The sequence below is a fragment of the Bradyrhizobium canariense genome (assembly GCF_018130465.1).
GTDB lineage: Bacteria > Pseudomonadota > Alphaproteobacteria > Rhizobiales > Xanthobacteraceae > Bradyrhizobium > Bradyrhizobium canariense_C.
The window spans coordinates 165,136-219,872 of record NZ_JAFCKJ010000007.1 but is presented as its reverse complement, the minus strand read 5'-3'; the positions used below and the strand labels follow the sequence as shown (position 1 = coordinate 219,872).

57 protein-coding genes and 1 pseudogene (2 of these 58 only partly in view) are annotated in these 54,737 nt (G+C 64.4%); 20 read left to right on the top strand and 38 right to left on the bottom strand.

Features of this window, described 5'->3' with window-relative positions:
* Positions 1–444, bottom strand: partial view of an MFS transporter gene (locus JQ591_RS20265; protein ID WP_211397766.1) — the start only. It extends 795 nt beyond the left edge of the window; 444 of the gene's 1,239 nt are visible here — the first part of the coding sequence; its start codon is at positions 442–444; its stop codon lies beyond the left edge, outside the window.
* A gap of 158 nt (positions 445–602) precedes the next feature.
* Between JQ591_RS20265 and JQ591_RS20260 the strand changes: the two genes are divergently transcribed.
* Positions 603–1,853 carry a NupC/NupG family nucleoside CNT transporter gene (locus JQ591_RS20260; RefSeq protein WP_211397765.1) on the top strand — a complete coding sequence of 417 codons (1,251 nt, stop codon included), beginning with the start codon at positions 603–605 and terminating at the stop codon, positions 1,851–1,853.
* A 13-nt stretch (positions 1,854–1,866) separates the two neighbouring features.
* Here JQ591_RS20260 and JQ591_RS20255 read toward each other — a convergent pair whose 3' ends face one another.
* The 3 genes from JQ591_RS20255 to JQ591_RS20245 all read right to left on the bottom strand — a co-directional run bounded on the left by JQ591_RS20255 (position 1,867) and on the right by JQ591_RS20245 (position 5,408).
* On the bottom strand, positions 1,867–2,958 hold the full coding sequence (locus tag JQ591_RS20255) for a rhomboid family intramembrane serine protease (protein WP_249137325.1): 1,092 nt from the start codon (positions 2,956–2,958) through the stop codon (positions 1,867–1,869).
* Positions 2,959–3,257: 299 nt separating this feature from the next.
* Positions 3,258–4,328 (bottom strand): threonine aldolase family protein, encoded by a 1,071-nt coding sequence (locus JQ591_RS20250; protein WP_211397764.1) that lies wholly within the window; start codon positions 4,326–4,328, stop codon positions 3,258–3,260.
* Between the two features lie 27 nt (positions 4,329–4,355).
* Positions 4,356–5,408, bottom strand: a complete 1,053-nt coding sequence (locus tag JQ591_RS20245; RefSeq protein ID WP_249137323.1) for an amino acid ABC transporter substrate-binding protein — start codon at positions 5,406–5,408, stop codon at positions 4,356–4,358.
* Between the two features lie 21 nt (positions 5,409–5,429).
* Here JQ591_RS20245 and JQ591_RS20240 point away from each other — a divergent pair, with 21 nt between their 5' ends.
* Positions 5,430–6,350 carry a LysR substrate-binding domain-containing protein gene (locus tag JQ591_RS20240; RefSeq protein ID WP_211397763.1) on the top strand — a complete coding sequence of 307 codons (921 nt, stop codon included), beginning with the start codon at positions 5,430–5,432 and terminating at the stop codon, positions 6,348–6,350.
* A 209-nt stretch (positions 6,351–6,559) separates the two neighbouring features.
* Positions 6,560–8,686: a tetratricopeptide repeat protein gene (locus tag JQ591_RS20235; RefSeq protein WP_211397762.1), complete on the top strand. Its 2,127-nt coding sequence runs from the start codon at positions 6,560–6,562 to the stop codon at positions 8,684–8,686.
* Positions 8,687–8,801: 115 nt separating this feature from the next.
* On the opposite strand, the gene JQ591_RS20230 is transcribed toward JQ591_RS20235, so the two are convergent.
* Together JQ591_RS20230 and JQ591_RS20225 are read right to left on the bottom strand one after the other, a co-directional pair.
* Complete coding sequence (locus JQ591_RS20230) at positions 8,802–9,329, bottom strand: cupin domain-containing protein (protein ID WP_211397761.1); 528 nt, start codon at positions 9,327–9,329, stop codon at positions 8,802–8,804.
* A gap of 167 nt (positions 9,330–9,496) precedes the next feature.
* On the bottom strand, positions 9,497–9,784 hold the full coding sequence (locus JQ591_RS20225; RefSeq protein ID WP_211397760.1) for an usg protein: 288 nt from the start codon (positions 9,782–9,784) through the stop codon (positions 9,497–9,499).
* 376 nt (positions 9,785–10,160) lie between these two features.
* Between JQ591_RS20225 and JQ591_RS20220 the strand changes: the two genes are divergently transcribed.
* Positions 10,161–10,475 (top strand): co-chaperone GroES, encoded by a 315-nt coding sequence (locus tag JQ591_RS20220; protein ID WP_027518760.1) that lies wholly within the window; start codon positions 10,161–10,163, stop codon positions 10,473–10,475.
* A gap of 43 nt (positions 10,476–10,518) precedes the next feature.
* Positions 10,519–12,159 carry a chaperonin GroEL gene (gene groL, locus JQ591_RS20215; RefSeq protein ID WP_211397759.1) on the top strand — a complete coding sequence of 547 codons (1,641 nt, stop codon included), beginning with the start codon at positions 10,519–10,521 and terminating at the stop codon, positions 12,157–12,159.
* Positions 12,160–12,279: 120 nt separating this feature from the next.
* On the opposite strand, the gene lepB is transcribed toward groL, so the two are convergent.
* On the bottom strand, positions 12,280–13,026 hold the full coding sequence (gene lepB, locus JQ591_RS20210; RefSeq protein WP_211397758.1) for a signal peptidase I: 747 nt from the start codon (positions 13,024–13,026) through the stop codon (positions 12,280–12,282).
* A gap of 108 nt (positions 13,027–13,134) precedes the next feature.
* Positions 13,135–13,968, bottom strand: coding sequence for a LysR family transcriptional regulator (locus JQ591_RS20205; RefSeq protein ID WP_211397888.1), 834 nt, complete (start codon positions 13,966–13,968; stop codon positions 13,135–13,137).
* 132 nt (positions 13,969–14,100) lie between these two features.
* Between JQ591_RS20205 and JQ591_RS20200 the strand changes: the two genes are divergently transcribed.
* The 3 genes from JQ591_RS20200 (at position 14,101) to JQ591_RS20190 (ending at position 16,810) form a co-directional block, all read left to right on the top strand.
* Complete coding sequence (locus JQ591_RS20200; RefSeq protein ID WP_211397757.1) at positions 14,101–14,694, top strand: cysteine hydrolase family protein; 594 nt, start codon at positions 14,101–14,103, stop codon at positions 14,692–14,694.
* Positions 14,695–14,707: 13 nt separating this feature from the next.
* Complete coding sequence (locus JQ591_RS20195) at positions 14,708–15,346, top strand: glutathione binding-like protein (RefSeq protein ID WP_211397756.1); 639 nt, start codon at positions 14,708–14,710, stop codon at positions 15,344–15,346.
* 111 nt (positions 15,347–15,457) lie between these two features.
* Positions 15,458–16,810 carry a caspase family protein gene (locus JQ591_RS20190; RefSeq protein ID WP_211397755.1) on the top strand — a complete coding sequence of 451 codons (1,353 nt, stop codon included), beginning with the start codon at positions 15,458–15,460 and terminating at the stop codon, positions 16,808–16,810.
* 18 nt (positions 16,811–16,828) lie between these two features.
* Here JQ591_RS20190 and JQ591_RS20185 read toward each other — a convergent pair.
* The 7 genes and pseudogenes from JQ591_RS20185 to JQ591_RS20155 all read right to left on the bottom strand — a co-directional run bounded on the left by JQ591_RS20185 (position 16,829) and on the right by JQ591_RS20155 (position 23,756).
* Positions 16,829–18,264: pseudogene (locus tag JQ591_RS20185) on the bottom strand (NAD-dependent succinate-semialdehyde dehydrogenase).
* Between the two features lie 27 nt (positions 18,265–18,291).
* Complete coding sequence (locus tag JQ591_RS20180) at positions 18,292–18,951, bottom strand: ATP-binding cassette domain-containing protein (protein WP_211397754.1); 660 nt, start codon at positions 18,949–18,951, stop codon at positions 18,292–18,294.
* On the bottom strand, positions 18,952–19,653 hold the full coding sequence (locus JQ591_RS20175; protein WP_211397753.1) for an ABC transporter ATP-binding protein: 702 nt from the start codon (positions 19,651–19,653) through the stop codon (positions 18,952–18,954).
* On the bottom strand, positions 19,650–20,393 hold the full coding sequence (locus JQ591_RS20170) for an ABC transporter ATP-binding protein (protein WP_211397752.1): 744 nt from the start codon (positions 20,391–20,393) through the stop codon (positions 19,650–19,652). Before JQ591_RS20170 ends, JQ591_RS20175 begins: the two co-directional genes overlap by 4 nt.
* Entirely contained in the window at positions 20,390–21,433 is a 1,044-nt protein-coding gene (locus JQ591_RS20165) for a branched-chain amino acid ABC transporter permease (protein ID WP_211397751.1), read from the bottom strand. The genes JQ591_RS20170 and JQ591_RS20165 overlap by 4 nt, the downstream gene beginning before the upstream one ends.
* 5 nt (positions 21,434–21,438) lie before the next feature.
* Entirely contained in the window at positions 21,439–22,359 is a 921-nt protein-coding gene (locus JQ591_RS20160; protein WP_211397750.1) for a branched-chain amino acid ABC transporter permease, read from the bottom strand.
* 104 nt (positions 22,360–22,463) lie between these two features.
* Complete coding sequence (locus tag JQ591_RS20155) at positions 22,464–23,756, bottom strand: ABC transporter substrate-binding protein (protein ID WP_249137321.1); 1,293 nt, start codon at positions 23,754–23,756, stop codon at positions 22,464–22,466.
* A 136-nt stretch (positions 23,757–23,892) separates the two neighbouring features.
* Here JQ591_RS20155 and JQ591_RS20150 point away from each other — a divergent pair, with 136 nt between their 5' ends.
* Positions 23,893–24,726 (top strand): MurR/RpiR family transcriptional regulator, encoded by an 834-nt coding sequence (locus tag JQ591_RS20150; protein WP_211397749.1) that lies wholly within the window; start codon positions 23,893–23,895, stop codon positions 24,724–24,726.
* A 22-nt stretch (positions 24,727–24,748) separates the two neighbouring features.
* Positions 24,749–25,573, top strand: a complete 825-nt coding sequence (locus JQ591_RS20145) for an SDR family NAD(P)-dependent oxidoreductase (RefSeq protein WP_211397748.1) — start codon at positions 24,749–24,751, stop codon at positions 25,571–25,573.
* A 64-nt stretch (positions 25,574–25,637) separates the two neighbouring features.
* Here JQ591_RS20145 and JQ591_RS20140 read toward each other — a convergent pair whose 3' ends face one another.
* Positions 25,638–26,711 carry a DUF2778 domain-containing protein gene (locus tag JQ591_RS20140; RefSeq protein WP_211397747.1) on the bottom strand — a complete coding sequence of 358 codons (1,074 nt, stop codon included), beginning with the start codon at positions 26,709–26,711 and terminating at the stop codon, positions 25,638–25,640.
* A gap of 666 nt (positions 26,712–27,377) precedes the next feature.
* Between JQ591_RS20140 and JQ591_RS20135 the strand changes: the two genes are divergently transcribed.
* Together JQ591_RS20135 and JQ591_RS20130 are read left to right on the top strand one after the other, a co-directional pair.
* Positions 27,378–27,902: a FecR domain-containing protein gene (locus JQ591_RS20135; protein ID WP_211397746.1), complete on the top strand. Its 525-nt coding sequence runs from the start codon at positions 27,378–27,380 to the stop codon at positions 27,900–27,902.
* Between the two features lie 76 nt (positions 27,903–27,978).
* The gene (locus JQ591_RS20130) at positions 27,979–29,868 is read left to right on the top strand and encodes a CHASE2 domain-containing protein (protein WP_211397745.1); all 1,890 of its coding nucleotides are present in this window, start codon (positions 27,979–27,981) and stop codon (positions 29,866–29,868) included.
* Between the two features lie 26 nt (positions 29,869–29,894).
* Here the strand turns inward: JQ591_RS20130 and JQ591_RS20125 are convergent, their stop codons facing one another.
* The 4 genes from JQ591_RS20125 to JQ591_RS20110 all read right to left on the bottom strand — a co-directional run bounded on the left by JQ591_RS20125 (position 29,895) and on the right by JQ591_RS20110 (position 33,494).
* On the bottom strand, positions 29,895–31,397 hold the full coding sequence (locus tag JQ591_RS20125) for a glycosyltransferase family 39 protein (RefSeq protein ID WP_211397744.1): 1,503 nt from the start codon (positions 31,395–31,397) through the stop codon (positions 29,895–29,897).
* Positions 31,398–31,428: 31 nt separating this feature from the next.
* On the bottom strand, positions 31,429–32,562 hold the full coding sequence (locus JQ591_RS20120; protein ID WP_211397743.1) for a glycosyltransferase family 2 protein: 1,134 nt from the start codon (positions 32,560–32,562) through the stop codon (positions 31,429–31,431).
* Positions 32,563–32,820: 258 nt separating this feature from the next.
* Entirely contained in the window at positions 32,821–33,024 is a 204-nt protein-coding gene (locus JQ591_RS20115) for a hypothetical protein (protein WP_211397742.1), read from the bottom strand.
* 89 nt (positions 33,025–33,113) lie between these two features.
* Positions 33,114–33,494, bottom strand: a complete 381-nt coding sequence (locus JQ591_RS20110) for a hypothetical protein (protein ID WP_211397741.1) — start codon at positions 33,492–33,494, stop codon at positions 33,114–33,116.
* Positions 33,495–33,593: 99 nt separating this feature from the next.
* Between JQ591_RS20110 and JQ591_RS20105 the strand changes: the two genes are divergently transcribed.
* Together JQ591_RS20105 and JQ591_RS20100 are read left to right on the top strand one after the other, a co-directional pair.
* A complete protein-coding gene (locus tag JQ591_RS20105; protein WP_211397740.1) occupies positions 33,594–34,430 on the top strand; it encodes a DUF72 domain-containing protein in 837 nt (278 codons plus the stop codon).
* A 36-nt stretch (positions 34,431–34,466) separates the two neighbouring features.
* Complete coding sequence (locus tag JQ591_RS20100; RefSeq protein WP_211397739.1) at positions 34,467–34,928, top strand: DUF488 domain-containing protein; 462 nt, start codon at positions 34,467–34,469, stop codon at positions 34,926–34,928.
* Positions 34,929–35,135: 207 nt separating this feature from the next.
* On the opposite strand, the gene JQ591_RS20095 is transcribed toward JQ591_RS20100, so the two are convergent.
* The 6 genes from JQ591_RS20095 to JQ591_RS20070 form a co-directional block, all read right to left on the bottom strand.
* A complete protein-coding gene (locus JQ591_RS20095) occupies positions 35,136–36,050 on the bottom strand; it encodes a PhzF family phenazine biosynthesis protein (protein ID WP_211397738.1) in 915 nt (304 codons plus the stop codon).
* 220 nt (positions 36,051–36,270) lie between these two features.
* Positions 36,271–37,578, bottom strand: a complete 1,308-nt coding sequence (locus JQ591_RS20090; RefSeq protein WP_211397737.1) for an adenylate/guanylate cyclase domain-containing protein — start codon at positions 37,576–37,578, stop codon at positions 36,271–36,273.
* 29 nt (positions 37,579–37,607) lie between these two features.
* Positions 37,608–38,771, bottom strand: coding sequence for an ABC transporter permease (locus tag JQ591_RS20085; RefSeq protein WP_211397736.1), 1,164 nt, complete (start codon positions 38,769–38,771; stop codon positions 37,608–37,610).
* Complete coding sequence (locus tag JQ591_RS20080) at positions 38,768–39,700, bottom strand: ABC transporter ATP-binding protein (RefSeq protein ID WP_211397735.1); 933 nt, start codon at positions 39,698–39,700, stop codon at positions 38,768–38,770. The genes JQ591_RS20085 and JQ591_RS20080 overlap by 4 nt, the downstream gene beginning before the upstream one ends.
* Positions 39,697–40,485 carry an HlyD family secretion protein gene (locus JQ591_RS20075; RefSeq protein WP_211397734.1) on the bottom strand — a complete coding sequence of 263 codons (789 nt, stop codon included), beginning with the start codon at positions 40,483–40,485 and terminating at the stop codon, positions 39,697–39,699. Before JQ591_RS20075 ends, JQ591_RS20080 begins: the two co-directional genes overlap by 4 nt.
* Complete coding sequence (locus tag JQ591_RS20070; protein WP_211397733.1) at positions 40,482–41,177, bottom strand: TetR/AcrR family transcriptional regulator; 696 nt, start codon at positions 41,175–41,177, stop codon at positions 40,482–40,484. Before JQ591_RS20070 ends, JQ591_RS20075 begins: the two co-directional genes overlap by 4 nt.
* Before the next feature lie 109 nt (positions 41,178–41,286).
* On the opposite strand from JQ591_RS20070, the gene JQ591_RS20065 reads away from it, so the two are divergent.
* The 3 genes from JQ591_RS20065 to JQ591_RS20055 are packed head-to-tail and all read left to right on the top strand — an operon-like array spanning position 41,287 to position 42,509.
* On the top strand, positions 41,287–41,622 hold the full coding sequence (locus JQ591_RS20065) for an ArsR/SmtB family transcription factor (RefSeq protein WP_211397732.1): 336 nt from the start codon (positions 41,287–41,289) through the stop codon (positions 41,620–41,622).
* Complete coding sequence (locus tag JQ591_RS20060; RefSeq protein WP_211397731.1) at positions 41,619–42,083, top strand: SRPBCC family protein; 465 nt, start codon at positions 41,619–41,621, stop codon at positions 42,081–42,083. The genes JQ591_RS20065 and JQ591_RS20060 overlap by 4 nt, the downstream gene beginning before the upstream one ends.
* A 12-nt stretch (positions 42,084–42,095) precedes the next feature.
* A complete protein-coding gene (locus JQ591_RS20055) occupies positions 42,096–42,509 on the top strand; it encodes a GFA family protein (RefSeq protein WP_211397730.1) in 414 nt (137 codons plus the stop codon).
* Between the two features lie 4 nt (positions 42,510–42,513).
* On the opposite strand, the gene adhP is transcribed toward JQ591_RS20055, so the two are convergent.
* The 11 genes from adhP to JQ591_RS20000 all read right to left on the bottom strand — a co-directional run bounded on the left by adhP (position 42,514) and on the right by JQ591_RS20000 (position 51,697).
* A complete protein-coding gene (gene adhP / locus JQ591_RS20050) occupies positions 42,514–43,539 on the bottom strand; it encodes an alcohol dehydrogenase AdhP (RefSeq protein ID WP_211397729.1) in 1,026 nt (341 codons plus the stop codon).
* Positions 43,540–43,682: 143 nt separating this feature from the next.
* Positions 43,683–44,093: a DUF2000 family protein gene (locus tag JQ591_RS20045; protein WP_211397728.1), complete on the bottom strand. Its 411-nt coding sequence runs from the start codon at positions 44,091–44,093 to the stop codon at positions 43,683–43,685.
* A 120-nt stretch (positions 44,094–44,213) separates the two neighbouring features.
* The gene (locus tag JQ591_RS20040; protein ID WP_211397727.1) at positions 44,214–44,603 is read right to left on the bottom strand and encodes a DUF4189 domain-containing protein; all 390 of its coding nucleotides are present in this window, start codon (positions 44,601–44,603) and stop codon (positions 44,214–44,216) included.
* 198 nt (positions 44,604–44,801) lie between these two features.
* Positions 44,802–46,406 (bottom strand): NTP transferase domain-containing protein, encoded by a 1,605-nt coding sequence (locus tag JQ591_RS20035; RefSeq protein ID WP_211397726.1) that lies wholly within the window; start codon positions 46,404–46,406, stop codon positions 44,802–44,804.
* Positions 46,403–47,104 carry an XdhC family protein gene (locus tag JQ591_RS20030; RefSeq protein WP_211397725.1) on the bottom strand — a complete coding sequence of 234 codons (702 nt, stop codon included), beginning with the start codon at positions 47,102–47,104 and terminating at the stop codon, positions 46,403–46,405. The genes JQ591_RS20035 and JQ591_RS20030 overlap by 4 nt, the downstream gene beginning before the upstream one ends.
* Positions 47,105–47,106: 2 nt before the next feature.
* Positions 47,107–47,430, bottom strand: coding sequence for an XdhC family protein (locus JQ591_RS20025; protein ID WP_007602422.1), 324 nt, complete (start codon positions 47,428–47,430; stop codon positions 47,107–47,109).
* A gap of 9 nt (positions 47,431–47,439) precedes the next feature.
* The gene (locus JQ591_RS20020; protein WP_211397724.1) at positions 47,440–48,642 is read right to left on the bottom strand and encodes a vWA domain-containing protein; all 1,203 of its coding nucleotides are present in this window, start codon (positions 48,640–48,642) and stop codon (positions 47,440–47,442) included.
* A 149-nt stretch (positions 48,643–48,791) separates the two neighbouring features.
* On the bottom strand, positions 48,792–49,715 hold the full coding sequence (locus tag JQ591_RS20015; RefSeq protein WP_211397723.1) for an AAA family ATPase: 924 nt from the start codon (positions 49,713–49,715) through the stop codon (positions 48,792–48,794).
* Between the two features lie 62 nt (positions 49,716–49,777).
* On the bottom strand, positions 49,778–50,584 hold the full coding sequence (locus JQ591_RS20010) for an FAD binding domain-containing protein (protein WP_211397722.1): 807 nt from the start codon (positions 50,582–50,584) through the stop codon (positions 49,778–49,780).
* A 31-nt stretch (positions 50,585–50,615) separates the two neighbouring features.
* The gene (locus tag JQ591_RS20005) at positions 50,616–51,101 is read right to left on the bottom strand and encodes a (2Fe-2S)-binding protein (RefSeq protein WP_211397721.1); all 486 of its coding nucleotides are present in this window, start codon (positions 51,099–51,101) and stop codon (positions 50,616–50,618) included.
* A 149-nt stretch (positions 51,102–51,250) separates the two neighbouring features.
* Positions 51,251–51,697 carry an SRPBCC family protein gene (locus tag JQ591_RS20000; RefSeq protein WP_007602417.1) on the bottom strand — a complete coding sequence of 149 codons (447 nt, stop codon included), beginning with the start codon at positions 51,695–51,697 and terminating at the stop codon, positions 51,251–51,253.
* Positions 51,698–51,880: 183 nt separating this feature from the next.
* Here JQ591_RS20000 and JQ591_RS19995 point away from each other — a divergent pair, with 183 nt between their 5' ends.
* The 3 genes from JQ591_RS19995 (at position 51,881) to JQ591_RS19985 (ending at position 54,613) form a co-directional block, all read left to right on the top strand.
* Complete coding sequence (locus tag JQ591_RS19995; RefSeq protein WP_211397720.1) at positions 51,881–53,236, top strand: 3-carboxy-cis,cis-muconate cycloisomerase; 1,356 nt, start codon at positions 51,881–51,883, stop codon at positions 53,234–53,236.
* Positions 53,237–53,308: 72 nt separating this feature from the next.
* The gene (pcaD, locus tag JQ591_RS19990) at positions 53,309–54,091 is read left to right on the top strand and encodes a 3-oxoadipate enol-lactonase (RefSeq protein ID WP_211397719.1); all 783 of its coding nucleotides are present in this window, start codon (positions 53,309–53,311) and stop codon (positions 54,089–54,091) included.
* Positions 54,092–54,220: 129 nt separating this feature from the next.
* Positions 54,221–54,613, top strand: coding sequence for a carboxymuconolactone decarboxylase family protein (locus tag JQ591_RS19985; RefSeq protein ID WP_211397718.1), 393 nt, complete (start codon positions 54,221–54,223; stop codon positions 54,611–54,613).
* Here JQ591_RS19985 and JQ591_RS19980 read toward each other — a convergent pair.
* Positions 54,575–54,737, bottom strand: the 3' portion of a protein-coding gene (locus JQ591_RS19980; RefSeq protein WP_211397717.1) for a hypothetical protein. It continues 374 nt past the right edge of the window; only the last 163 of its 537 coding nucleotides appear in the window; its start codon lies off the right edge, out of view — the gene reads right to left on this strand; its stop codon occupies positions 54,575–54,577. The two genes, JQ591_RS19985 and JQ591_RS19980, sit on opposite strands and share 39 nt — an antisense overlap.

The window sequence follows — 54,737 nt, the reverse complement described above, 5'->3', positions numbered from 1 at the left end:
GAGTGATCCCTGCGGCGCGATCAGCGGCAGCAGCGCCGCGGTGGTCGGGCTCTCGAACGCGCCGGCAATGCCGAGCACGAAGGTCGCGACAAAGATCTGCACCTCGCCGACCCCGCCGAGATAGGTGATGATCGCGAGATAGAGGGCGGTCGCGGCCTCCACGAGCTGGCAGAGCTGGACCACGCGCTTGCGCTCGTAGCGGTCGGCGGCATGGCCGGCGACGAACACCAGCAGCGCGGTGGGCAGGAATTGCACGAGGCCGACCATGCCGAGGTCGAAGGCCGAGCCGGTGAGATCGTAGATCTGCCAGCCGATCGCCACCGCCGCGATCTGGCTGGAGAAACGCGACAGGCTGCGCGAGAGCAGAAAGAACAGGAAGGCGCGATGGGAGAGGAGCGCGCGGGCACTGACCGGCCGATCCGCCGACACTGACTGCTCTGGCATCGCCTCTTGGGTCACGCTCGGACTATCCGGCTCCTGGTGTCGACGTGCTCCGCGTGGCTGACGCGGACCTGCTTGTCAACAGCGGGACGCTCCGACAATCTCCCGGCATTGCGTTTGCAACGCAGGGGTGGCCATAATCATCGGGGTTTGGGGACATCATGCTGCGGCTGCAATCGGCACTCGGCGTTTTCGCATTGCTGTTGATCGCCTTGGTCCTGAGCGAGAATCGCCGCGCGGCCTCGCTGCGCCAGGCGGCGATCGGCCTCGTCGCCACCTTCGCCACCGCGATCGTTCTGCTGAAGGTGCCGGTCGTCGCGCGCGCCTTCGGTGCCATCAACGAGGCGGTGGGCGCGATCTCGGCGGCCTCGCGCGCCGGCTCCTCCTTCGTGTTCGGCTATGTCGGTGGCGGGCCCCTGCCCTTCGATCTGAAGGTGCCGGGTGCCGATTTCATCCTGGCGTTCCAGGCGTTGCCGCTCGTGCTGGTCATGAGCGTGCTGACGACGCTGCTGTTCTATTGGCGCGTGCTGCCGCCGGTCGTGCGCGGCATGGCCTGGCTGCTGGAGCGGACGCTCGGCGTCGGCGGCGCGGTCGGGCTCTCGACCGCGGCCAACATCTTTCTGGGGATGGTCGAGGCGCCGCTGTTCGTGCGGCCTTATCTCGCGCAGATGACCCGCAGCGAGTTGTTCCTGGTGATGACCGGCGGCATGGCCGGCATCGCCGGCACGGTGCTGGTGCTCTATGCGACGCTCCTTGCTCCCCTCATTCCGGACGCAGCCGCGCATTTCGTCATCGCCTCCGTGCTGGGCGCGCCGGCCGCGATCCTGGTCAGCCTCATCATGGTGCCGGAGATCTCCGACAAGCGCACCGGCGGCGCACTGGAGGACCCCGAGACGGAGGTCTCCGGCACGATGGACGCGATCGTGAAAGGGACCGGCGCGGGGATCGAGCTGCTGATCAACATCGTCGCAATGCTCTTGGTGCTGGTGGCGCTGGTCTATCTCGTCAATGCGATCCTCGGCCTGCTGCCTGATATCGGCGGCGCCGCGATCTCGTTGCAGCGCCTGCTCGGCCTCGTGATGGCGCCGGTGTGCTGGCTGATGGGATTGCCGTGGGACCAGGCGATCACCGCCGGCAGCCTGATGGGCACGAAAACCGTGCTGAACGAATTGATCGCCTATGTCGACTTCTCGAAGCTGCCGCCCGGCACGCTCGATCCGCGATCGCGCCTGATCATGCTCTATGCGATGTGCGGCTTCGCCAATTTCGCCAGCCTCGGCATCATGATCGGCGGTCTCGGCGTGATGGCGCCGGAACGGCGCGTGGAGATCAACGCACTCGGGCTGAAGTCGATCGTATCGGGAACGCTGACGACGTGCTTGATGGGAGCGGTGGTGGGGGTGTTGAGCTAGCTCTCTCCGCTCGTCACTCCGGTCGACCGCACAACTTCGACTTCTGCAATATGCGCCGCACCTCAGGCAGCTTGGCACGGCACGGCTCGTCCGCCATGGCCTTCGCCTCGCTGTTTCGTCCCTGCGCCCACAGCAACACCGCCATCAAGCCCTGCGCCCCGATCCGCACCTGTCCACCCGCCACATCCGAAGCGGCGAGCGACATGGCGGTTCGCGCTTCTGTTTCGGCGGCACTGAGGTTCGCTTTTTCCAGGAAGAAGACCGCACGGAACAGATGAGCCCGCGGGTCTTTCGGATAGCGGGTGACGAGGTCTAAAGACCGGCTCGTCATCTCGCCAGCGTTCGGCGGCACTTCCGATGCGCGGATATACTGCACGGCATCGGCCATGTAGGACGAATAATGGGCGGCGGCGAAGCCTGCGCAGATCAGAGATCCGACGAAGCCTGCGAGCAACACCATGCCGGCGCTCCGCGGCAGGCTGTCATAGGACCAGAAGGCGAGCCACGGCATGATGGCAAGCGCGCCGCCGGCCAGCGCACCGCCTGCATGCGCGTAATAGTTGACATTGCCGGAAGCGCCAAAGGCAAGCGGCAGCAGTGCAGGAACGCCGAAGAAGAGCGACGTCTTCAGTCTCGACATTGTTTGCTCTGCGTCCGCCTCTGGCTCGAAGCTCGCGACGAACAGCGCCGCGATGAGCCCGGTAATGGCGCCGGACGCACCAACGCTCACGGAGCCGGGGCCATTGCCCAGGAGCGAGCCGACCTCCCCGGCCACGGCACTGGCGACGAAGATCAGCGAAAACCAGCCACGACCGATCAGGCTCTCCAGCCTGACGCCGACGATGAACAGGGCAACGCAGTTGCCTATGAGGTGTCCATTGCTGCCATGCAAAAGCGGCGCAAGGCCGATCCGCCACCACTCGTTCCTTCCGACAACAAGATCGTAGCCGGACGCGCCCTGGGCGATCAGCGAGCGGACATCGAGTGAGCCGTCCGGCCCAATGTCCATGGCGAGACTGCGTTGCAGGGCGTAGATCAGAAGCAGAGAGAAAATCAGGCCGATGGTGAGGAAAGGAATATCGGCCAGAAGCTTGTTGTCCCCCAAAAGCGTCCCCTCACTGGGCAGGGGCCGGGGAGCTATCGGTGCGGCGACCGGTTGAAGCGGTGCGGGTTGAAACGATCCTCTCGGAGAAGGCGCTACGACGCCGCGTCGGCCAAAAGTGTTGGTCGCCATGAAAACATGTCCCGCATTTTCACAGCCTTGAGTTGACGCGAGAGGTATTTTCGACTGGTTACCGCCCGCCCTGCGGGACGGCTGAAACCATCCGATTGGTAACTGCCCGGTTTCACGGATCGGGCGCCTTCTAACGATCGGCTGATCGTGAGTGCTGAGCTAAGCCCTCTCTAAGCCAAGACTCCGGCCACGGTGCGAAATGCCATAATTGCGCGATCAATGTCCGCATCGCCGATATGGCGATGGGTCACACAACGCAAGCGATGCTTGCCCCAGGGCCTCGCCCTCAGGCCCGCCCTTTCGAGAGCCCCGGACCACGCGGCGCTGTCGCGCCCGGAGAGAGAGACATCGACCTGCACGATATTCGTCTGCGGGATTGTCGCGCTGAGCCTTGGATGCATCCCGTTCAACGCATCACTCAGGGCTCGCGCACGCCGGTGATCCTCGCCCAGACGCGCACCCATGACCTCAACGGCCTCAAGGCCGGCTGCGGCCAGGACGCCGATCTGGCGCTGCGTGCCTCCCAGCATGCGGCGAAACCTGCGGCTGCTGTCGATCACCGCGCGCGGCCCGGCGAGCACGGCACCGGCGGGTGCGCTCAGGCCCTTCGACAGACACAGAGAAACCGTGTCGCAATGTCTCGCAACCTCGGCCGGCGTCGTTTCAAGGGCGACGGCGGCGTTGAACAGCCGCGCGCCGTCGAGATGCACCGGGACACCGCGGGCCGAGGCCATGGCGTGCACGGCCTGCATATGATCCAGCGGCAATACGGCGCCGCTCGCGTTGTTGTGCGAGGTTTCCATTGCGACAAGAGCGGTCCCGAGCTTGAGCCCTTCGCCCTGCAGGGCGTCCTCCAGCAAATTCAGGTCCATTGCGCCGGCGGTGCCGGCAATTGCGAGGTAGAACTGCCCCGTAAACGTCGCCGCCCCTCGTTCCGAGGTGTACATATGGGCATTCGATTCCAACACGATCTGTTCGCTGCGCTGCGACTGCGCCAGCGTCGCCAGCAGATTGGCCATGGTGCAGCTCGGCACAAACAGGCCGGCGTCCTTGCCCAACGCCGCGGCTGCGACGGCCTCCAGCTCCTGCACCGTGGGGTCACCGTCCAGCCCGTCATCGCCGAGCGGCGCAGAGGCCATGCGGGCATACATCGCCTCGGTCGGCTTGGTGACCGTATCGCTGCGCAGGTCGATGGGTGGCAACCCGGCGCCCGCTGGATTCGTGTCGTGTTGATGTGCCATTGCGAGACCTCTAGAGCGCTTGTCGCGTCATTCGTAGACTGCCGGGTCGCCGGAATCGGTCGGGTTGGCCAGCGCCCGCTTGAGGGCGTCGCTCATTGGAAATTTCAGGTTGAGGCCATGCGGTGGGATTGGTGAATTGAAATATTTGTCGTAGAGCGCCGCAATCTGCCCGCTCTTCATCAGGTCGATCACGGCATCGTCGACCACCTTCTTGAAAGCAGGATCATCCTTGGGTTCGACGATGCCATAGGGCGCCGTCTCGAGACTCTTGCTACCGATCAGGAATTCATCCGGCGTTCTGGACGAGGCGACCGTGGCAAATGCGAGACCGTCATCGTTGGCGGTGCCAGCCACCCGGCCCGTCGACACCAACAAGAAGGTCTCGGCGGTGTCCTTGGCCGGCACCACCGTGATGCCGAGATTGTTCTTGGCGTTGATCAGCGTAATCACCTTGAAAGTCTGGCCGCCGGCTTGGGCGGCGATGGCCTTGCCGCGAAACGAAGCCGGGTCGTTGACATCGACCCCGCCATCCTTGCGCGCGACGAGGACGACCTGCGCAACGAAGGTGGTGGGAGCAAAGGCAACGAGCTTATGCCGCTCGACATTATTGGTCGTGTTGCCGCATTCGAGATCGATCGTACCGTTGGCGAGCAGCTGAATACGTGTCGCCGAGGTGATGGGGTTATAGCGAATCTCGAGCTTGGGGAGCTTGAGGGCCGTCTTGATCGCCTGCACCACCTGTTCACAGATTTCCACGGTGTAACCGATCGGCTTCTGGTTACCGTCGAGATAGGCGAAGGGCACCGAGGTCTCCGGGTACCCCAATGTGATCGAGCCGCTCTCTCGGATCTTGTCCAGCCTGCTCGCACCCTGGGCCATGGCCTCGCTGGAAAGAAGAACACCAGCGACGGTCGCCGCGGCCAGTGCCTTGATCATTGTCGCTTTCATATGTCCCCTCTTGTCGCGAATGTCGGTGACGCCGTCCACGGTGGGTGAGCAACGACAGGACAGCTCCGTGCGAACGGCTTCATGCTCTGGACTATCGTCCAAAAGCGCGATCTGATGAAATTCCAGTTTCATACTCTCCTATACGGATTTGATATGGCCACCAGACGCATGGGCCTGAAGCATGTGGAGGCTTTTCGGGCGGTCTTCGTGACGGGATCGATGACGCAGGCGGCTCAGCGCATGCATACCTCGCAGCCCCAGATCAGCCGCCTGATCGGACAGCTGGAAGCGATCACGCAATTCCCGCTGTTCGACCGCAGTGGCGGCCGCCTCCGCCCGACGGTGGACGGATCGCGCTTTTTCCAGGAAGTCGAGAAGACTTTCATCGGCTTGGCGGGACTGGAGGCCAGCGCAGCCAGCATCCGCTCGTTCGGTATGGGTCGGTTAAGCGTTGCGGCGATGCCGCGCCTGGCCGGCGGCCTGCTGACACGCATCGCGGCACGCTTCAAGGTGGACTATCCGCACGTGATGATCTCGATCCGATCCGGCACGGCGAGCGCCGTGCTCGACTGGGTCAGTTCCGGGCTTTGCGACACCGGATTGGCGATGCTCTACGGCGAGGTTGCGGGGGTGCATGTCGAGCCGGTGCTCAAGACCCGTTGCGTCGCGATCATGCCGAAGGCGCATCGTCTTGCGCAGAAGAAGACGCTGCGGCCTGCCGATTTCGCCGACGAGGCCTTCATCTCCTTCGCCACGGGGAGTCCACTCCACGATCGCATCGATACGATCTTCGCGCAGGCGGGCGTCACGCGCCGCATTGTCGCGGAGACTGATCTGGGCGCATCGGTCTGTGCCCTGGTCGCGGCGGGCCTCGGCATCAGCATCATCAACCCGATTGCCGCGCATGACGAAAGCTCTGGCGCGGCTCTGATCACGCGCCCGTTCAACCCGGCTGTCCCTGTTACGATCGCACTGCTCTATCCACCTTATGCCGCGCGCGGCCGGTTGATCGATGCCTTCAGCGAATATGCTCGCAAGGTCATGAGCGCGGAATTGGGCTATCTCGAGCGGTAGTGGGCCGATCCGCCGCGAGGAAATCAACGCGCTCGGGCTGAAGTCGATCGTGTCGGGGACGCTAACGACGTGTTTGATGGGAGCGGTGGTGGGAGTGTTGACGCAAAGCTTGCGTGAGGCTTGCGTCCACGTAGCCCAGATGGAGCGCAGCGCAATCCGGACAATACTTCCATGTTAATCTCGACCGGAGATTCGGATGGAATTGATTCATGAGCGACAGCGTCGGCCAGCGTGCATTTCAAAATGCCCGGCTTCAGAAACGGCAAAAAGCCGAGGTGGGGCCGTTGCTCGCGCGCGCCCTCCAGCTGCACAAGGCGGGACTTCTCCGCGAGGCGAAGGCGGCCTATCGCGAACTCCTGGAGCTCGCGCCCAACCAATTCATCGCGCTTCATTTGCTGGGCGCTTTGGAGTCTGAGGCCAAAAACTATCAGCAGGCCCAAGTTCTGCTGAGCCGGGCGGTTGCCGTGGATCCGCGATCTGCCGAAGCTCATATGAGCCTAGGCGTCGCGCTAAACGGGCTGGAACGCCACAATGAGGCCCGCGAGAGCTATCGAAAGGCCCTCGCCTTGCGACCCAACTACGCCTTAGCCCTGTCCAATCTCGGTAACGCAAGCGCGGCCCTTGAACTTTACCAGGAAGCACTCGATAGCTACGACAAGGCGCTCGCAATCGACGGAAAACTTTCCGAAGCCCATAACGGCCGGGGTTGGGCGCTCTGCCGTCTGCGCGCCTATGACGAGGCTATCGCAAGCTTAAACCGCGCGCTGTCGATCAAGCCTGACTATGCCTCGGCGCTGTCGACCCGCGCCGTTGCATTGCGGGAACTTCAACGATTTGACGAAGCCATGGCGGATTGCAATCGGGCAATCGCCCTGGCACCCGACGACGCGAATGGGTGGCTCTGGCGGGCCAGCATCTTGCTTCTGACACGGAGAGTTGCCGAGGCATTGTCCGATTGCGAGAAGGCTCTCGCGACCGATCCCGGCTTCTCTCAGGCCCACAGCCTGCTCGGCCAATGTCTTGCGGTACTTGGCCGGGTCGACGAAGCCCTCGCCAGTTTCGACAGAGCTCTCGACATCCAGCCTGACGCGAGTACGATCTCCAGCAAGATATTCACCCTCGATTTCATGGCGGACGCCAGCGTTGCGCAGCATCAGCAAGCGCGGCGTGTATGGTGGGAGCAGATCGGTGCGAAGATCGCTTCAGCAGCGGCGGGACCGCATGATAACAGCCGCGATCCGGACCGCCGTCTGGTGCTGGGTTATGTCTCGTCGGATTTTCACGCACATTCGGCGGCGTTCATTTTCAAGCCGGTCCTGCAGCACCATGATCGGGCACAGTTCGAGATCGTGTGCTACTCTTGTTCGCCGAAAACGGATGCGACGACCAGCGAATTTCAAGGGATCGCCGATCGCTGGCGCGACGCCTCGCAATGGACCGACGATCGCCTCGCCGCTCAGATCCGCGCCGATGGCGTCGATATCCTGATCGATCTGTCCGGCCATACCAGCGGAAACCGCCTCGGTGTGTTTGCGCGCAAGCCGGCACCGGTCCAGGTGCATGGCTGGGGCCACGGTACCGGCACCGGGCTGCCGACGATCGATTATCTGCTCTCGGACCCGGTCGCGATTCCTGTCGCGGTTCGGCATCTGTTTGCGGAGACCATCGTCGACCTGCCGTGCTTTGTAACGTTAGCGCCGCTGCCGACTGGGATTGCGCGGGCGCCAACGCCGGCGATTGCGAACGGCTTCATCACATTCGGTGTCTTCAACCGCATCAGCAAGATTTCGGACGAGGCAGTGAAAGTCTGGTCCAGGATTCTCGAGCGGGTGCCGGGTTCGCGACTGCTGATCAAGGATACTGCGCTGGACGCTCAGCTGGTCCGCGACAATCTGCTGGCGCGGTTTTCAGCTTGCCGGTTGCCGGCGGAACGCGTCGATCTGCTCGGAGCCACCTCGCGAGACGAACATCTGGCATCGTTCAATCGCGTCGATATTGGCCTCGACCCGTTTCCGCAGAATGGCGGCGTCAGCACCTGGGAAGCATTGCAGATGGGCGTGCCGGTGGTGGCCAAGCTCGGTAACAGTCTGCCTAGCCGTGCTGCCGGCTCCATCCTCACCGCGCTTGGCCTGCCGGACTGGGTCGCGGATAGCGATGAGGCGTATGTCGAAATCGCGACTGCCCGCGGGTCGCAGATCGGCGACCTCGAGAAGTTGCGCAGCGAACTGCCCGGACAGATCAAGGCTGCGGCCGCCGGCAATCCCGTCTCATACGCGCAAGCGGTGGACGATGCCTATCGCGCGATGTGGAAACGCTATTGCAACGACGGCGGCTGATCTCCTCCTCAATGGCCCGACCTTTTGGAGCTGCGAGGCGATCGAAGGCCGCCCGTGAGAAGCGCTCTGGATTGCTTCGTCGCGAAAGCTGCTTTCGCAATGGCGACGAAACAGCCTACGCCTTCAACTCCACCGTCCTGAACTCCGCCGGCAGGATCACCTCCAGCAGCTCGACGTCGTCCGAATAGTCCAAGATCATGTGCTTGATCTTCGGCGGCTGGGTCCAGGCGCTGCCTTCTTTCATCAGCGTCTCGCCCTCTCCGTCCATATAGGTCTTCACCCAGCCCTTGAGCACGTAGACCATCTGGAATTCGACGTCGTGGAAGTGCAGCTTCGACACCTCGTCCGGATTGCAGGGGCCTTGCAGCCGGATCACGTGCGCTTGCGCGAGGCCGTGGCTCGCGGCGGCGATGCCGAGATCGCGATACTTCGCGTAGGTGCGCAGACCGTCGGCCTTGAAGTCTTCCTCGCGGTGATGGCTGATGGCGATGCGCTGCTTGGGACGGGCGGGCTTTTTCGAGGTGACAGTGCGCGCTTTCGCCTTCACCGCCTTGCGCGCCACTGATCTGGTCGCGGCCTTGGCTCCACTCCGCTTTTTCACCGCAGCTTGCGCTGCGCTGCGCGATTTTGCCTTCTTGGCCATGGGCGGCCTCCCCTGTTGTTGGGGGGAGACGCTAGCACGGAACGAGCTTCGTAGGGTGGGCAAAGCGGAGCGTGCCCATCATCGTCAAATTCGATTGTCGAGAGATGGTGGGCACGGCGCGCGAAGCGCGCGCGCCTTTGCCCACCCTACGAGACCGGCGCTTGCCTTCAATGCAGCCGGAACACGCCGTCCACCGCGCGCAGCTCGGCCGGCTTGATCAGCTTGGAATGCGCGACCGTCACCGAGAACAGCGGGCCGTCGAGCTTCTGCTGCCAGAACGCCAGGAAATCCGTCAGCGCTGGAAACTTCGGAAACATGTCGTAGTTCTGCCAGACATAGGTCTGGAGCAGCGAGCGATGATCCGGCATCCGGTAGAGAATTTCGGCCGTCGTCAGCCCGTAACCCAGCACCTGTTTCCGGAAGTCGTCGGAAACAACCCCAACCCGCGAGACCATGCCAACCTCCTTTGCAGGAGCGCATATTCAAGGGGTGGCTTTCCGGTACGCCCTACGAGCCACCCGGTGGAGATGCGCTCACATGAGTGAAATGTGACGCAAACTGATAATCCATCTCAAGCCTAAAAGTTTAACAAGCTGTTGAAATTCAATGCGTTAGCAGCAGATGCGGCCCCGTGCTAATACGGACGCCAACCGCGATTAACGATGGCAAGAGATTTTGGCAGGCGGCGCTTCCGAGTGCTATTTTTCTGCTACAAGCCCTTGCTCCCGCCAAAATCCTGCCCTATCTGAGCTATGCCTGTGCTGGCACTCGCGAGCGCAGATTGCTAACAACCCAAAATTCCCAACTCGTGCAACAGCTTAGGAGAACTGCATGAAATTCCGTCCGCTTCACGACCGCGTCGTGGTCAAGCGCATCGACGCAGAAGAGAAGACCGCTGGCGGCATCATCATTCCCGACACGGCCAAGGAAAAGCCCTCGCAGGGCGAAATCGTCGCCGTGGGCCCGGGTGGCCGCGACGAAGCAGGCAAGCTGATCCCGATCGACCTGAAGGTCGGCGACCGCGTCCTGTTCGGCAAGTGGTCCGGCACTGAGGTCAAGATCGACAACGTCGATCTGCTGATCATGAAGGAAAGCGACATCATGGGCGTCCTCGACGTCCCCGCTTCCAAGAAGAAGGCGGCCTAAGAGCCCCTCTCTCACCCAGCCAAACACCTAAGGAAAAATCCACATGGCAGCTAAAGAAGTCAAATTCTCCGTCGATGCGCGCGACAAGATGCTTCGCGGCGTCGACATTCTCGCCAACGCGGTGAAGGTCACGCTCGGTCCGAAGGGCCGCAACGTCGTGCTCGACAAGTCGTTCGGCGCTCCCCGCATCACCAAGGACGGCGTCACCGTCGCCAAGGAGATCGAGCTCGAGGACAAGTTCGAGAACATGGGCGCGCAGATGGTGCGCGAAGTCGCTTCGAAGTCCGCTGACGCGGCCGGCGACGGCACCACCACCGCCACCGTGCTGGCTCAGGCGATCGTGCGCGAAGGCGCCAAGTCGGTTGCCGCCGGCATGAACCCGATGGATCTGAAGCGCGGTATCGACCTCGCGGTCGAAGCCGTCGTTGCGGACCTCGTCAAGAACTCCAAGAAGGTCACCTCGAACGACGAGATCGCCCAGGTCGGCACCATCTCGGCCAACGGTGACGCGGAGATCGGCAAGTTCCTCGCCGACGCCATGAAGAAGGTCGGCAACGAGGGTGTCATCACCGTCGAGGAAGCCAAGTCGCTCGAGACCGAACTCGACGTCGTCGAGGGCATGCAGTTCGACCGCGGCTACATCTCGCCCTACTTCGTCACCAACGCCGACAAGATGCGCGTTGAGATGGACGACGCCTACATCCTCATCAACGAGAAGAAGCTCTCCTCGCTGAACGAGCTGCTCCCGCTGCTCGAGGCCGTGGTGCAGACCGGCAAGCCGCTGGTCATCGTCGCCGAGGACGTCGAAGGCGAAGCGCTTGCGACCCTGGTCGTGAACCGTCTCCGTGGCGGCCTGAAGGTCGCGGCCGTCAAGGCTCCGGGCTTCGGCGATCGCCGCAAGGCCATGCTGCAGGACATCGCGATCCTGACCGGCGGCCAGGCAATCTCGGAAGATCTCGGCATCAAGCTCGAGAACGTCACGCTCAACATGCTCGGTCGCGCCAAGAAGGTGATGATCGACAAGGAGAACACCACGATCGTCAACGGCGCCGGCAAGAAGGCCGACATCGAAGCGCGCGTGTCGCAGATCAAGGCGCAGATCGAGGAGACCACCTCGGACTACGATCGTGAGAAGCTCCAGGAGCGTCTGGCCAAGCTCGCAGGCGGCGTCGCGGTGATCCGCGTCGGCGGCGCGACCGAGGTCGAGGTGAAGGAGCGCAAGGATCGCGTTGATGACGCGATGCATGCGACCCGCGCCGCGGTCGAGGAAGGCATCGTCCCGGGCGGCGGCGTCGCCCTGCTCCGTGCCTCCGAGCAGCTCAAGGGCCTACGCACCAAGAACGACGACCAGAAGACCGGCGTCGAGATCGTGCGCAAGGCGCTCTCCGCGCCCGCTCGCCAGATCGCGATCAACGCCGGCGAAGACGGCTCGGTGATCGTCGGCAAGGTCCTCGAGAACAAGTCGTACGCCTACGGCTTCGACTCCCAGACCGGCGAATATGGCGACCTCGTCAAGAAGGGCATCATCGACCCGACCAAGGTGGTCCGTACCGCGATCCAGAACGCAGCCTCGGTTGCGGCTCTCTTGATCACCACGGAAGCCATGGTCGCCGAGCTGCCCAAGAAGGGCGGCTCCGGCCCCGCGATGCCTCCGGGCGGCGGCATGGGCGGCATGGATTTCTGATCCAGCCACTCAGGCACAATACGAAATGCGAAACCCCGGCAGCGATGCCGGGGTTTTTGCTTTCTCCGTTCGTCATTCCGGAGCGGCGCGCAGCGCCGGGCCCGGAATGACAGTGGGGCCTCACCACACCTTCCCGAGCCGCTCCATGTGCGGCTCGCCGTGTTGGTCGAGCGACCAGAATATCCGCGTCATCCTGCCGACCAGATTGTCCATCGGCACGAATCCGATCGACGACATCACGCGGCTGTCGCTCGAGTTGTCGCGATTGTCGCCGAGCACGAAGAAGTGGCCCGGCGGCACGGTGTAGACATCAGTGTTGTCATAGTAGCCGTTGTCGACGCAGTCCTGCGTGACGTAGGACGCGCCGTTCGGCAGCGTCTCGCGCCAGCGCTTGGCCTTCGCACCGTCATCCACGCCGCAGGTGGAGCCGGCAATCACCGCCTTCAGGGCAACGCGTGTCATCGGGCGGTCGTTGAGGATGAGTTGGCCCTGCCGCATCTGGATGCGATCACCGGGCAGTCCGACCACGCGCTTGACATAGTCGACCAAGGTGTCCCTTGGCGTCCGGAACACGACGACGTCGCCATACTCGGGCTCGGCGGCAAGGATCCGGCCCGAGATCCATGACGGCGCGAAAGGAAACGAATAGCGGCCATAGCCATAGGCATATTTTGCGGCAAAGACGTAGTCGCCGACGACCAGCGTCGGCGTCATCGAGCCGGACGGGATGTTGAACGGCTGGAACAGGAAGATGCGAAACAGGAACGGCGGTGACCACAGCACCGGGATCAGGAGAATCAGGATGACGACCGCCTTCCATTCCCGCGATTTGGCCTGCGGGTGGATGGCTTCCTGGAGAGTGGTCATGCGCCTGCCCTGATCAAGCCCGTGGTCGTCGCGAGATTACGCAACCTTTGCGCGCGCGCAATCCCATAACTTGGTCGCGCCGCGCGCGGATCGCGTTCACGCCCGCAATCAGCCGCGCGCGAGATCGCTGAAGCAGCGGCGGATCCATTCGATGGTGAGCCGCGTCGCCGGATCGCGCTTGAGGTGGTTCTGCACCAGCAGCCAGACGTCGCGGCGCCCAGGCAGCAGTGTGGCGCGCAGGCGGCGATCGCCGAGCAAGTCCGCGCAGACATGCTCCGGCAACACGCCGGCGGCCTGATGCGCGCGGATCAGGTTACGGATGACGCGAACGTTGTCGGTGACACAGCGCGCGTGGGCTTGCTTCATACGCAGGAATTGCATCTCGGGAATGGCACCGAGTTCGTCCGGATAGGCGCACAGCACCGGCTCGCCCTCGGTCGCAACAGGCTCGAAATAATAGAGCTTGACGTCACCGAGCCTGGAGATCGCGAAGTCGCCCTTGTCGGGCTTGCGCAGCCGGATCGCGAGATCGGCTTCCCAGCGCGAAAACTTGACGTTCTCGCTCGAGGTGAGGAATTGCAGCGTCAGGCCGGGATTGGCGCGCAGGAAGTCGCTTGCGCGCGGCGACAGAACCTCCTCGGCGACGGTGTTGGTGGAGGCGATACGCAGGCGTCCCACCGGGCCTGCCAAACTCTCGCCGACGCGACCGATCTCGGCGGCATGTGCGGCCATCGCCTCGACATGCGCCAGCACCGCCTCGCAACTCCGCGTCGGCCGACGCAGGCCGTCCACCGCATCGAACAGCGGCACGCCGAGATCGCGCTGGATGCGCGCGAGCCTGCGGCCGACGGTAGTCTCGTCGATGCGCAGCCGCGCGCTGGCGGCGGCATAGGTGCCTTCGTCCCTTACCGCGGCGATGATGCGCAGATCGTCCCAGTTCATGGCGACGAGCCTAGCAGGCACGACCGGCTCCTGCAAATCTGCAGCCATATGCTGCAATAGTCCTGCACATTGGCAGGCCGCTACCGCGCTAGTGTCGCGCCATCCGATATTCCCCAGGAAGGCCCGATCCGCATGACCGCCCCAAAAACCCTGCTTGAACTGTCAGGCGCCGATCTCAATCCGCCCAGGCTCGCCGATTCCTGCCTCGTGCTGATCGACATCCAGAACGAATATTGCGCCGGCCCGCTCGCCTTGCCGGATGCGGAGCCCGCGATCGCCGCCGCCGCGCGCTTGCTCGCCCGCGCGAGGGCGAGCGGCGCTGCGATCTTCCATATCGCGCACAAGGGGCGTGCGGGCAGCCTGTTCGACCGCGAGGCCGCCCGCGGCGCGATCGTCAGGAACCTGGCGCCGCTCGCCAGCGAAGCCGTGATCGAAAAGGCGCTGCCGAACGCTTTTGCTGGCACCGACCTGCAGGTCCGGCTGGCCGCAACCGGACGCACGAACATCGTGCTGGCCGGTTTCATGACCCATATGTGCATCAGCTCGACCGCCCGCGCCGCGCTCGACCTCGGCCTGCGCACGACGATCGCAGCCGATGCCTGCGCCACACGCGATCTTCCCGACGGCCGCGGCGGAGCGCTCTCCGCAAGGACCATTCACGAGGTCGCCCTGGCCGAATTGTCGGACCGGTTTGCGATCATCGCGCAGACCGAGGCGCTGACCTGAGGGAGCGTGGGCGATGCTGCAACTCTATTTCTCCCCGATGGCCTGCTCGCTCGCGAGCCGCATCGCGCTGATCGAAGCGGGCCTCGACGCGCGCTATCATCTGGTCCATCTCCGGACCAAGCAGGTCGTGGACGACGGCAGCGATTTCCTCGGCGTTTCGCCGAAGGGCGCGGTGCCGGTCCTGGTGCTGGAAAATGGCGAACGGCTGACCGAAAGCGCGGCGGTGCTGCAATACATTGCCGATGTGAAGCCGGAGGCGGGGCTTGCACCCGCGTTCGGGGATCCCGACCGCTATCGGCTCCAGGAATGGCTCAGCTTCATCGGGGCCGAGATCCACAAGGCGTTCCTGTTTCCGACCTTCTGGTACGAGGACGACGCCTCTCTCGCCAAGCCACGTGCAAGGATCACGCAGACATTATCGATGCCTGCCACGCATCTGGCGGACCGCGAATTCCTCGTCGGCAACAGCTTCACCGTCGCGGATGCCCACCTCACCTGGGCTTTACTGCTGCTCCGTCCCGCAGGCGTCGACGTCGCGCAATGGCCATCGTTGTCGGCCTATCTCGCGCGCATGCAGGCGCGCCCCGCAGTGCGGGAGGCGATCGCGACCGAGATGGCGCTACGCAAAACCGTGGCGGCGAGCCCGGCGTGACAGGATGCCACGGCCGCGAAATCTGAGCGTTTTCTCAGGCAGGGCATTGATGTCGGCGCGGCATGCGCTAATCTGGAGGGATATTTTTCGACATTTCCTTGGAAGGCATTCATGCGTGCTTTTTCCAGATTTTGCCTCGCCAAACTCTGCCTCGCCCTCCTCGCCTGGTGGCTGTGCCCTGAGCCTGCATCGGCGGAAACGCGGGTCGCGCTGGTGATCGGCAACGGCGCCTATGCCAGTACGGCGCAGCTTCCCAATCCGTCTCACGATGCCGAAGACGTCGCCGCCTCGCTCAAGCGCAGCGGCTTCGAGGTGCTCCAGGGCATCGACCTGCGCCAGGCCGACATGCAGGACCTGACCATCCGCTTCGCGCGCGCCGCGAGCAAAGCCGACGTCGCCATGTTCTACTACAGCGGCCATGCGATGCAGTACAACGGCGTGAACTATCTGATGCCTGTCGACGCCGTGCTGAGCGACGAAGCCGACCTGAAGCGCTTCGTGAGGGTCGACGACATCGTGAACGATCTGCAGCAGGCCAAGAACCTGCGCATCCTTATCCTCGATTCCTGCCGCGACAATCCGCTGGCCGACATGCTGAAGCGCTCTGCGACGCGCGGCGCCTCGATCGGGCGGGGCTTGTCGAAAGTCGAAGCACCGCGCGGCACGATTGTGTCGTTCTCAACCCAGTCCGGGCAGACCGCGGCCGACGGCAGCGGCCGCAACAGCCCCTATACGACGGCGTTCCTGAAGCACATCGAGGAGCCACAGGAGATCGGCGAGGTCTTTCGCGACATCAGCAGCGACGTCTACGATTCCAGCGGCAAGACCCAGCTCCCGGAGCTGTCGCTGTCGATCATCGGCAAGTTCTATCTGAACGGGCCGGTGTCGGTCACGGTGGCGCCGGCGGCGCCGCAAGCCGCGCCCCGGGCTGACCCTTGCGCGGCAGCAGAAGCGCATTGGAAGGCCGCTGACGGCATCGGCACGCTGGGTGCTTTCGAGGATCATCTCGCGAGATTCCCCAATTGCATCTTCGCCACCCTTGCCAAGGCGCGAATTGAAGGCCTGAAACAGAAGGTGGCGCTGGCGCCTCCAGGCAACGGCCGGACCGGCGGCAGCAAGGATTATGACGGCAACTGGGACGTGACGTTGAACTGCCTGGCCTCCGGCAAGGCGCAGGGCTTCACCAGGCCCCTGCTCGCCACCGTCACGAACGGCGTGTTTCATGCCGAGGCGCAGGGTCCGGGCAACAACGTCAACCGGCTGGAGATCGACGGCCAGATCCCGGCGGACGGCAAGACGACCTTGAGCGCGCGCGGCACGACGGGCGCGAGCACGTACACGCTGAATAATCTCGCGCCCGGCTCGCCTTACGCGTTTACGGTCGATGCGCAGTTTGATCGCGCCCGCGGCACCGGCAAGCGCAACGAGGCGCGTCCCTGCAATCTGGTTTTCGTCAAACGCTAGCTGCGCATCACCCGGCGGTCACACACCGGTCTGGCTGATGAACTTGGTGTTGAAGTAGCCCTCCATCGCCTCGGTGCCGCCTTCCGAGCCGTAGCCGGAATCCTTGATGCCGCCGAACGGCACTTCGGGAAGCGCGAGACCAAAACTGTTGATCGACACCATGCCGGCTTCGACCGCCGAACCGATCGCGGCCGCCGTCTTCGCCGAGCTGGTGAAGGCGTAGGACGCCAGCCCAAAAGGCAGCCGGTTGGCCTCCTCGACCACCTCGTCGAACGACGAGAAGCGCGAAATCAACGCGAGCGGGCCGAACGGCTCCCGTTCATGGCGCGTGCATCCTTCGGCACGTCGCTCACCACGGTCGGCTCGAAGAAATGGCCCTTGTTGCCGACGCGCTTGCCGCCGGTCTCGAGCTTTGCGCCTTTGCCGACGGCATCCTGCACCATGCCTTCAATGGCGGTGACGCGGCGCGGATTGGCGAGCGAGCCCATCTTGGATTCGGGATCGAGGCCGTTGCCGACCTTGAAGGACTTGGCGCTGTCGACAAATGTGTCGACGAATTCACGGAACACGTCATCCTGCACCAGCATCCGCGTCGGCGAGATGCAAACCTGCCCGGCATTGCGATATTTTGCTGCCGCCAGAATCTTCGCGGCCGATGTGACGTCGGCGTCCTTGAAAATGATCGCCGGCGCATGACCGCCGAGCTCCATGGTGGCGCGCTTCATGTGCAGGCCCGCCAGCGCATTGAGCTGCTTGCCGACATGGGTCGAGCCCGTGAACGAGATCTTGCGGATCACCGGATGCGGAATGAGATATTCGGAGATCTCGGCAGGAACTCCGTAGACGAGGTTGATGACGCCATCGGGCACGCCAGCGTCCGCAAATGCGCGGATCAGCTGTGCGGGCGAGGCCGGCGTCTCCTCCGGGGCCTTGACGATGATCGAGCAGCCGGCGCCGAGTGCGGCGGAGAGCTTGCGCACGACCTGATTGATCGGAAAATTCCAGGGCGTGAACGCCGCGACCGGTCCAACCGGCTCCTTGATCGCGAGCTGGTAGATGCCCGGGCCGCGCGCGGGGATCAGCCGGCCATAGGCGCGCTTGGCTTCTTCCGCAAACCACTCGATCACGTCGGCGGCGGCCATCGCCTCCATCCTGGCCTCGCCAAGAGTCTTGCCCTGCTCCATCGTGAGCAGCGGCGCGATCTCGTCATTGCGCTCGCGCATGATCGCGGCGGCCTTGCGCATGATCCGGCAGCGCTCGAAGGGGGCAACGTTTCGCCAGATCTTGAAGCCGGCGCTGGCGGCGGCCAGCGCCTCGTCGAGGTCGGACCGTCCGGCATGGGCGACGGTGCCGATCACCTCTTCGGTCGCGGGATTGCGTACCTCGATCACCTTGCCCGAATGGGCCGGTCGCCATTTTCCGCCAATGAAAAGCTGGGTGTTCGAATAGGCCAACGGATCCTCCTGTAGTCGTTTTCTGCCTTAGGTCGAGATAGGAATGGGCCGGTGACAAATCGCGTCCGCCGCCTTTGTCATCTCCGGCCCAAGATAGGAGCGGAAGCGCGGCTCGGCGACGAGAGCACCGAAATCGGCCATGCGCGTCACCCCGCCACCGGCCACAAAAAGGAATCGCCCGGCGATCTCGGCAAGGATGTCGAGGTGCCAGGCCGCTGTCGGATGCATGCAGAGAATGACCAGCCGGTCCTCGTCGCGCAGCTTGCGGAAGAAATCGAGCATGAAGCCGATATAGCCATCCTGCAGGTTGAACTGCGGTTCGTCGAACAGGTGAACCAGCGGCGTCCGGGTCGGCGACGGCGCCAGCAAGGCGGATGGAATGCGCTTGCGAAAGCGCCGGACCTGATACGACTGGTGATAGTGGATCGCGAGCCGGTCGCGCTCCCGATATTTGACGCCATGGATATCGGTACCCGCGACCAGCACGCGCCCCGAGGTCGGTGAGTTCGAGCCCGTCATCATCTCGAACAAGGTCGTCTTGCCGGCGCCATTCGGGCCGACGACACCGACGATTTCAGGTTCGTCCAGCGACAGGTTTGCCTGTAGCGTGAATGTCGGGCGGCGGATCACGCGGCCCCGCGTATAGACCTTCCGAACGTCGTCGAGAACGAGCAGCGGTGCGGCCACTTATTGTACTCCCAGCAAGCGCTGACGAAGGCCGCGATCATCGCGCAAGGCCGCGGCCTCCCCGGTCCAGACGATCCGCCCGCGGTCGATCACCGCGGCATGATCTGCGACCGACAGTGCGATCTCGGCGTTCTGCTCCACGACCAGCGAGGCAATGCCCTCGTCCTTCATGCGCAAGATAGTCGCGAGCACGTCGCCGACGATTTTCGGCGCCAGTCCCTGGCTCGGCTCGTCGAACAGCACCAGTCCCGGCGAGCCGACCAGCGCGCGGGCGATCGCCACCATCTGCATTTCGCCACCCGACAGGTTTTCGCAGTCGCGCTCCATGAGATATTCGAGCGGCGAGAAGATCGCGGCCGCCTCCTTGACGCTCCAGTGGCGAAAGCGCGTGCGCTTTTGCGCGATCGACAGGTTGCGCGCGACGGTCAATGTCGGGCACAGCCGGCGGTCGTCGGGCACCCAGCCGATGCCGGCGCGCGCAATCTCGTGAGTCGGATTGCGCGTGACATCGTGACCGTCGAAACAAACAGTGCCGCGGCGCGGACGCGTCAGCCCGAGAATAGAGCGGAGCATGGTTGTCTTGCCGGCGCCGTTGGGACCGAGCAGCGCAAACACCTTGGCTTGCTCGATAGCGAGCGAAGCGCCGAACAGCGCCTGGGTTTCGCCGTAGAATGTATCGACCGCGTCCACTTCGAGGATCATGCGAACTTCCCGAGATTGGAGCGCCGCACCCATTCGTTCTGCTGCAGCTCGTGTGGCGTTCCACGCGCCACCACCTGGCCCCAATGGATTACCGAGATCCGGTCCGCCAACGAGAACAGGAACTCCATATCGTGCTCGATGGCGACGATGGTCAGCCGCCTCTTCAGGCGAGCAATCAGGGCTGCGAGCCGCTGCACCCCATCGGAGCCGAGGCCGGAGGTCGGCTCGTCCAGGCACAGCACCCGGGGCGCCTGCGCCAGGGCGACCGCGATCTCCAGCGCGCGCCGGTCGCCATAGGATAGGTCCTTGGCGCGGATGTCGCCCTTGTCTGCAAGCCCGACTGCCGCCAGCGCTTCGGAAGACTTCGCGGCAAACCGGCCGTCGCCCGCCGCTGCGCGCGCGATATCGTGGCCGCGGGCGCGAAACTCGGGCAAGCCCATCATGACGTTGTCACGCGCGGAGAATTCGTCGAACAGTGTCATGATCTGAAACGAGCGAGCGATGCCCTTGGCGGCGATGCGGTGCGGGCTGAGGCCCGTGACATCCTCGCCGGCGAGCAGGACTCGGCCCCGGTTCGGTTTCACCCGGCCGGTGAGGACATTGAAGAATGTGGTCTTGCCGGCGCCGTTCGGACCCATCACACCGTGAAACTCGCCCTCCGCGACCGCGAGATCGACGCTTTCCAGCACGACGCGATCGCCGAAGCGGACATGAACGGCTGCGGCCTCGATCATGTTCATCGCCCGCTCCCGAACAGCAGCCGCATCGCCGACGTACTGCGCTGCCGTAAGGCGCCGAGCGAGTGCTGCTGCACGGCAGCGGATATCGCGCCGGCAATGCCTTCGGGGCGAAACAGCACGATCGCGATGAACAGCAGACCAAAATAGAGCATCCAGGCATTGGTCAGCGCGCCGATCACGTCTCGGGCGGTGAGGAAGAGAAACACGCCGATCACCGGGCCCCAGAAGCTGACAAGCCCACCCCCGACGAGAGTCATCATCACGACGTAGCCGGATTGATGCAGGCTCATGACGTCAGGGAATGCGGCGAGCTGCGCCATAGCGAATAATCCGCCTGCAAAGCCCGAGACGGCGGCCGACAGCGCAAAGACCGCTACCTTGTAGAGCCACACATTATAGCCGAGATGGCTTGCGCGAACTTCGCTCTGCCTGATCGCAGCGACCACGCGGCCATAGGGCGAGTTCACCAGTCGCCACAATGCGGCGGTGCCGACCGCAAAGACGGCGAGCACGAAATAGTAGAACGCGACATTGTCGGTGAGATCGAACGACACAAGCCCGAAATCGGCCGGCAACCGTTTGATCTTGAGAAGTCCGTCTTCGCCGCCGGTGATCCGGTGCGATTTGATCGCCAGCGTCCAGAAGATCTGGCCGAACGCAATCGTCATGAAGGCATAATAGATGCCGCGCCTGTGCGAGATGAACAGCGCCACCAGCACGCCGGCGAGGCCCGCGACCGCGGCTGCGGCAATCAGACATATCCAGAGATTTGCAACGATTTCGAGCTGACAGAGGCCGAACGCGTAGGCGCCGATGCCGAAATAGGCACCATGACCGAACGACGGAAGTCCGGCGGTGCCCAGCACCAGGTTGAACGCGAGCGCGTAGAGCGACCAGATCAGGATTTCGATCCCGAGATAGGGATAGAGCCCGATCCGCGTGATCCAGAGCGGCACCGTTGCAAGCACGAGCCAGAGCACCAGCATCGTCGGCGTCACGAGGCGCGCGGCATCCGGTGAAGATTTTGTTTCCACAATCATTCCCTTTAGGCCTCGAGCACGCTCTTCTTGCCCCATAGGCCCCGCGCGCGGAACGTCACGACGGCGACGAGCAGGATGTACATCGACAACAGCGACCATTCGGACGCGTAGGCACCGGCAAGGCCGACACACAGTCCGACCAAAAGACCCGCCACGACCGCACCCCAAAAGCTGCCGACGCCCCCAAGCACGATCACCAGGAACGCAGGAATGACGGCATCGACACCCATATGCGGGCGAATGCCCCAGATCGGCGCGACGATGATGCCGGCGATCGCGGCCAGCATCGTGCCGAACACGAAGACCAGGAGCCGCAATCGTGACAGGTTGATGCCGAGTGCGCGAACGATCTCGCTGTCGTGCGCGCCGGCCTTGACCGTCGCTCCGAACGAGGTCTTTTCGATCAACAGCCAGACCATGCCGATGACCCCGGCCGCGATGCCCGCTGCGTAGAAACGATAAGTCGACCAGATCAGGTCGCCGAACAGGAAGCCGCCATTGATGGCGGACGGTACCTGCAGCACGTAGTCGCGCGTGCCCCAGACCAGGCGGATCATCTCCTCGATCACCATCGCGGCGCCGAAGGTCAGGAGCAGCCCGTAGAGCGGATCCTTGCCGTAAGTGCGCCGCATGCAGAGCTCGATCAGCATGCCGACCAGACTTACGATCACGGGCGCGATGATCAACGTGGCGGCATAGCGCCAGCCAAGCGGCAGCGCGAGCCACGCTTTCGCAAGTTCCATCGGCAATGGCGGGCGTGGCCCCGTGAGCTGCATGGCAACATAAGCCCCGAGCGCGAACAGCGAGCCGTGCGCGAGGTTGATCTGCTCCATCAGCCCGACGATGAGCATGAAGCCTAGCGCGATCAGCGCGAACAACAGGCCGAGCGTCAGGCCGTTGAGGAGATGCGGAAGAAGGTCGAACAAGGTTTTGGTTCTCGCAACTGGCGTGTGTCACCCGGAACACCGATGGTCCCGGCGCACGGCGCGCAAGATGCGCGCCGCTCGGTCCGCGATGTGACGCGCCGTCTCTAGGAGTCGACGGTCGGCACCCGCTCGTAGGGCGTGAGCTTGCACTTGCCGGGTGCCGCGTCGTCGGCGGCGGATTTCGGCTCCGTCCAGCTGATGATCTCGAACAGATCGGTGTTGTCGGCCGGCTTGGCGTTGCGCCGCGCCAGATAGATCGTCTGCTGCATCTGGTGCGTCATCGGATCCATGTAGGCGTCGAAATGCTGCATCCGGTCGGTCGCCGAGACCTTCAGGTTCTCGAGCTCCTTGATGATCTTGACGTTGTTGGTCGACCCTGCCCGCTCGATCGCACGGAGCAGTTCGCGCGTGGACATGTAGCCGTTGTAGGAGACGTTGCCCGGCACTGGGATCGGGCCGTCCTTGTTGGCGGCCTGCCACTTCTTGACGAATTCGGCGACCCCGGGCAGCGGCAGCTTGTGATACCAGGTCGTGCCGAACACGCCGAACAGGCTGTCGGGCGCGCCCCACACGTCGGGCCAGTCCTGCTGGTTGTTGATCCAGGCCGGCTTGCCGTCGAGCTTGAGCTGCGCCACTTGCTCGCGCAATGCCTTGATATCGTCGCCGCCAACCGCGGTCGCCACAACGTCGGGCTTGGCCTGCTGGATCTTCAGCAGATAGGCGGTAAAGTCGCGCGTGTTCTGCGGTACCAGCAGATTATCGATGATCTTGCCACCGGCGCCCTCGACCTGCGTCCTGGTCGCGGCAGACGTCGTGTGACCCCAGACATAATCGTTGGTCAGCAGCATCCAGTTCTTGCCGATGGAGTCCACCGCGTTCTTGACCGACGCCTTGGAAAAATTGGTGCCGTTGCCGTCCCAGACGAATTTCACGCGTGAGCAGTTCTCCCCGGCTTCGCTCGGCGCGGAGGAATTGGTGTTCATGTAGATCACACCGTATTTGCTGGCGACCTGCGTGATGGCATTGGCGACGCCGGAATGCAGCGCGCCGATCAGGATGGTGCAGTCCTCGCGGGTGATGAAACGTTCGGCGACGCGGCTGCCGGTGGCTGGTGTCGTCTCGGTGTCCGCGGTGATGAAAATGACCTGACGCCCGAGCACGCCACCTTTGGCGTTGATTTCATCGATGGCCATCTTGATGCCGCGGAAATCATCCTGGCCGCTGTTGCCGTATTGACCGCTGGCATCGCAGGTCAGGCCAAGCTTGATCGGTTTCGCGCCTTGCGCCCAGGCATGGTTCTCCCGCCATGGCCCAAAGAAGCTGCCGGTGCCGCCGATGACGCTGGCCATCAAGCTGCCCTTCAGAACGCTTCGCCGTGAGATCTGACGCGCTCTCATCGTTTCCTCCCGTTTTCGAAGTCTTTTGCTTTTTTGTGAGATTAGAATATTCATTCCATTTGTTATGTAAAGTAGAATATTTGATCCAAACGACGAAATGCCGTTAAACAGGCGGCCGATCTGGAGACCCGACTCGATGAACAAGCCGGCTGGCGCCATGAGTTACGACGAGCTGCGCGGCGCGATTGCGCAGCGGCACCGGGCTCTGTCCGGCCGACTGCAGCAGATCGCTGAGTTCGTGCTCGATCACCCGACCGATGTCGCGCTCGGCACAGTGGCGGAGGTCGCGCAGCGCTCAGGGGTGCCGCCGTCTGCGATCGTTCGCTTCGCGCATGCGCTCGGGTTCGGCGGCTTCACTGAGATGCAGCAGGTGTTCCGCTCCCGCCTCGTCGCCGGCGTCGCACCAAGCTACAAGGCGCGCCTCGCCCGCATGAAGAGCGAGGAGAAGTCAGTGCTCGGCCGCCAGCCGGCCGCGGTGTTGTCGCGGTTCGTCTCGGAAGCCCAATCGGCGCTGGTCACGCTGAGCCAGTCCGTGCATGCGCGCGAGCTCGACGCCGCAACCGCGATCCTCGCCAAGGCGCGCGACATCTATTTGCTCGGCCTCGGCGGCTCGTTTCCGGTTGCGATCCATTTGGCCTACGTGCTGCGCAAGCTCGGGCGTCGTGTCGTCCTGCTCGACGGCACCGGCGGCAGCATCCACGAGCAGTCGCATGCCGCGACCACGGAGGACGCGCTGGTCGCGATCAGCTTCCGAAATTACTATCCGGATACGGCGCGGCTGTTTCCCGAACTCGTCGCGCGGGGCGTGCCCACGATCTCCATCACCGACAGCCTCTTGAGCCCGATCGTCGAGGGCGCGAGCGTGGTGTTCGAGATCCAGGACATGCCTGAGCCTGCGCTGCGCACGCTCGTCGCACCGATGTGCCTCGTGCAGGCGATGGCAATCGGCCTCGATCTCGCAGCAGACTGACATTCACAACAGGAACAAGATCATGACATCGCATGACACCATCAGGATTCTGGCAGGCAAAGTTGCGCTGGTGACCGGCGCGGGGCGCGGGCTCGGCCGCGCTTTTGCAGAGAAGCTTGCCGCGCTCGGCGCTGACGTCGCCATCCACGGCATGCGCGAGAACGGGCCGGCCGAGTATGGCGAGGGCACCACCCTCACCGCGGTCGCCGCCGAGATCGGCCGGGAATTCGGCGTTCGCAGCCAGCGCGTGCTCGGCGATCTCACCAAGGGCGAGGACATCGCTCGCGTCATCGCGGAGACCGAAGCGGCATTCGGCCCGATCGACGTTCTCGTGCACAATGCCGGCGGCGATATCGCGGCCGGCGGCGGCAAGCCCGATCCGAACGATGCGGTGAACATCAAGGAGGCCGATGTACGCGCGGTGCTGGAGCGCAATCTGCTCAGCACCATCCTGACATGCCAGGCGGTCGCGCGCGGCATGATGGAGCGCCGACGCGGCCGCATCGTCACGCTTGGCTCGGTCGCCGCGTTCAAAGGGCGCACCAACGGTGCGATCTATGCGGTGTCGAAGGCCGGCGTGACCCACTACACGCGATGCCTGGCCGACCAGCTCCGCCCCTACGACATCGCCGTCAATTGCATCGCGCCCGGGGATACCCGTACCGGCCGTTTCCTCGGCACCCGCGCGGTGGACCGGGACCGGATGGTCGAGACCGGCACGCTCGACCGCATCGCGACCGTCGACGAGGTCGCACGCGTCGTCGAGTTCTTCGCAGGCCCGATGGGCGCCTTCGTCTCGGGCCAGGTGCTGAGGATCGACGGCGGCGGACAGTGCTGGCCGGGCTGAAACGACGCGCAAAAAGAAAGGGCCGCTGCGGGCGGCCCTTCTTTTCACTCGAGACTGACTGGGCCTACTCCACCCGCGCCAGCACCGCGAGCCTGCGGATGCCCTTGTTGCGGTAGGCGTCGAGGAACGCGTAGTAGTCCTTGAACGACACGCAGCCGTTGGAGTCGCCATTCGGTCCGAGCATGAAGGTGTGCGCGAGCAGGCCGTCCCGGCCGTAGATCGCGCTCTCGCCCCCGATCGGGGTCAGGCGCAGCGCCGGAACGCCGTGGAACAGCGCTTCGCGCGGCTTCAGGTCGTAGATGTGCGGCGGCGTCACGCCACGCATGCGGATGCGCGAGGAGCGGGGATCATCGAGATTGGAGCCGAGGCCGGAATGTGCCTCAAGCTTGGTGCCGTCAGGCAGATACACCGTCTTCGCGCTGATGTCGTAAACCGCGGTGGAGCGGTCATAGGGCGCCGAACCGCCGAGCATGGGATTCTGCTCCTTCGGCGCGATGGACGCGGTCACGCTGGCATCGGCCGAGGCATAGGCGAGCAGCCCGCCGGACGGCTCGCGCTTGCCCCAGAGCTTTTCCACCATCGACTGCCGCGGCCCGGTGACCGACATCACCGCGGCCTTGGCGCGATCGGCGAACGATTTTGGCTTCGCCTCAGGCGCCGGCACGATCTCGGCCGGATCTGCCGAGGCAAGCTGCACCGGCGCGTCGGCGCCGCGCTTGGACTTCGCAGCGTCAGCGATCTTGGCGGGACCCGGCTTCAGGACTTCCGCGACCCTTGCCATCACGCTCGGCTTCGGCGCGTCCTTGGCTTCGGCGACCTTGGTTGCGGGCGTGGCGCTCGCCGCATTCGACGTCACGCCTTGGGTCGCAGCCGCGGCAAAGCGATCGTTGAACATCTCGCGCGAGATCGGCGCTGCCACCTGCAACCGGTCGGGTAAGAGCGCAAAGGCTTCCTTGACGGCCTCACCGGCCTCGCGCAGCGCGACCCGGGGCGCGCGCTTGATCACGGGCTCGTCGTAGCCGCTGCTGCCGACCGTCGGATAGACGCTGGCGGCGAAGATGTTGCTGTAGATGGTCCAGCCGGCGCCAAGCACGACGCAGCCGATCACAGCGGCGCCAAGCACGTTTTGGGTGGTCATTTTCCGGGAAGGCTTCCGATAAGAATTCTGACTAGGATTCTTGGACTTCCGTGCCGCGATACCTTGCGCAGCGATACTCGTACTCATTCGCCTTGCGTCCAGAACGGTGTCACTCAATCTCCCTTCGAAGCGCCGCTGGTCACGATCCGGGAACAGCATCTCGCAGAGGGTCGGAGCGTCATTAAGGCCACTTTTAGTTAAATGCGGATTAAGTTCTGGCGGATGTGAGGCAACCCGTTAACGCCGTCCCATTTCGAGAAAAAAGCCCGCAGAACTACGGACTTAAGCGCGTCTGTTAACTATAATTCTCGGCCGGATCAGTGCGGTCGGCGAACGTCTCCGGCCGCATCTCTAAGCGCATCCAACCAAGTCATTTTCGTGGTCTCAATGCCGCTGACCATAGCGGCAGAGCATTGCGCGAGGCTGGCGAACGGTCGCCTTCGTCGGCCCGCGCGCGACGCGATGTGCTTCGCCTCTCTGCGCAAGAATGGTGACAAGAACGGCGAGAGGGTGAAGACCCTGACCGAAAGTTGATCGCGCCGGTCTGGAAATGACCGTGCCGAGAAAATAACTGCGATGTCGGCACTATTCAGCAGCCTCTGCGTGTGATACGGTACCGTATCAACATCGCCTTGAATTGTGCCGAGCACGCAAACGGAGGCTGGCATGAGAGGGATCGCACGCGCTGGGTTTTTCGCCCTGGCATGGTCGTTTCTGTTGATCGGGTCTGCGAATGCGCAGCCTGCTGCCAATGCCGGCTGCACGGCGTCACCATCGGCCGCAGGCACACAGACATGGCGCTGCGACAACGGCATCACCATCGTTGCGGAAAGCGGTGCCAGATTTGAACTTAAGGACGCCAACCGCGACGGACATATAGACTCCGTGGAGTTGAGCAGCAAAGCGCTGCTGGTCGAGGTGCCCAAGAAGCCCGGCGGCAATCCCTTCAAGGTGCTGACGCCGCAGGCGATCGCCGCGGTGCGCGGCACGAAATGGGCGGTCGATGTCGCGGAGGCCAAAACCTCCGTCTTCGTCGCCGTCGGCCGTGTCGGCGTGAGCCGCAGGAGCCGTGGACGCGGCGTCGTTTTAGGCCCCGGCGAAGGCGTTGACGTGGAAGCGACCGGTCCGTTGACCGTCAAGACATGGGGCCAGCCGCGCGTCGACGCGCTGATGGCAAGACTTGGACAATAGGGCTTGGTCAATAAGGCTGGGCAACGAGGCTTGGTCAAAACCTTTTGGACGATAGAGAAGATTGCAACACGACCACATGAGTAGCCGACGCGTTCAGATCCTGGTGGCACTCGTCCTCACCGCACTGTGGGGCGCGGGCATCTATGCCGGCCACGCCAACGGTCATCTGCGCTTTCTCGATCGCCTCGAGGCGACGCTGACGGATTGGCGGACGCAGGTCCGCGGCGTGCAGGTTCCGCCCGATCTCGTCACCATCGTCGCGATCGACGACACCGTCGTGAAGCGCGGCGGCAGCTATCCGCTGCCGCGCGCCGATCTCGCCCGCGTGGTCGACACCATCGTGCAGTTCAAGCCGAAGGTCGTCGCGATCGACCTGCTGCTGGTCGAACGCAGCGCTGCGATCGGCGACGCTACGCTGGCAAATACGCTGGCTACGGGTCCCATGGTCCTTGCCGCTGCGGCGATCTTCCCGTCCGCCAGCGAGACCGTGGAGACCAGCGGCCAAGGCCCCCTCGCCGCCCTGCCGCAGGCAGAACGATTCCTGCTGCCCTTGCCGGCGTTCGCCGATCATGCCGAGGTCGGCGTCGTCAACGTTGCGACGGGACAATCGGGCTCGCCGCTCTCGGTGCCGATGCTGTTCCGGACGAGCGACAAGGTCGAGCTGTCATTCCCGTTGCGGGTCGCGGCGCGCGCGCTCGACAAGTCGCTGACGATCGCGCCGGACCATCTGATGCTGGGCGACCGCGCGGTGCCCACCGATACCAACTTCGCGCTGCCGATCACCTATTACGGCCCGCGCCGGACCATCCGCACCGTCAGCGCGCAGAGCATCTTCGACGGCACGCTCAAACGCGCCGCGATCGAGAACCGCATCGTCGTGATCGGCGCCTCGGTCGCCGGCGGCGGCGACTTTTATCCGACGCCGTTCGATTCCCTGATGCCCGGCGTCGAAGTGGTCTCCACCGCAATCACCCATCTCGTCGCCGGCGACAGCATCGTGCGCGACCGCAAGGTCCACATCGCCGACGCGCTCATCGCGATCCTGTTACCGATGCTGCTGGTGGGCCTGCTCGCCTGGCGGCGCAGCGCGCTCGGCATCGTGGCGGCGGCCACGGTGATGATCGCCTGGGCCGGGTTCAATCTGTTCGCGTTCACGCACGGCGTCTGGCTGAACGCCGCGACCACGCTCGCAGCAGCAGTGCCGCCGGTTGTGGTCTTTGCCGGCGTGCAGTTGTGGGCGGGAGGCCGCCGCACGCAATATTTCGCGGCCAAGAGCCGGTCGCTCGCGCAATTCCAGGCGCCCGCCGTGCAGGACTGGCTGGCGCGCGATCCGAATTTCCTGTCGAAACCCGTCCGGCAGGATGCAGCCGTGGTCTTCATCGATCTTTCCGGCTTCACGGCGCTGAGCGAGCAGATCGATCCGGGCGAACTACAGGACATTCTGAAGGCGTTTCACGCGCTGATCGACAAGGCCGCGGTCGATTGCGGCGGAATGATCAGCGGCTTTCTCGGCGACGGCGCCATGATCCTGTTCGGCCTGCCCGGCGCGATGCCCGACGACGCCGCACGCGCGATGAAATGCGCGATCGACCTGCACCGCGGCGTCGAACGCTGGATCGCGTCGTTGCCGCCTGCGATCAGGGATCAGCTCGGCTTCAAGATCGGCGCGCATTTCGGTCCGATCGTCGCCTCCCGCCTCGGCGAAAGCCATCAGCACATCACGGCGACGGGCGACACGGTCAACGTCGCGAGCCGATTGATGGAGGTCGCAGTCCAGAACGGCGCGCGGCTCGCGCTCAGCGATACGCTGTTGGATACGGCCGACTTCCAGGGCGCCCCCGACGGCGTTCTGTCGGGCCCCCTGCTCACGCAGGTCCGCGGCCGCTCCGGCGTCGTGACCGTCTGGTTCTGGCGCGACCAGGACAGGCCGAACCAGACCGCGACCAAGGCCGAGATGATCGACTGAACCTTGGCCGCCGTCCCGACGAAGAGCTAGCGCGCTTCCGGCGGCGGCGAGCGATCCAGCACGCCGCCCTTGGCGCCTTCGAGCAGATCGATGCCGTAGGTCTCGACCACGAGCGGGCCGCGCTTGCGCTGCAATTGCGCGACCTGCGTCACCTTCGCAAAGAGGTCGTGGACGGCGGGATGGCCGTCGCTGCGCAGCTCGTCGACATAGATCAGCTTGCCCACAAGCAGCTTTGGATCGGGCTCGGGCATGTTGACCCAGCGGATGCGCTGGTTCTGCTGCGCCACACAGGTGCCGCGCGGCAGATAGAAGGCGAGCCAGCCCGTGGTGCCGTAATCCGGCGCAAGCACGCAGGTCGCACCATTGCGGGCGCGCACGGCTTCGATCTCCGCGGCAAGCTCATGCCAGCCGACGCCGACGCTGCGCACGGTCGCATCGCGGCGATAGCCGGACAGCCAGCCGGTATTGGCCTGCACGATCAGCGCGGCAAACATCACGATGCCGGTGGGTGCGGCCCAGCGCAGGCAGAAATCCACCAGGCGGCGCTGGCGCGGCTTCCACTGCACGAGATTGGCGGCGGCAGCCGCCGCGATGACGAAAGGCGGATAGACCGGCGCGAACCAGTTGGCCTCGACGCGGGCATGCAGCGAATGCCAGACGAAATAGGCGACGATGGTCCAGAACAACGTCTCGATCAGCACACGCGAGGCCAGCGCGCCGGCCCGGTGCCAGGTCAACGCGTGCAGTCCCATCGCACCGAGGATGAACACCAGCGGGGTTGCGAACGCGATCTGGGTCGGGATCAGCTCGGCAATGAAGACCGGACGGAAATCCTCGATCCTGGCGCGCCCGAGCTGCTTTGCGAACGAGACCCATTGATGATCGGCATTCCAGAGGATCACCGGCGAGAACAACGCCAGGGCGACTAAGCCGCCGAGATACGGCCAGGGCGAGAGAAACCAGTGCCGCAGTTTTGGCACGGCCACGAGCCAGATCAGGATCGCCAGCCCGAAGAACATCGCGGTGTATTTCGACAGTAGCGCCGCGCCGACGGCTGCGCCGACCGCGAGCCACCAGACGCCGCGGCCGCTCTCCAGCACCTTTGCGAGAAAGAACAGCACGAAGCTGGAGGCAACCAGCAGCGGCGCGTCGGGCGTGACGATCAGCGTGCCGACCGAGGCCAGCAGCGTCACGTTGAGCAGGATGGCGCTGGTCGCCGCCACCCGCGCGCCGCCGAACAGGATCGCGGCGGAGCGATAGATCGCGTAGCTCATCGGCAGCGCGAGCAGGATCGAGACCAGGCGGACGCCGAGCTCGGTGTCGCCGGCGATCAGGGTGCCGGCGCGGATGACGTAGGCAACCATCGGCGGGTGGTCGTAATACCCCCCGGCGAGGTTCTTCGACCACATCCAGTAATAGGCTTCGTCGAAGGTGATCGGCGTGAAGGCGGCTGCGACGAGCCGCAAGCCGACCAACGCAACGATCACCAGCGCCGTATTGCGGACGATCCGCGCGTCAGCCCCGCCCATTACCTGTTTCCTTGGCTGTTTCCTTGGCGCGCTATTTCTTGCGCCAGACGAACAGTCCGGACATCGCGTAGTTCCACACCACGCCCATCAGCGCTCCGGCCGCACCCGCAAGCCACCAGATCGGCTCCTGGTCGTAGACCGAGAAGGCGACGCCGACATTGGCGAGCAGGCCGACGCTGCACACGATGTAGAACGCGATCAGGCCGCGCAGCAGCGCAAAGCCCTTCAGCCGCTGGTCGCGATAGGTGAGGAAGTTGTTGAGGATGAAATTGCTGGTCATCGCGATGATGGCGCCGGAGGCCTGCGCTTCCGCGAACGGCTCCTTGAACAGCTCGAGCGATATGAACAGGGTGGTGAGATGCACCACGAGGCCGATGCCGCCGACCATCGCGAACAGCAGGAAGCGTAGCGAGACAGCATCGTTGGTGAACTTCGCCAGCACCAGGCCAAGAAAATCCAGCGCGACCATGGAATCGAGCTTGCTTTCGCCATGCTGGCGCTCACCGAAGGTGTAGGGAATTTCGATGGCGCGCAAGCTGCCGTGTGCACTCGCGACGAGGTCGAGCAGTATCTTGAAGCCGTGCACGGAAAGTTTCGGCGCGAGCTGCTCGAAACGGTCGCGGCGAACCATGAAGAAGCCGCTCATGGGATCGGCGATCTCGACCCGCAGCATCTTCCTTGCGACCTCGGTCGCCAGTGCACTGGCGCCGGCGCGCTGCTTGTTGAAGCCTTCGCTCTTGTAGCCCTCGATGTAGCGGCTGCCGACCACGAGCTCGGCCTGCCCGCTCGCGAGCAGCGACAGCATCCTCGGCAGCTGCGTCTCGTCGTGCTGGAGGTCGGCGTCGATCACGGCCGCATAGGGCGCGCTGGAGGCCAGGATGCCCTCGATGCAGGCCCCCGACAGGCCGCGGCGGCCGATGCGGCGGACACAGCGCACGCGGCTGTCGCGCTGGGCCAGCGCGCGCACGACGTCCCAGGTGCCATCCGGCGAATTATCGTCGACGAACACGACTTCCCAGGCGATGCCGGCCAGCGTTGCCTCCAGCCGCCGGTACAGCACCGTGACATTGTCGCGCTCGTTGAAGGTCGGGACGACGACCGACAATTCCGGCGACGGAGAAGCCGCCTGTGGGGTGTCGGAGCCCGGTCTGATCGCTTCATTCATGACGGCAGCGTATATCCGCCGCGTCCTGTGCTGCCAAGAACTTGCGCTAGCAAGCCGGGGTTTCTCTGGGGGAGCGGCCCAAAAGGGGCCCAAAAATGCTAACGACCCCGGAACGGCGGGCCGCGCGTACATCCGGCGCAGCCTGAGCTATTCCAAGGTCGTTCCAGCGCCGGAGTTTTTCGCTCAACGTCGCCGTTAGAAACCAAATAGGTACGACAAAGCCGCTTTGCAAGGGGCGAAAGAGGCCTTTTCAGACCCTTATTGGTTCGGGACTTCCTTGATCACCGGGCCTCGCGGCACGGGCGCGGCAGGGGCCGCCGGCGCCGCAGCCGCGGCCGGCTCGACTTTCGCAGGCTTGGGCGGCTTGCCGTACTGGCCGATCGGCCCGAAGACGACGGCGACTGCAAGTACGATCGCCGCGACAATCGCGCCCAAAATGCCCCCGACCGACTCAGACGACATGGAAACCCATCCCTGTTCCAGATGCGCCCAGTGATACCATGGATGGGCGCACAGCCGGAAGGGCTCGCGGGACACCAACGGTCAATGGGCTATTTCTGCGGCGGCCTGTGCTTGACGAAGGCGGTCACGATGTCCTTCTGCGCCGCTTCCACGGCCCTGTTCGCGGTGGCGAGATGGGCATCGCCCTCGATGGTGGGATACTGCGTGGTGAGAAAGTCGAGCAGCGCCACACGGTAATATTGCCGCTCCGACGGACAGGCGCCGGCGACCGAGCGGCCGAAATCCTGCTCCGACTTACCCTGATTGCTATCACGCGAATATTCCCGCGCCAGGCAATGCCAGTAATCGTCGCGGCCCTGCATGGCGAGCTTCTGCGCGCCCTTGGCATCGTCATCGTCGGCCATAACACCAGACGTCATGGCAGCAGATGTCACCATGACGAGCGCCGCTGCCACCATCAGTATCCGCATCTTGTTCTCCTTTTTCGCGGGTCCTGTCGCGAGCTTAGACGGGACCGGCCAACTGGCCAATCACATCTGGTTTGACTAGGATGAGGTCCCTCCCCGTCGATGCGAGATCCTCCCGTGGCCAAAGCAAAAACCGCGTCTAAAAAATCCGGCAACATCTTCATCGGCATCGGCGGCTGGACCTTCGAGCCCTGGCGCGGCGTGTTCTATCCGGAGAAACTCACGCAGGCGAAGGAGCTGTCCTACGCCGCCTCGAAGCTGACCTCGATCGAGATCAACGGCACCTATTACGGCTCGCAGAAACCGGAGAGCTTTCGCAAATGGGCAGGCGAAGTGCCGGAGGGGTTTGTGTTTTCATTGAAGGGACCGCGCTTCGCCACCAACCGCCGCGTGCTCGCCGAGGCCGGAGACTCCATCAAACGGTTTTATGATTCCGGTGTGCTGGAACTCGGCGATCATCTTGGGCCGGTGCTGTGGCAGTTCGCGCCGACCAAAAAATTCGACGGCGCCGATTTCGGCAAGTTCCTGGAGCTGTTGCCGCGCAAGCTCGAGGGCCGCGCGCTGCGCCATGTCGTCGAGGTCCGTCACGACAGTTTCTGCGCGCCGGACTTCGTCGCGCTGATCCGCGAATTCGAGACGCCCGTCGTGTTCGCCGAGCACGGCAAATATCCGGCGATCGCCGACGTCGCCGGCGATTTCGTCTATGCCCGGCTTCAGAAAGGCAACGACGAGATCAAGACATGCTATCCGCCGAAGCAGCTCGATGCCTGGGCCAAGCGCTTTCAGGACTGGGCCGAGGGAAGTGAACCCGATGACCTGCCGAAGGTCGACAAGGCCAAGCCGAAGAAGGAGCCGCGCGACGTGTTCGCCTATGTCATCCACGAGGGCAAGGTGCGCGCGCCGGCCGGCGCCATGGAACTGATCGCACGGATGAGCTGAGGTGTCCCGCTGAAGGTGTCCCGCTGAAGGTGTCTCATGGCAAAGGCAAAAAAGCTCTTCACCATCGGCTATGAGCAGACGCCGCCCAAGGCCGTGCTCGACGAGTTGGAGCAGGCGGGCGTCAAGCTACTGGTCGACGTGCGCGCGGTGACCTCGTCGCGTCGGCCGGGCTTTTCCAAGAAGCAGTTGTCCGCGGGACTCGATGAACGCGGCATCGCCTATGTCCACCTCGCCGCGCTCGGCACGCCCAAGGAAGGCCGCCTCGCCGCCCGCAGCGGGCAATACGACGTGCTGGAGAAGATCTACGCAAAGCACCTGAAGACGCCGCAGGCCAGGGAAGAGATGGACGAACTCTCGGCACTGGTGAAGAAAGCCGGTCCCGTCTGCCTGCTCTGCTACGAGCGCGACCACACCCATTGCCACCGCCAGATGATCGCGGAGATCATCGAGGATCGGGATGGCGTGACGGTGAGGAATTTGGCGGGGCGGCAGGTGTAGCCCTCTTCGCGCGGGAGGCCGAAACGACGGCTTTAACCGTAGCCGTCATCCTGAGGTGGCCGCTTCTTCAGCGGCCCTCGAAGGACGACGGCGTACCTGAGGTTGCACCTCGGCCGTACATCCTTCGAGGCTCGCTCCGCGGTGCTCTGCACCGCGAAACTCGCACCTCAGGATGACGGATCTACCCGGAACAACGGATGAGGGAGCTCAGCCCTCCCCCGCGAGCCGGAACGTCCCTTCCATCATCTGCACACAGCTGCCGCCGACATGGGCTGAGACGATCTTGCCATCCTGCTTGCGCACGCGCGTCAGCAAGAGGCTCGGCCGACCCATATCAAAACCTTGCCCGACCGTGAGCTTCAATTCGCCATCGCGCGTGGGATCGAGATCGGCGAACAGCGCAGCCGCGGCGACCGTCGCACTCCCGGTGGCGGGATCCTCTGCGAGGCCGCCGGCGCCGCGCATGAACATCCGCGCCTGCCGCTCGCAAGGCGCCTCCGCCGCGGGCACGTCGCGCGTATAGAACCACGCCGAGAACGCGCCGTCGCACGGAAATACCTCGCCGAAGGCCGCCGCGTCGGCCCTCGCCCGTTTGAGAGCATCGCGCGAGTGCACCTCAATCACCAGAAACGGCGTTCCAACGCTGACGACCTGCGGCGCGTGACGGTCGAACTTGATGTCGTCTGCACTGAGCGAGATGCAGCTCGCGGCATCAGCGGCAGACAATTGCGACAAGCGCGCCAAAGGCTGCGGCGCGGTGAGTTCGGTGCTGACCACCCGGCCCTGCTCTCGCAAAATATCGACCGGCACCAACCCTGCCTTTTCCTCGAACCGCAGGCGCGGCTTCGGCTCCTTCGCGATCGTCGCCAGCACGAAGGCGGTTCCGACATTGGGATGGCCAGCGAAGGGAAGCTCCCTGACCGGCGTGAAGATGCGCACCTCGGCATCGTTGGCCTTGTCGCGCGGCGGCAGCACGAAGGTCGTCTCGGAATAGTTGAACTCGGTCGCGATCGACTGCATTTGCTGCGTGGACAGCCCGCCGGCATCCAGCACCACGGCGAGCTGGTTGCCGCCGAACGCACGGTCGGTGAACACGTCGACGGTGATGTAGCGGCGCTGCATCTTTCGCTTCCTCATGCAAGTCGCGGCCGCAACCGGCCGCGTCGCCGGCAGTCTACAAGCCGACGACATCGCTCGTCATGCCCCAATATTCGGTGCAATCGGAGCAATCGCGATGAAGCGTTGGAGCCGAGAAGCGGCTTCCACAATGCAACACCCGAAAGCTGGGAGAGATAGTTCATCACGCGCCTTCACCGAAGCGCGGCTCGCGCTTGAAGACCGGTTACCCCAGTTGAAACACCGGCACCTTCTGCTCATAGCCGCGCACCTCGACCTCGCCGAGCGCAACGGCATCGCTGCCGTCCTCGCCCAGCACCTCGCGAACGGCCGCCGAGATCAGGAGCTGCGAGCCGAACTCCTTGTTCAGGGCTTCCAGCCGCGAGGCGAAGTTCACGGTGTCACCGATGACGGTGTATTCCTTGCGCCGAGGCGAGCCGATATTGCCGGCGACGACCTCGCCGAAATGGATGCCGATGCCGATTCTGAGCGGCCAGCTCGTCTGGGCGTTGATGCGCTCCATCGCGGTCAGCATCTCGCGGCCGGCGGCAACCGCGCGGTGCGCAGCATCGGAGGCCTCCAGCGGCGCGCCGAACAGGGCGAGGAAACCATCGCCCAAAAACTTGTTCACGATGCCGCCCTGACGATCGAGGATATCGACGAGCACGGCGAAGGCGCCGTCGAGCCGATCGACCACCTCTTGCGGAGTGCGCGTCTGCGCGCCAGCCGTGAAGCCGCGGAAATCGACGAACATCACGGCAACGCGGCGGAGGTCGCCACCCGCGCTGGTTCCGGCCGCCATCAGCCGCTCCACCACCTGAGGGGAAACGTGCTGGCCGAACAGGTTCGTCACCCGGTCGCGCGCGGTGGCCGCGGCAATGCTCGCAGCAAATTGGCGCCGGAGTTGCGCACCGACCGCGCCCGCGAGCACGCCGCAAACCAGGATGATGGTGCTGCGCACCGCATGGAAATAGGTCTGCGGCTCGCCGACGCCGCTGGCCGGATCGTAAATCAGGGCCACGGCGAGCAGCTCAACTGCGGCGACAAAGCCGGTGAAGGTCGAAAGTCGGAAATCGAGCCGCAGTGTCGAGAGAATGATGAAGATGAAGTACATCAGCGGCACCGCAAAGCCGATCGCCTGGCTCGCGCCCATGGTCCGGATTTGCAGGATCAGGATCAGCGTCGGCAGCGACGTCTCGATCAGCGCACCGATGTAGCGCCTGATCACCGGCAGGTCGCGATTGCGCCGGAGGTTCTTTCTGATCTGGATGTGAACCCAGGCCTCGAACAGGATGAAGCCGACCAGCAGACCGTAGACCTCGACCAGCCCTTCCGTCCCGCGCCAGACCCGGTTCACGACGGCCGGATCGACCAGATAGATGGCGGTGAGAAACACGGTCAAGACGCAGCCCGTCAGGATCAGCGTCCGCACCCGCAACAGCTCGGTGCGCAGCACCTCCCGCGTCAGCTCGCGCTCGAAATCCTCCGACAGCGCGGCGTGCTGCCGCGTCTTCCTGCTCGCAAACCTGGCCATTCCACCCCTCGATTCCGGGGCATTGTGCCTCAATCCAGCGTTCGGCGGAAGCGCGTCACGGCGATGGTCATGGCGAGCAGCATCAGGACCGCCAGCGCCAACGCGTCGAAATGCAAATTCTGCATGGTCGCGCCCTTCAGCATGATGGCGCGAACGATGCGCAAATAGTGCGTCAGCGGCAGGCACTCGCCGACATATTGCGCCCAGGCCGGCATCCCGGCAAACGGGAACATGAAGCCGGACAGCAAGATGCTCGGCAGGAAGAACATCATCGACATCTGCATCGCCTGGAGCTGGTTCTGCACCAGAGTCGAGATCGTGTACCCGATCGCGAGATTGGTCGTGATGAACAGCGTCGAGAGCAGCGCCAGCAGGAACAGATTGCCGAGCACCGGCACGCCGAACAGGCCGACCCCGATGCCGATGATGAGGAACGCCTGCACGAAGCCGACCAGCACGTAAGGGATGATCTTGCCGAACATCACCTCGACCGGCCTGATCGGCATCGACAGCAGGCTCTCCATCGTGCCGCGCTCGACCTCGCGCGTGACCGAGAGCGCGGTGAAGATCAGCATGGTCATGGTGAGGATGGTGCCGACGAGACCCGGGACGATGTTGAGGCTGGAAACGGCGGCCGGATTGTAGCGCGCATGCGCCCGGATCTCGAACGGCATCTCCGGGGGATTGCCGATATAGAGATCGTGCTTGAGCGCGGTCTGCACGACCATGCCGAGCGAGCCGATCGCCGCGCTCGCTGCGACCGGATCGGTCGCGTCGGCAGCGACCAGCAGCGCCGGTCTGTCGCCGCGCCGCACCGCCCGCTCGAAGCCGCGCGGGATCTCGACGCCGAACAGAACCTTGCCGGATTTCAGGAGATTGTCGAAATCCTCGACGTCGTGCACTTCGTAGAGAAAGCGGAAATAGGCGGTGTTCTCCAGCGCCTTCAGGATCGAGCGGGCGAGATCGGAGTCCTCCTGGAGCAGCACCGCGCTCGGCAGATTGTGCGGCGTGGTGTTGATGGCATAGCCGAACAAGAGGAGCTGCATCACCGGCAGCATCACGATCATCGCAAACGACACGCGATCGCGCTTGAGCTGGATGAACTCCTTGATCAGCATCGCATAGGAGCGCCGCAGGAAGCCGAAGCGCTCGCGGATTTCGCGTGCGGGAGCCGGTTGATCGACGTCGCTCATTGGAAATTGTCCTTGGAACGGCTCATCAATTCGATGAACACGTCTTCCAGTGACGGCGATGATTTGTGCCAGCGCAGCCCGCTTTTCTCGCGCCATGGCGCGATGCTGGTTTCGAGCGCGGCGACGTCGCGGCCGGAGACGTGCAGCGACGTGCCGAACGGCGCCACCATGTCGATTCCGGGCTTGCCGGTGAGCGCAGGCGTGAGCTCGTTCAGGTCCTCGCCTGTCACTGTGTAGGTCGTCAGCGCGGATTTCGCGATCACCTCCTCCACGGTGCCGTGCACGAGCAGATGGCCATAGGCGATATAGGCGATCTCGTGACAGCGCTCGGCCTCGTCCATGTAGTGCGTCGAGACCAGCACGGTGAGACCGTCGGCCGCGAGTGCATGAATCTCGTTCCAGAAATCGCGCCGCGCCTTCGGGTCGACGCCGGCGGTCGGCTCGTCCAGCAGCAGCAGTTTCGGACTTGGCAATGTGCAGGCACCCAGCGCCAGCCGCTGCTTCCAGCCGCCGGAGAGCTCGCCCGCGAGCTGCTCCTCGCGACCCGAGAGCCCCAGCCGCTTGATCATGTCGCGCGCGGCGCCGCGTGCATCGCGAAGGCCGTACAGCCGCGCGACGAATTCGAGGTTTTCGCGGACAGAGAGATCCTGATAGAGGCTGAAGCGCTGGGTCATGTAGCCGACCTGGCGCTTGATCTTTTCCGCATCGCGCCTGATGTCGAAGCCGAGGCAGGTGCCCTCGCCACTGTCGGGCGTGAGCAGGCCGCAGAGGATGCGGATGGTCGTCGTCTTGCCCGATCCGTTCGGGCCGAGGAAGCCGTAGATCGAGCCCCGCTTCACCTGCATCGACAAATCGTGCACGACCTCGCGGCCGCCGAACGACTTGGTCAGGCCCTTGACGTCGATGGCAATGCCATTGCCGCCGCTCATCGCTTGTCCGCCACGGGGGTTTTTGGATTGAGATGGACGTCGATCGGTTGTCCGACACGCAACGCATCGGGGCGCGAGGGCCGCGCCTGGATCAGATAGACGAGCTTGTTGCGCTCTTCGAGGCTGTAGATGACAGGCGGGGTGTATTCGGCCGAAGTTGCGATGAAATAGATCTTTGCGGTGAGATCGGCGGCGCAATTGTCGCACGCGATCCGCACCGTATCGCCGATCGCAAGCTTCGGCAGTTCGGTCTCCGGCACGAAGAAGCGTAGCTTCATATTGCCGGGCGGCATGATCGAGAGCACGGGCCGCTGCGCCGCCACCATCTCGCCCTCGCGAAAATAGATCTGCTGGATGGTACCGGCGACCGGCGCAAAGCCTTTGCGCCGCGCCATCCGCGTCTCCGAGGTCGCCACCCGTGCCTCGGCGACGCGCAAGGAGGACACCGCGGAATCGAGATTGGCCTGCGTACCCGAGCCGGTCTTGCTCAGCGAAGCCGCGCGATCATAGGTTTGCTGCGCATTCGCCAGCGTCGCCTTGTTCTGGTTGAGATCGGCAAGCTGGAGATCGTCGTCGACGGAATAGAGGTGATCGCCGACCTTGACCTCGTCGCCCTCGCGGAAGTTCAGCTTCGTCACGCGGCCCGCCTCGTCCGGGCTGACGAAGATCATGTCGGCCTCGACCCAGCCCTGGAAGCCGGGATCACGCTTGTCCTTGCATCCCGCAAGCCCGGTTGCGAGCGCGACGATCAGTGCAGCCCCGAAAATTACCTGCGACGACCTCATGTCGTCCTCCGTTCGCCAAAAATCAAATCGAGATGGACACGCAACATGTCCTGCGCGTCGAGCGGCGCATGCCGCGCAAACAGGCTCTGCCAGATCACCGCGATCATCGCGGGCGCGACCAGGATCTGCGGGTACTGCGCGAGATCCTTCTCGCGGATCTCGCCGCGGGCAATGCCGAGCTCGATCAGCGCCCGCATGCCGGCCATCCCGCGCGAGACCACCTCGCGGTAATAGAAGTCGGCGACGGAGGGAAAGCGCGGGCCCTCCGCAACGATCAGGCGCACGAGATCGCCACGCCTGGTGCCGATGACCTCTTTCAGAAAGTTGCCGGCAAAAGCCTCGACGAGGTCGCGCACCGAGCCGGTCGGCGGCGGCAGCGCATTCAGCTTCGCCACCACGGGCACGATCACGGTGCGCACCAGCTCCTCGAACATCGATTCCTTGTCCTTGAAGTGCAGATAGATCGTGCCCTTGGCGACACCGGCGCGCTTGGCAATGTCGTCGAGCCGCGTCGCGGCAAAGCCGCGCGCGATGAACTCCTCCATCGCGGCATCCACGATCGCCGCACGCCGTTCCGCCGCGCGCGTCGCACGGCTCGACGCCGGCGCCGCATCGTTGCTCGCGCGTGCAGAGGCCTTCGCGTTGGTGCGATCTGGGGACAGCGTGGCGGCTTTGGTTGGCTTCCTTGTCATTTCTAGATGATGACTGACTGGTCAGTCATAGTCAAGTGAGTGCTGCAGAACACTGCCCGGTAACAAATTAGTCTTGACTAATTCATTAGCATCTGCTAATTCAATTCCCATGATCGAAGCCACCCCAAATCCCGTCACCACCGTGATGCGCGCCCTCGCCGATCCAACCCGGCGCGCGGTGTTCGAGCGCGTCTTCGAGAGCAAGGAGATCAGCGTCGCCGAGCTCACGCGCGGAAGCGGCGTGACGCAGGGCGCGATCTCGCAACACCTGAAGTCCCTCAAGCAGGCCGGCCTCGTCGCCGAACGTGCCGAGGGGCGCAACGTCTATTACCGCGCCGCGCCGCAAGGCCTCGAACCGCTGGTCACCTGGATGGACCATTACGGTTTGTTCTGGCGCGAGCGCTTCCAGAACCTGCGTGACCTCTTGAAGGAGATCGATCCGTGAGTGCTGTTGCTTCCAACGTTCGGACCCAGGACATCGTTATTGACGAGATCTTCCCTCATGCGACCGCGACGATCTGGAAGGCGCTGACCAGTGCCCAGCTCATTGCGCGCTGGCTGATGCCACCGACCGGTTTCGAGGCCGTCGAAGGCAACACTTTCACGTTCAAGACCAACCCGGCCGGCGCCTGGGATGGCACGATCCATTGCCGCGTTCTGGAGGTCATACCGAACCGACGGTTCGCTTACGCCTGGAAGGGCGGCGACGAGGGCAATACCGGCTACGGCTCGGCGCTCGACACCGTCGTCACGTGGTTCCTCACGCCGGTCGAAGCAGGGACGCGCGTGCGTGTGGTGCATTCGGGCTTCGTGATGCCGAAGAACGACACCGCCTATCGCAACATGAGCGACGGCTGGGTCAAGGTGGTGCAGCGGCTCGATGCCGTCGCCGGCGAAGACCAGTAAGGAGGCATCGCGATGACCAAGCCTTTTACCGGCGGCTGTGCCTGCGGCGCGATCCGCTACTCGATTCTGGGTGAGCCTCTGTTCAGCAATCACTGCCAGTGCCGGGACTGCCAGCGGGAAAGCGGCAGCGGCCACGGCTCCTACATGACCTTCGCGCGCGCCGGCGTCACGGTGACGGGCGAAGCGAAGCACTGGGACATGGTCGGCGACAGCGGCAATGTGAAGACGCGCGGCTTCTGCACGCAGTGCGGCTTGCCCGTCTACCTCACCTTCGCAGCGATGCCCGACATCTTCACCATCCGCGCCGCAAGCCTCGACGAGCCCGGCCGCTACAAGCCGCAAGTCGTGACCTACGCCGCGCGCGGGCATGAGTGGGATCGTCTCGATCCGGACCTGCCAAAATTCGCGGGCATGCCGCCGGGCTGAGGCGCTAGCCAAAGTCGAGCACCATGCGGCCGTCAATCTTGCCGGCCTTCATCCGGTCGAAGACGTCGTTGATTTGCGAAAGCGGCACCTTGGTCACCTCGGCCTTGACCTTGCCGTCGGCGGCGAAGGCGATGGCTTCATCGAGGTCGCGCCTTGTGCCGACGATGGAGCCGCGCACGGTGATGCGCTTGAGCACGACGTCGAAGATCGGCGTCGGAAATTCGCCCGGCGGCAGGCCGACGAGACTGACGGTGCCCTTCCGGCGCACCATCTTCAGCGCCTGGGCAAACGCGGCGGTCGAGACCGCCGTCACCAGCACGCCGTGCGCCCCGCCCCCGGTGGCCGCCAGCACCTTGTCCACGGCATCGGCCACGAGCGCGTTGACCGCAAGATCGGCCCCGGTCTCGCGCGCGAGCGCGAGCTTGTCCTCGGCGATATCGACGGCTACGACCTTGAGCCCCATCGCCTTGGCATATTGAATCGCGACGTGGCCGAGCCCGCCGACGCCCGAGATCACGACCCACTCGCCGGGCTTTGCCTCCGTCTCCTTCAAGCCCTTGTAGGTGGTCACACCCGCGCACAGGATCGGCGCGATGCCTGCAAAATCGATCGTCGCCGGCAGCTTTGCGGCGAAGGCCGCCGAGGCGATGACATATTCGGCAAAACCGCCGTTCACGCTGTAACCGGTGTTGTGCTGGTGCTCGCACAACGTCTCCCAACCGGTCTCGCAATATTCGCAAGACATGCACGCATCATGCAGCCAGGCAACGCCGACGGCATCGCCGACCTTCAGATTTCTTACGCCGGGCCCGAGCGCGGCAACAATGCCGGCCACCTCATGGCCCGGGATGAAGGGCGGCACCGGCTTCACCGGCCAGTCGCCGGAGGCTGCGTGCAGATCGGTGTGGCAGACGCCGCAGCCTTTCACCTTGACCAGAACCTCGCCTGGACCGGGCTGCGGCACCGGCACGTCCTCGATCACCAGCGGCTTGCCGAATTGTCTGACGATTGCGGCTTTCATGGTCGGCATCGGTCTGCTCCTATGCATTACGGAAGACAGACTAGCGAGGCCGCGCGGCTCTCCCTTGATTGGAGTCAAACAGCACAAAGTTTGCGCAGGACAGGCGGCAACATGAAAACGCGATGATGGCGCAGCACCGAGTGCGCGCCACGTCAGCTGTGGAACTTCAATCCGTCGACGATCTTGTCGATCACCTTGCGCTCGGCGCGCATCGCGAGACCGACGAGGTTGAGATCGGCACGCGCCACCGCCCTCACCGCCTCGCGATTGGCGGCATCGTGCGTGGTCTTGAACATGTCCTCGGTGTAGACCGCCGCAGCCACATTGCGCGACAACGCGCGGTCGAGTGCGCGCGACAGCGCGGAACCGTCGCCGCCGTAGATCAAAATCGGCTGGCCGATCAGCGCGTGATATTTCGTGCCCGACGCGTCCTCATAGGGCTCGCCGATGCAGTCTGGAAACGCAGCCGCGATGCCGCTGGTCAGGAACGAGGCAACGTTGAGCTTCTGCCAGGGCTGAAGATCGGTGCGGATCACAACGGCGATCTTGGTGTCGAATTGCATGCATGTCTCCACAAATTGTCATTCCGGGATGCGCCGTCAGGCGCAGACCCGGAATCTGGAGATTGTTGCACGAGATTCCGGGTTCGCGCTACGCGCGCCCCGGAATGACGGAGCCAGGAATCAACCCTTGGCGTCGCAGGCCCAGGCGCGGATGACGCATTCCTTGCCGCCATATTTGTAGCATTCGCGCGTCGCGGCATTGAGCGAGGCCGAGATCTTCGGCTTGACGGCATAGCCATAGGCGCCGCAGGGATTGGAAAGATCGACCGACATCGCGGCGCAGGCGCGCTTCATCGTCACGGTCGTGCAATCGCCCTTGCACTGCTTCTGCGCCGCGGCACGGGCCTCGTGCTCGGCACCATAATCAAAGGCCTGGCCATAGGCGCCGCACTTGCCGACCGCAAAGGCACCGGCGGCGTGCGCATCCGTGATGTGGCGGGCGCCCGCGACGCAGACGGACAGCGCAAAGAAAAACATCGCGCAACGGCGCGCGACGACGTTCGAAGCCATGGAAAAACCCCTCCCCCCAAGGCAGGTGGAGGAGACTGTAAGCGGCGGTCGTTTCCAGATGGTGAACGCGGGGTTGAAATCAGACGAACGGGAGATGCCGTAGAGTGGGCAAAGCGAAGCGTGCCCACCAATTGCAGATCACTGCATGGAGAGATGGTGGGCACGGCGCTGCGCGCCTTTGCCCGCCCTACGGCAGCGTCATCCCCGTCTTGCCGCTTCCAGCGCCTGCGGCGTGTCGATGTCGAGGAAGGCGCTCTCGCCGTCGACCGGCACTTCGGCAACCGCCTCGGTGTGCTTGGCGATCAGATGGCGCGCACCGACATCGCCGTCGAGCGTCATCAGCTCCTTGAAGAAGCGGCGCGACCACAGCACGGGGTTGCCGCGGCGGCCTTCGCTGACGGGCACGACGATCAGATTGCCGCGGTCCGGCGCAAAGCTGTCGATGAGGCGGTCGATCAGGCCGGCGTCGATCAGCGGCATGTCGCCGAGGCAGACCACAGCGCCGTCGGACGTCTCGGGGACGGCCGCGATGCCGGCCTTGACCGAGCTTGCGATGCCGCCGGCAAAATCGGGATTCTTGACGAAACGCACCTTCAGGCCTTGCAAGGCTTGCTCGACCAGCTCGGTCTGATGGCCGGTGACGACGATCACCTCGGACGCCTTGGAGGCCAGCGCCTGCTCGGTCGCGATCCGCACCAGCTTCTTGCCGTCGAGCTCGGCCAGAAGCTTGTTCGGTCCGCCCATCCGGGTCGAGCGGCCTGCTGCGAGCACGATGACCGCGACCTGATTGTTGCCCTCGATCTCCGGTTTTGCGCGCGGCTGTGGGCGCGTGACGATCTCCATCAGGAGGCCGCCGACGCCCATGCCCATCAGCTCGGAACGCGTCACCTTGATGCCGGCCAGCAGCCGCATCAACACCCAGTCAAACCCGTTCTCGACCGGCGAGCGCGCGCAGCCGGGCGCGCCCAGCACCGGCACGCTGCCGGCCCGGGCAATCAGCAGCAGATTGCCGGGATCGACCGGCATGCCGAAATGCTCGATCTCGCCGCCGATTTCGGTCACGGCCGCAGGGATCACGTCGCGGCGGTCGGCGATCGCGGATGCCCCGAACACGATCACGAGCTCGGCGCCAAGTCCCAGCAATTCCTTGATCGCAGCCGACAGCGCCTGCTCCTCATGCGGAACCCGCCGCTCGGCAATGATGCTGGCGCCGGCTGGCGCCAGCCGCTCGGCGGTGACCCGCAACGTCTTGTCGATCACCTTGGAGGACAGGCCGGGCAGCAGCGTCGAGACGACGCCGACGCGCTTGATGACGTAAGGCGCGATCTTCAGCACGTCGCGGCCCGCAGCCTTCACCGCGGCATCACGCAAGCTTCCTTCGACGCCGAACGGGATGATCTTGACGGTGCCGACCATCTCGCCCTCGACCACCGGCTTGAAGGCGGAGAGCGTGGCAAAGGTAATGGCCTCGTCAATATTGTTGATGCGGTCGACCGCGGCGCGATCGATCACCAGCACGCCCGGGCGCGCGGCGAACAGATTGGCGCGGCCGGTGAAGGCGCGCTCGACATGAATGCCATCGCCGCCGACGGCGAGCGCGATGCTTGCGGCGGCGATGTCCTCGGAGACATCGCCCTCCTCCATCCGCACCACCACGACGTCCTTGATGCCGGCCCGTTCCAGCGCCTCGACCTCGCCAGGTCCGATCGTCGTGCCCTTCTTCAGCACCAGCGGTCCCTGGCGCAGGGTGTGAACGGTCACCCCGCCGATCGCATCCCTGGGGCTCGCCGGGCCGAATTTCATGCCGCTTCTTCTTTTTCTTTGGCTGGCAAGCGAAGCACCGCCGTGATCTCGGCCATGATAGACACCGCGATCTCGGACGGCGAGACCGCGCCGATCGCAAGCCCGATGGGCGCGTGGATGCGCGCGATGTCAGAGTCCTTGGCGCCCTGCGCCCGCAGCCGGTCGCCGCGCTTGGCGTGCGTCTTCCGCGATCCGAGCGCGCCGATATAGAAGCAGTTGCGCTCGAAGGCGTGCAGCAGCGCGGGATCGTCGATCTTGGGATCGTGCGTCACCGCGACGAAGGCCGTGTAGGCATCGACGTTGAGCGGCGGCAGCGCCGTGTCGGGCCATTCCGCGACCAGCGGAACGTCGGGGAAGCGCTCGGGGCTCGCAAAGGCGGTGCGCGGATCGACCACGGTGACGTCGTAGCCGAGCGAGCGCGCCAGCGGCGCCAGGGCCTGGCTGATATGGACGGCGCCGACGATGACGAGCTTTGCGGTCGGCGCATAGACGTTGAGGAATAGCTTCTTGCCGCCGGCTTCGACGCTGGCGCTTTTGCCCATGCGAAGCTGCTTGTCCAGCTCGGCGCGCAAGGGATCCTTGCCGAAGTCCTTGGCCTTCACCAGGCGCTGCTCGCCGCTCTCGGTGTCTGTCACCATGATCACCGGGCGGCGCGCGGCTCGCTCGGCATTCAGTTCGTGCAGGATCTCGATCTTCACGGCTAGCCGACTTTCTCGACGAAGACGCGGATGGTGCCGCCGCAGGACAGCCCGACATTCCAGGCAGTCTCGTCGGCAACGCCAAACTCCAGCATCCTGGGCTTGCCGCTCTGGATCACATCCATGGCCTCGGTGACCACGGCGCCCTCGACGCAGCCGCCGGAGACGGACCCCAGGAACGTGCCCTCGTCGTTGATGACGAGGCTCGAGCCCGCCGGACGCGGGGCCGAGCCCCAGGTCTCCACCACGGTGGCGAGCGCGACGCCACGGCCGGCCTTCTGCCAGTCCTCCGCCGCTTTCAGAATATCCTCGTCGCGATCGAGCATGGCTACCTCTCAGGCTGCGGAGCGGATCAGGCTGCGGTGATGCGGCGGCAGCGGCCGGGAGAGCGTGGTGATCAGCTCCTGGATCGAACTCAAATTATGTACGGGGCGGAATTCGTCAACGTGCGGCAACATCATTTTGATGCCTTGGGCCTTGGCCTCGAAGCCCCCGAACCGCAGCAGCGGGTTGAGCCAGATCAGCCGCCGGCAGGAGCGGTGCAGCCGGTCCATCTCGAAGGCGAGCTTGGAATCGGCCTCCCGCTCGAGCCCGTCGGAGATCAGCAGCACGATGGCGCCCTGGCTCAGCACACGCCGCGCCCACAATTTGTTGAAATTGTGCAGCGAGGCCGATATCCGCGTGCCGCCGGCCCAGTCCTCGACCGAGGCCGAGCAGCTCGCCAGCGCCTCATCGGGGTCGCGCTGGCGCAGCGCCCGGGTCACGTTGGTGAGGCGGGTGCCGAACAGGAACACCGAGACACGTTTTCGCGCGTCCCCTATGGCATGCAGGAAATGCAGGAACAGGCGGGTGTATTCGCTCATCGAACCCGAGATATCGAGCAGCGCGACGATCGGCGCCGGTTTCTCGATCCGCCCGAGGTGATGGATGTCGATGATGTCGCCGCCGGTGCGCAATGAGGCGCGCAGCGTGCGGCGGAGATCGAGGCGCAAGCCGCGGGGATCGGGCCGGTGCCGGCGCGTCAGAAGCTCGGACTGCGGCAACCGCATCCGCTCGACGGCGCGGAGCGCTTCGGTGATCTCAGCCGCGCTCATCTGCGCAAAATCCTTCTTCTGAAGGATTTCCCTGTCCGAGACCGACAGGCGCAAATCCTGCTCCTGGTGCTGCGGCGTCTCCGTCATGCGCGGCTGCGACATCGCCTCCTGCACACGGCGCGAGCCGGCCTGCGGCTTCTTCTTGGCCTGCTCCGGCAACGGCACCGAATCCAGCATGTGCTTCCACTCTTCCGATGCGCGGAAGAACAGGTCGAAGGCCTGTTTGAAGATCAGCGCATGCTCGTGGCGCTTGACGAAGATCGCCTCCAGCGTGGTGAAGACGTCGGCGCGGTTGCCGATGTCGATCACCTGGAGCGCGCTCATGGCATCGATGACCGCACCCGGCCCGACCGGCATGCCCGCCGAACGCAGCGCGCGGGCGAAGCCGACGATGTTGTCGGCGAATTGCTCGGTTTGCTCAGGCGCAAGGTGGTTGATGGCCATGGTCTCGTATCCATCCCCTCGTCATTCCCGGGCGCGCCCTCTTGGCGCGAGCCGGAAGCCATCATCCACCAACTCTGCGGCGCGATGGATTCTCAGATGCGCAATTGCGCATCAAAGCTCGAGGCCACGCGCGCCCCGGAATGACAACCTCAATTCTCGCTCGTCACTTCCTTCAGCACCTTCTGCAAGGTGTCGCCCTGCATCCGCGTGATGTCGTCCTGGTACTTGAGCAGCGCGCCCAGCGTGTCGCCGACCACTTGCGGGGTCAGCGATCGGGCGTCGAGCTCGGACAAAGCGGTCGCCCAGTCGATGGTCTCTGCGACGCCCGGCGACTTGTAGAAATCCTGATTGCGCAGCGCCTGGACGAAGCGCACGACCTGCTGCGACAGTTTTGCGGAGATGCCCGGCACGCGCGACTTGACGATCGCGAGCTCGCGATCGGCGGCGGGATAATCGACCCAATGATAGAGACAGCGCCGCTTCAGCGCGTCGTGGATTTCGCGGGTGCGGTTGGAGGTGATGATGACGATCGGCGGGCTCGGCGCCTTCACGGTGCCGAATTCGGGGATCGTCACCTGGAAGTCGCTGAGGATTTCGAGCAGATACGCCTCGAACGCCTCGTCGGCGCGGTCGAGCTCGTCGATCAGCAGCACCGGCGGCCCGGCGACGTCGGGCGCGAGCGCCTGGAGCAGCGGCCGCTTGATCATGTAGCGATCGGCGAAGATGTCGGACGACAATTGATCGCGATCGGTGTCGCCGGCGGCCTCGGCCATCCGGATCGCGATCATCTGCGCGGCGCTATTCCACTCGTACACCGCCGAGGAGACGTCGAGGCCTTCGTAGCACTGCAGGCGAATCAGCTTCCGCCCCAATGCCGCCGAGAGCACTTTGGCGATCTCGGTCTTGCCGACGCCGGCCTCGCCTTCCAGAAACAGCGGCCGGCCCATGCGCAGCGACAGATAGGTCACCGTGGCCAGCGATCGCTCGGCGAGATAGCCGCGCGACGTCAGGAGTTCGAGCATCGCATCGACCGATGCCGGCAGGGCACCGGACGTATTGGCCGCTGAGGTCATGAAAAAGCCAGTCTCGCTACGCCCTCACCGGGGACAAGTTTGGGCCGAGGCGTGAGGATCACTCACTCCTTGGCGTTGGCGGCGTCGAGGGCACGCCGCGTCAGCACGCCGATGAGGTGCGCGCGGTATTCGGCGCTGCCATGGATGTCGCTGTTGAGGCCGTCCGCCGGCACCTCGATGCCATCAAGCGCCTTCGCGGCGAAGCGCTTCTTCAGGGCTTCCTCGAACGCGGCGACACGGAACACGCCTTCGGAGCCGGCGCCGGTGACCGCGACCCGCACGTCGGAGGGACGCCGCGCCACGAACACGCCGACCAGCGCGTAACGCGAGGCCTGGTTGCGGAATTTGATATAGGCCGCCTTCTTCGGCAGCGGGAACATCACCTTGGTGATGATCTCGTCGGCCTCGAGCGCCGTCGTGAACAGGCCCTGGAAATACTCTTCCGCCTTGAGGCGGCGCTTGTTGGTGACGATGGTGGCGCCGAGCGCAAGCACGGCGGCCGGATAGTCCGCGGTCGGATCGTTGTTGGCGAGCGAGCCGCCGATCGTGCCCTTGTGGCGCACGGCGGGATCGCCGATCTGGCTGGCAAGGTTCGCGAGCGCCGGGATCGCCTCGCCGACGATGGCGGAGCTTGCGACCTCAGCATGCCTGGCGGTGGCACCGATCACGAGCGCGCGGCCCTTCATCTCGATCGTGTTGAGCCCCTCGATATGGGAGAGGTCGACCAGATGCGGCGGGCTGGCGAGGCGCTGCTTCATGACGGGAATCAGCGTGTGACCGCCGGCGATCACCTTGGCGTCTTCGTTCTTCACCAGGAGGTTGGCGGCCTGCCGAACGGTGCCGGGGCGATGGTATTTGAAATCGTACATCTGAATGTCCTGATCGCAGAGTGCGCGCGGTTTACGCGAGATCGGATTTCGCCATCGCCTTGGCGCCGGCGGAGATCGAGGTGACGATGTTCTGGTAGCCGGTGCAGCGGCAGAGATTGCCTTCCAGCTCCTCGCGGATGGTGTGATCGTCGACCTCGTTGCCCTTGCGATGGACGATGTCGATCGCGGTCATGATCATGCCGGGCGTGCAGAAGCCGCACTGCAGGCCATGGTGCTCGCGGAAGGCCTCCTGCATCGGATGCAGCGGCGCGCCGTCGGCGGCCAGTCCCTCGATCGTCTTGACCTCGTGGCCATCGGCCATCACGGCGAGCGTGGTGCAGGACTTCACGGCCTTGCCGTCCAGATGCACGACGCAGGCGCCGCACTGCGAGGTGTCGCAGCCGACATGGGTGCCGGTGAGCCGCAGATTCTCGCGCAGGAACTGCACCAGCAGGGTGCGGGGATCGACATTGGCCGTGACAGGATTGCCGTTCACGATGAGGGAGATTTTTGCCATAAGCACTCTCTATCAGCGCCCCAACGGGTCCCGTCGAAGCGGTTCTTATAATTATTCCAACCCATCATATGGGCCATTATGCCCCGGGGCAACATCACCCGGAACGCAAGGCGCCATGCCGAAAGGCGCAATGCTCAAGGTATTGGCCTTCAGCCCTGTACCGCCTTGGCGAAGTTCGCGAAAAATTCGTCGGCCAGTTTCTTGGCGGCGCCGTTGATCAGGCGCTGGCCGAGCTGCGCCAACTTGCCGCCGATCTGCGCCTCGACCTCGTAGGACAAAAGCGTGCCGCCGTCCTTCTCCGCAAGCTTGACCACGGCACCACCCTTGGCGAAGCCGGCCACCCCGCCCTCGCCTTCACCGGAGATCTTGTAGCCGTTCGGCGGGTCGAGATCGGAGAGCGTGACCTTGCCCTTGAAGCGCGCCGACACCGGGCCGACCTTCATTTTCGCAGTCGCACGAAAGCCGCCATCTTCGGTCTTCTCCAGCTCCTCGCAGCCGGGGATGCAGGCCTTCAGCACCTCGGCATCGTTGAGCTTGGCCCACACGGCCTCGCGCGGCGCCGCAAGCTGGACTTCGCCGTTCATCGTCATGGCCATGGGTGCCTCCCGGGATATCGAACTTGGATCGCGCAACTATAGTGCTGCTCAAGTAACGCAGGGAGGCGGCAAAAGAAAGGGTGCGCCTCGGTCACGTGCAATGCATATTCGCAACTGCAAAAAGCTTGCGCCGATGGTTTGGGATTGGCACGGGCGGGCCATGGTGGTTAGGTCCCGCACAATATGAGCACATCCCTCTCCCCCCTGCTCGCGCCGATGCTGTCGAGCGTGGCCATGCGCGCGGTCTGCGACGACCGGTCGACCCTCCAGAACATGCTCGATTTCGAGGCAGCCCTGGCCCGAGCCGAGGCGGCCACGGGTGTGATTCCCGCCTCCGCGGTGGGCCCGATCGAAGCCGCGTGCAGGGCCGATACCTTTGACATGGCTGCGCTGGCCGAGGCCGCGACGCGATCCGGCAATCTCGCGATCCCCCTGGTCAAGATGCTGACCGCCAATGTCGGCAGGGCCGACGCAGAGGCCGCCCGCTACGTGCATTGGGGCGCCACCAGCCAGGACGTCATCGACAGTGCGACGATGCTCACGCTTCGCGCCGGCATCGATGCGTTGGACGCCGATCTCAGCCGCGCCATCAAGGGCTTTGCCGCGCTGGCACGAGCCCACCGCAACACGGCAATGGTGGCGCGAACCTGGCTCCAGCACGCCCTGCCGATGCCGTTCGGGCTGAAGGCCGCCGAATACGCCGCAAGCCTTGCCCGCGCCCGCTGCCGCCTGCGGCGGCTCTCCCGCGAGGGCCTCGCACTGCAATTCGGCGGCGCGGCCGGCACGCTCGCGGCACTTGGCGACAAGGGGCTCGTCGTTTCCGAACGGCTGGCGCAGGAGCTGAACCTGCCGCTGCCGGAAGCGCCCTGGCACACCCATCGCGACCGCATCGCGGAGGCTGCTTCGAGCTTGGCGATTCTCGCCGGCAGCTGCGGCAAGATCGCGCGCGACGTCTCGCTGCTGATGCAGACCGACGTCGCCGAGGCGTTCGAGCCCGCCGGGGAAGGCCGCGGCGGCTCCTCGACCATGCCGCACAAGCGCAACCCGGTGGCCGCTGCGAGCGCACTGGGCTGCGCGACCATGGCCCCCCATCTCGCCGCGACGATCTTTGCCGCCCAGGTGCAGGACCACGAGCGCAGCGCCGGGCCCTGGCATGCGGAATGGCCGACACTGCCGCAACTGATGCTGGTCACCTCGGGCGCGCTCGCGGCGATCGTCGATATCGCCGAAGGACTCGATGTCGATGCGGCGCGCATGCGCAGCAATCTCGATGCGACCCACGGCCTGATCATGGCGGAAGCGGTCACCTTTGCGCTGGCCGAGACGATCGGCAAGAGCGATGCGCATCATCTCGTCGAAGCCGCGAGCAAGCGCGCGGTCGCCGAGAAGAAGCATCTGCGCGAGGTGCTGTCGGCTGATTCGCAGGTCACCGCGCATCTTTCACCGGAAAAAATTGCGGTATTGTTCGATCCGATGGCCTATCAAGGGGCTTCCCAAACCCTGATCGACCGCCTGCTCGACAGCCTCGAGCGCGACTAATTGATTGAGCATGATCTTTTCGGAAAGCCGCTGCACACTTTTCCGGATCATGCTCCAGAACGGAGACGCCGCATGCCCATGATCGATGCCGATGGTTGCCTGATCAACGTCTCCGTCGAGGGCCGCGACGGCGGGCCGACGCTGATGCTGTCGAACTCGCTCGGCTGCACGCTGCAGATGTGGGAGCCGCAGATGAAGGCGCTGACGCAGGTGTTCCGCGTCATCCGCTACGACCGCCGCGGCCACGGCAAGTCCAACGTTCCGCCCGGCCCCTATACGATGGAACGCTTCGGCCGCGACGTGCTGGCGATCCTCGACGACCTCAATATCGAGAAAGTGAACTGGTGCGGCCTGTCGATGGGCGGCATGGTCGGGCAATGGCTGGGCGCGAACGCGCCGGAGCGCTTCGGCAAGCTCATCCTCGCCAACACCTCCTGCTACTACGCCGAGCCGACCAAATGGCTCGAGCGCATCGACGCCGTGAAGAAGGGCGGCATCGCCGCCGTCGCCGATGCCGTTATTGCCGGCTGGCTCACCCAAGATTTCCGCGAGCGCGCGCCCGACGTCACCGCCAGGATGAAGGCGATGCTGCTGGCCTCGCCGGTCGAAGGTTATCTCGCCTGCTGCGAGGCGCTGTCGACGCTCGACCAGCGCGCGCTGCTGCCGAAGATCAAAAGCCCGACGCTGGTGATCGCCGGCCGCCACGACATGGCGACGCCGATTTCGGCGGGCGAATTGATCCGCTCAAACATTCCCGGCGCAAGCATGACCATCATCGACGCCGCCCACATTTCCAATGTCGAACAGCCGCACGCCTTCACCGACGCGGTGGTGGGCTTTTTGACGCAGCGCTGATCGCGCCATCGTCATTCCGGGGCGATGCGAAGCATCGAGCCCGGAATCTCGATCCGCATTTCACCCACTTCGAGATTCCGGGTTCGCCTCTCCGAGGCGCCCCGGAATGACTGATCCGGAGGAAACACAATGGACGACCAGAAACGCCGCGATGCCGGCATGAACGTGCGCCGAAAAGTGCTCGGCAATGCCTGGGTCGACAAGTCGATCGCGGGCCGCAATGCATTCAACACCGATTTCCAGGACATGATCACGCGCTACGCCTGGGGCGAGATCTGGACGCGGCCGCATTTCGACGAGCGCACGCGGCGGGTGCTGGTGATCGGCACCATGGTTGCGCTTAGCCAATGGGACGAATTCCGCCTGCATGTGCGCGCGGCGCTCGCCGAGGGCGGCTTCACGCCCGACGACATCAAGGAAATCCTGTTGCAGCAGGCGATCTATTGCGGCGTTCCGGCGGCGAACCACGCCGTCAAGGAAGCCTCAGCGATTGTGCAGGAGCTCGGCCTGCTCAAGACCTAGCGGCGGGGTGGCCTCGACGGTCTTCTGAACGATCTTGGGCGCCGCCTCGGGCCGTTCGATCACCACCACGATGGCGGCACCGAGCAACAGCAGGAGCTCGGTGGCGTGCAGCCGCAGCGCAGCC

Coding starts and splice junctions, on each gene's coding strand:
- JQ591_RS20260 (WP_211397765.1), top strand. CDS start 603: ATGCTGCGGCTGCAATCGGCACTCGGCGTTTTCGCATTGCTGTTGATC.
- JQ591_RS20250 (WP_211397764.1), bottom strand. CDS start 4,328: ATGGCACATCAACACGACACGAATCCAGCGGGCGCCGGGTTGCCACCC.
- JQ591_RS20245 (WP_249137323.1), bottom strand. CDS start 5,408: ATGAAACTGGAATTTCATCAGATCGCGCTTTTGGACGATAGTCCAGAG.
- JQ591_RS20240 (WP_211397763.1), top strand. CDS start 5,430: ATGGCCACCAGACGCATGGGCCTGAAGCATGTGGAGGCTTTTCGGGCG.
- JQ591_RS20235 (WP_211397762.1), top strand. CDS start 6,560: ATGAGCGACAGCGTCGGCCAGCGTGCATTTCAAAATGCCCGGCTTCAG.
- JQ591_RS20230 (WP_211397761.1), bottom strand. CDS start 9,329: ATGGCCAAGAAGGCAAAATCGCGCAGCGCAGCGCAAGCTGCGGTGAAA.
- JQ591_RS20225 (WP_211397760.1), bottom strand. CDS start 9,784: ATGGTCTCGCGGGTTGGGGTTGTTTCCGACGACTTCCGGAAACAGGTG.
- JQ591_RS20220 (WP_027518760.1), top strand. CDS start 10,161: ATGAAATTCCGTCCGCTTCACGACCGCGTCGTGGTCAAGCGCATCGAC.
- groL (WP_211397759.1), top strand. CDS start 10,519: ATGGCAGCTAAAGAAGTCAAATTCTCCGTCGATGCGCGCGACAAGATG.
- lepB (WP_211397758.1), bottom strand. CDS start 13,026: ATGACCACTCTCCAGGAAGCCATCCACCCGCAGGCCAAATCGCGGGAA.
- JQ591_RS20205 (WP_211397888.1), bottom strand. CDS start 13,968: ATGAACTGGGACGATCTGCGCATCATCGCCGCGGTAAGGGACGAAGGC.
- JQ591_RS20200 (WP_211397757.1), top strand. CDS start 14,101: ATGACCGCCCCAAAAACCCTGCTTGAACTGTCAGGCGCCGATCTCAAT.
- JQ591_RS20195 (WP_211397756.1), top strand. CDS start 14,708: ATGCTGCAACTCTATTTCTCCCCGATGGCCTGCTCGCTCGCGAGCCGC.
- JQ591_RS20190 (WP_211397755.1), top strand. CDS start 15,458: ATGCGTGCTTTTTCCAGATTTTGCCTCGCCAAACTCTGCCTCGCCCTC.
- JQ591_RS20175 (WP_211397753.1), bottom strand. CDS start 19,653: ATGATCCTCGAAGTGGACGCGGTCGATACATTCTACGGCGAAACCCAG.
- JQ591_RS20170 (WP_211397752.1), bottom strand. CDS start 20,393: ATGAACATGATCGAGGCCGCAGCCGTTCATGTCCGCTTCGGCGATCGC.
- JQ591_RS20165 (WP_211397751.1), bottom strand. CDS start 21,433: ATGATTGTGGAAACAAAATCTTCACCGGATGCCGCGCGCCTCGTGACG.
- JQ591_RS20155 (WP_249137321.1), bottom strand. CDS start 23,756: ATGAGAGCGCGTCAGATCTCACGGCGAAGCGTTCTGAAGGGCAGCTTG.
- JQ591_RS20150 (WP_211397749.1), top strand. CDS start 23,893: ATGAACAAGCCGGCTGGCGCCATGAGTTACGACGAGCTGCGCGGCGCG.
- JQ591_RS20145 (WP_211397748.1), top strand. CDS start 24,749: ATGACATCGCATGACACCATCAGGATTCTGGCAGGCAAAGTTGCGCTG.
- JQ591_RS20140 (WP_211397747.1), bottom strand. CDS start 26,711: ATGACCACCCAAAACGTGCTTGGCGCCGCTGTGATCGGCTGCGTCGTG.
- JQ591_RS20135 (WP_211397746.1), top strand. CDS start 27,378: ATGAGAGGGATCGCACGCGCTGGGTTTTTCGCCCTGGCATGGTCGTTT.
- JQ591_RS20130 (WP_211397745.1), top strand. CDS start 27,979: ATGAGTAGCCGACGCGTTCAGATCCTGGTGGCACTCGTCCTCACCGCA.
- JQ591_RS20125 (WP_211397744.1), bottom strand. CDS start 31,397: ATGGGCGGGGCTGACGCGCGGATCGTCCGCAATACGGCGCTGGTGATC.
- JQ591_RS20120 (WP_211397743.1), bottom strand. CDS start 32,562: ATGAATGAAGCGATCAGACCGGGCTCCGACACCCCACAGGCGGCTTCT.
- JQ591_RS20115 (WP_211397742.1), bottom strand. CDS start 33,024: ATGTCGTCTGAGTCGGTCGGGGGCATTTTGGGCGCGATTGTCGCGGCG.
- JQ591_RS20110 (WP_211397741.1), bottom strand. CDS start 33,494: ATGCGGATACTGATGGTGGCAGCGGCGCTCGTCATGGTGACATCTGCT.
- JQ591_RS20105 (WP_211397740.1), top strand. CDS start 33,594: ATGCGAGATCCTCCCGTGGCCAAAGCAAAAACCGCGTCTAAAAAATCC.
- JQ591_RS20100 (WP_211397739.1), top strand. CDS start 34,467: ATGGCAAAGGCAAAAAAGCTCTTCACCATCGGCTATGAGCAGACGCCG.
- JQ591_RS20095 (WP_211397738.1), bottom strand. CDS start 36,050: ATGCAGCGCCGCTACATCACCGTCGACGTGTTCACCGACCGTGCGTTC.
- JQ591_RS20090 (WP_211397737.1), bottom strand. CDS start 37,578: ATGGCCAGGTTTGCGAGCAGGAAGACGCGGCAGCACGCCGCGCTGTCG.
- JQ591_RS20085 (WP_211397736.1), bottom strand. CDS start 38,771: ATGAGCGACGTCGATCAACCGGCTCCCGCACGCGAAATCCGCGAGCGC.
- JQ591_RS20080 (WP_211397735.1), bottom strand. CDS start 39,700: ATGAGCGGCGGCAATGGCATTGCCATCGACGTCAAGGGCCTGACCAAG.
- JQ591_RS20075 (WP_211397734.1), bottom strand. CDS start 40,485: ATGAGGTCGTCGCAGGTAATTTTCGGGGCTGCACTGATCGTCGCGCTC.
- JQ591_RS20070 (WP_211397733.1), bottom strand. CDS start 41,177: ATGACAAGGAAGCCAACCAAAGCCGCCACGCTGTCCCCAGATCGCACC.
- JQ591_RS20065 (WP_211397732.1), top strand. CDS start 41,287: ATGATCGAAGCCACCCCAAATCCCGTCACCACCGTGATGCGCGCCCTC.
- JQ591_RS20055 (WP_211397730.1), top strand. CDS start 42,096: ATGACCAAGCCTTTTACCGGCGGCTGTGCCTGCGGCGCGATCCGCTAC.
- adhP (WP_211397729.1), bottom strand. CDS start 43,539: ATGCCGACCATGAAAGCCGCAATCGTCAGACAATTCGGCAAGCCGCTG.
- JQ591_RS20045 (WP_211397728.1), bottom strand. CDS start 44,093: ATGCAATTCGACACCAAGATCGCCGTTGTGATCCGCACCGATCTTCAG.
- JQ591_RS20040 (WP_211397727.1), bottom strand. CDS start 44,603: ATGGCTTCGAACGTCGTCGCGCGCCGTTGCGCGATGTTTTTCTTTGCG.
- JQ591_RS20035 (WP_211397726.1), bottom strand. CDS start 46,406: ATGAAATTCGGCCCGGCGAGCCCCAGGGATGCGATCGGCGGGGTGACC.
- JQ591_RS20025 (WP_007602422.1), bottom strand. CDS start 47,430: ATGCTCGATCGCGACGAGGATATTCTGAAAGCGGCGGAGGACTGGCAG.
- JQ591_RS20020 (WP_211397724.1), bottom strand. CDS start 48,642: ATGGCCATCAACCACCTTGCGCCTGAGCAAACCGAGCAATTCGCCGAC.
- JQ591_RS20015 (WP_211397723.1), bottom strand. CDS start 49,715: ATGACCTCAGCGGCCAATACGTCCGGTGCCCTGCCGGCATCGGTCGAT.
- JQ591_RS20010 (WP_211397722.1), bottom strand. CDS start 50,584: ATGTACGATTTCAAATACCATCGCCCCGGCACCGTTCGGCAGGCCGCC.
- JQ591_RS20005 (WP_211397721.1), bottom strand. CDS start 51,101: ATGGCAAAAATCTCCCTCATCGTGAACGGCAATCCTGTCACGGCCAAT.
- JQ591_RS20000 (WP_007602417.1), bottom strand. CDS start 51,697: ATGGCCATGACGATGAACGGCGAAGTCCAGCTTGCGGCGCCGCGCGAG.
- JQ591_RS19995 (WP_211397720.1), top strand. CDS start 51,881: ATGAGCACATCCCTCTCCCCCCTGCTCGCGCCGATGCTGTCGAGCGTG.
- pcaD (WP_211397719.1), top strand. CDS start 53,309: ATGCCCATGATCGATGCCGATGGTTGCCTGATCAACGTCTCCGTCGAG.
- JQ591_RS19985 (WP_211397718.1), top strand. CDS start 54,221: ATGGACGACCAGAAACGCCGCGATGCCGGCATGAACGTGCGCCGAAAA.